The organism is Streptomyces sp. NPDC041784 (genome assembly GCF_055591025.1).
The window spans coordinates 529,170-585,826 of record NZ_JBVJAB010000003.1 but is presented as its reverse complement, the minus strand read 5'-3'; the positions used below and the strand labels follow the sequence as shown (position 1 = coordinate 585,826).

Sequence of the window (56,657 nt, the reverse complement as noted above, 5' to 3'; positions counted from 1 at the left end):
CGCGCCGATCAAGGACTGGGTGAAGCTGGCCGTCACCCGCGCCCGCGCCACCGGCGACCCGGCCGTCTTCTGGCTGGACGAGACCCGCGCCCACGACGCCAACCTGATCGCCAAGGTCAACGCCTACCTGACGGAGCACGACACCGAGGGCCTGGACATCCGTGTCCTCGCCCCGGTCGAGGCCACCAAGCTGTCGGTGGAGCGCATCCGCCGCGGCGAGGACACCATCTCGGTGACCGGCAACGTGCTGCGTGACTACCTGACCGACCTCTTCCCCATCCTGGAGCTGGGCACCAGCGCCAAGATGCTGTCGGTCGTCCCGCTGATGGCGGGCGGCGGCCTGTTCGAGACGGGCGCCGGCGGCTCCGCGCCGAAGCACGTCCAGCAGCTGGTCAAGGAGAACTACCTGCGCTGGGACTCCCTCGGTGAGTTCTTCGCGCTCGTGCCCTCCCTGGAGCAGTGCGCCACGGCCACCGGCAACACCCGCGCCAAGGTCCTCGCCGACACCCTCGACCGCGCGACGGCGACCTTCCTCAACGAGGACAAGTCCCCGACCCGTCGCGTCGGCGGCATCGACAACCGCGGCAGCCACTTCTACCTGTCCCTGTACTGGGCGCAGGAGCTGGCCCGGCAGACCGACGACGCCGAGCTGGCGAAGGCGTTCGCGGCGCTCGCCGAGACGCTCACCGCGGCCGAGCAGACCATCGTGGACGAGCTGAACGCCGTCCAGGGCGAGCCCGCCGACATCGGCGGCTACTACCAGCCCGACCCGGCGAAGGCCGCGGCCGTCATGCGGCCGTCCGCCACGTGGAACGCGGCGCTGGCCTCCCTGAGCTGACGCACCCCGCTCCATTGATCCACCGATCCGCCCCGGCCGGGACCACCCGGCCGGGGCGGATCCATGTCCGCCAGGAACGCGCGCCTTGTGACCTGCTCGTTCGTCACGGCCATATCCGTTTCCCCGCCCTTGCCCCGTTGTGTTCTGATGGCTCCTCCGATCATGCGTCACGCCACTGACAACGCCCCGGGAGCCGCCTGATGACCCCTGCCGCACCGTCCTTCGCCGTCCTGCCCGGAGCCGCCGGCTCGCCGGTGATCCTGCACGTGCCGCACTCGGCGCGGGAGATACCGCCCGCCGTGCGGACCGGCGTCGTGCTGGACGACGCGGCGCTGGAGCGGGAGCTGGACCACATCACGGACTCGCACACCGCCGAGATCGCCGAGGAGGCCGCCCGGCTGGCGGGCGTGACGCCGTGGCGGTTCGTCAACCGGCTGTCGCGGCTGGTCGTCGACCCGGAACGGTTCCCGGACGAGCGGGAGGAGATGCGCGCCGTCGGGATGGGCGCCGTGTACACGAGGACCACGCACCGGGAGGTGCTGCGGCCGGACGACGTCGACCCCGAGCCACTGGTCGAGCGGTACTTCCGGCCGTACGCGCGGGCGATGACGGAGGCCGTGACCGACCGGCTGGCGGCCGTCGGGCGGGCCGTCGTCGTCGACGTGCACTCCTACCCGGCCGCGCCGCTGCCGTACGAGCTGCACGGGGCGGGTCCGCGGCCGCCGGTCTGCCTGGGCACGGACTCCTTCCACACCCCGCCGGAGCTGCTCGCCGCCGCGCGGAAGGCGTTCGAAGGGGTCGGGGAGACGGGACTGGACAGCCCGTTCGCCGGGGCGTACGTACCGCTGGAGTACTACGGGTCGGACACGCGGGTGTCCGCGCTGATGGTGGAGATCCGCCGGGACACCTACATGTCCGAGCCGGGCGGGCCCGCGGGCCCGGGACTGACCGTGCTCGCCGAGGCGCTGGCGGCCCTGGTGGACGCCGTGTCCTGACCGCCGCGGCCCGTGGTGGCTACGCGCGCAGCCACTCCGTGACGACCACCTCCCCGCCGGTCCGCAGCCGCAGGGCGAACGGGCCGCCGGGCGGGGCGTCGCAGGCGAAGCGGCCCATGGTGTCGGCGGTGAGCGAGGCGCCGGCGCGCGGGCCGTGCAGCACCTCGATCGAGGCGGACTGCGGGGGCAGCAGCTGGCCCATCAGCCCGTCCCCGGTCACCTCGACGTCGACCGTGAGCCCGCCCGTGTGGAAGGTCAGCATCCGCGGCACGTCCTCGGCTCCCCTCACCGGGATGGCGTCGGTCAGCGAGTCGAAGGTCAGCTCCGCGATCCGGGCGTCCAGGTCGTGCAGCGCGTAGGCCTCGACGGCGGTCTGCCGCAGGTGGGCCGGGACCGGGTCCAGGATGGCGGCGGCCTGCCGCAGCTCCTCCTCCAGGGCGCCGTGGTCGAACTCCTCCTCGTCGAAGGCGCCTTCGACCGACAGGTCGTCGTCGTTCTCGTCGGCGTGGCCGTTCATGGCGTTCACAGTGCTCCCCGTGCGTCGAGTCGGGCCCGCAGGCGGCGCAGACATCGCTGGCGCATCGGTCCGATGCTGCCCACCGCGATGCCCAGGGCGGCCGAGACCTCCTGATAACTGGGCGGCGGTGAGGCGATCAGCACCCGCAGCAACTGGCGGCAGCGGTCGCCGAGCGCCTCGAACTCCTGCCAGAGGAAGCGGACGCGCTCGCTCTGCGCGGCCGCCTCCTCCGAGTCCAGGACCGACTCCTCCGGGGTACGTTCCTCGCTGGCGCGGTCGAGCAGCTGGGGATCGTCGGTCGGGGTGAGCCGTCGTAAGCTCTTGATCACTTTCAGGCACTCGTTGCGCGCGGTGATGGCGAGCCACGAACCCGCCTTGTCCGGTTCCCTGATCCGGCCGAGGTGCTGGGCGAAGCGGAACCAGACGGTCTGGTACACCTCGCTCCCGTCGGCGTCCGAGAGCCGGTGGGAGCGCACCACCGACCACACCAGCGGGCTCAGCCCTTCCACCAGCGCCTTCCAGGCCGCCGTGTCACCGTCGACGGCGGACTGGACGAGCGCGCCGACATCAGTACGGTCCACGGCCCCACCCCTCGTGTACGGCCTGTCATCGTACGCCGTGACGGGGGCTCGTTCGGACCTCATGGCGTCCTCGCACCCGCACCGGGACTCCGAGCGGGACCAGGTGCGAAACTCGGTGCGGGACCAGGTGCGAAACTCGGTGCGGGACCAGGTGCGGGACTCATGCCGGGCCGACCGGGACCGGGCGCCAGGTGGCGGGCAGCAGCACCGGCACGTGCGCCCCGCGCACCTCGGCGAACTGCGTGTTCTGGGCCAGGAGCTGACGGGCCGCCGCACGCGGGTCGGCCTCCTTGTGGGCGGTCATGTGCGCGGCGACGAGTCCGGCCACCACGGGCGTCGCGAAGGACGTGCCGCTCCAGGACGCGAACCCCTCGAACATCACCTGGTCCGGCTTGCCGGAGCCGTCGCTCAGGACGCCGGTGTGGCGCGGGGCGCGGCAGGTGCAGGCGTAGCCGAAGCCGTAGCGGCAGGCGTCGTAGGTGGAGTGCTGGTAGACGTACGGGACGGGGGCGTCGAAGCCGGTGAGGGCGCTGGTGAGGCGCTCGCCGGGGGCGTAGACCCGTACCCAGGCGCCGTGGTTGCTGAAGCAGGCGCCGAACTCGCCGTCGCCGCGCAGCGCGCCGACGGACAGGACCGAGTCGGCGTGGTCGGGCAGGGAGGCGTAGGCGGCGGGCCAGAACGGCGTGGCGCTGGCGTTGTTGCCGGCGGCGGCGACCAGCAGGGTGCGCTGTCCCTGGAGGGCGCGCATGAAGCCGTCGAGGCCGAGGAGCCCGTCGACGCGGCCGTTGGAGGTGCCGGCGGAGAGGCTGAGGATGTCGGGCCAGCCGCCCTCCTCCACGGCGTCGAAGAGCTTCTCGCCGAAGGCGTCCTCCAGGATCGCGCCGGCGTCGTTCAGCGTGCCGCGGACGGTGATGTCGGTGTTGGGCGCGACGGCCGCGACCAGTCCGGCGATGAACGTGCCGTGCCCGACGTACTGCTGGAGGACGCCGTTGTCGTCCGTCTCCCGGATCTGGAGGTCGCCGTCGGTGTGGGCGAGCAGCGGGTAGGAGCGGTAGTCGTGCATCAGACCGGTGTCGACGACGAGGACGCCGACGGCTCCCTCGGCGTCGTGGGTGCCCTCCGCCGGGGACGGGTTGGGCGGCTGGGTGAGCGGGGCGGGCACGGGCTCGTCGCCGGGGCAGGCGTTGACGGAGATCGACACCACGTGGTTGCGGCTGACCAGCCGGCGTCCGGTGCGGCCCTCCGCCTCGCGCAGGGCGCGCAGGGCGCCCGCGACGGCGCGGTCCCCGCTGCGGTCGCCGTGGCCGGGGTCGCCGACCTGGATGCGGGTGATGCCCGAGCGGTTGGTCCGCGGTCCGGCGCGGCGCACATGGTCGGCGACCAGTCCGGTGGTGGCGGTGAAGTGGGTGCGGACGGTGTCCTCGACGACCTGGGCCTCCTCGCCGTCGCGGGCGAGGACCACGCCCTTCTCGTAGATGAACTCGGCGGAGTCGTCCGGCCCCATCGCCAACGGGACGTCGGGCAGCGTGCGCTGGATCTGTTCGAACTGCTCGTGGAATCGCTGTGGTGCCATGGCGTGTCCTCTCCCCCTGAGCCTGTGTCGTCAGTCTGAGCCGCGAGGCCCGCGTCTGATACAGCTGGTGCGACGGCCGGGACGGGGGGTGCGGTTGCGGGCGCCGGGGGCGCGAAAACGGACGCGCACCCTACGCGCTCCCCTGCCGCCGGGAGCGTGCGCCGCGCGCGCGACGTCAAGTGCGTTGACGTGATGTCCAATTGATACCGGTGGATACGGTGCCGAACGGGTGTGGCGTGCAAGCCGGAGCACTACCATCCGTGGGGTGACAGCGGGAAACGACTCGGTTCTCGAACTGCTGCCGATGGTGTTCGCCGCCCCCAACGACGCGTTGTCGCGGGCGGAAGGAGTGCTCGACACCGATCCGACGCCGTTGCACGCCTCGGTCGCCCATCAGGTGATCGGCATCTGGCAGCGCGACTGGGGCGACATGCGGATCGCCCTGGACCATCTGCGGCGCGCCCACGAGCTGGCGGCCCGCGCGGACTCGGCGGAGCGCGAGGCGGACGTCCTGGCCACGCTCGGGGTGGCGCTGGTCCACGCGGGCCGCACCCGGCAGGGCCTGGAGGCGTTCGAGCGGGGTGTGCGGCGCGGCAGCGGGCACACCCGCGCGCGGGTGCTGTACCGGCGGGCGTACTCCTGGTGGGTGCTCGGCCATCACCGCGAGGCCCTGGAGGACGTACGCCGGGCGATTCCCGTGCTGCGGCAGGCGGACGACGTCATCTGGACGGCGCGCGCCCTCACCCTGCGCGCCACCGTGCATCTGGCGCTCGGGGCGGTGGAGCGGGCCGAGGCCGACTTCACGGCGGCCGAGGCCCTGTGGGACACCACGGGCCAGGAGCACGACAAGGCCGACGCGGTGGAGAGCCGGGGGCTTGCCGCGTTCCGCTCGGGGGACGTTCCCGCCGCGCTGCGCCTTCTCGACGAGGCCGAGGAGCGGTACGCCAAGCTCGGCACGCCGACGTTCATGCTCAACATCCGGCGCTGCGAGGTGCTGATGGCGGCCGGGCTGGCACCGGAGGCGCTGGCCGAGGCGGACGCGGCGACGGCGGTGCTGGACGGGATCGGCGGGCAGTCCACGCGCAAGGCCGAACTGCTGCTGACAGCCGCGAAGGCGGCCCGGCTGGCGGGCGATCCGGGGACGGCGATCGCGCGGGCGGCGGTGGCGGAGCGGCTCTTCGCCGGGCAGCGGCGCACCTGGTGGGAGACGCACGCCCGGCTGGTGCTGATCGAGGCGCGGGTCGCGACGGGGCGGGGTTCGGGCCGGCTGGTGGCGGACGCGGCCCGGCTGGCCGAGCGGCTGTCGGCGTTCGGGGCGCCCGCCGCGCCGGAGGCCTGGCTGCTGGCGGGCCGGATCGCGCTGGGCCTGGACTGGACGGCGGACGCGGAACGCTATCTGGAGGTCGCGGCGCGCAGCCGGCGCAGCGGGCCGCCGCTGGCCCGGATGACGGGCTGGGCGGCGCAGGCGCTGTGGGCGCGGGCCACCGGGTCCGGGCGGGGCGTGCTGGAGGCCTGCCGGCGCGGCCTCGACGTGCTCGACGACCACCGGATGACGCTGGGCGCCTCCGAGCTGCGGGCCCGGGCCACCGCGCAGGGCGCGGAACTGGCGGCGCTGGCCCAGCAGGTGAGCCTGGAGCGGGGCGGGCCCCGGCAGCTGCTGGGGTGGAGCGAACGCTGGCGGGCGACGGCGCTGTCCACCCCGCCGACCCGGCCGCCCGCCGACCCGGCGCTGCTGAGCGGGATGACGGCCTTCCGGGAGATCGCCGCCCGCGCGGAGAGCGCGCGGGCGGACGGGCGCCCGGTGCCGGCCCTGGAGCGGGAGCAGCGCCGGCTGGAACGGGAGATCCGCTCCCGCACCCTGCACATCCGCGGGGAGGTGCCCGGGGACGGCGCCCGGTTCGACGCGGGCCGGCTGCTGGAGCGGCTCGGGGACGCGCGGCTCGTCGAACTCGCCGTGCTCGACGGGCGGGTGCAGGTGCTGTTGTGCGGGGGCGGGAAGGTGCGGCGGTTCGCGGGCGGGCTGCTCGCGGAAGCGGAGCGCGAGGCCGAGTACGTACAGGCCGCGCTGCGCCGGCTGGCCCACCCGGGCGCGGAGGGACGGCTGCCGCTGGTGGAGGCGGCCGGGCTGCGGCTGGAGGAGCTGCTGCTGGGCGAGGCGGCGGGGCAGCTGGGCCCGGGACCGGTGGTCGTGGTCCCGCCGGCCCGGCTGCACCGGGTGCCCTGGGCGCTGCTGCCGTCGCTGCGGGAGCGGGTGGTGAGCGTGTCGCCGTCGGCGAGCGGCTGGCTGCGTGCCCGGGAGACCGAGCCGCCGCCCGGCGGACGGCACGTCCTGGTGCGCGGGCCGGGGCTGGCCACCGGCGGGGCGGAGGTGCCGGAGGTGGCCGGGCGGTACGGGCGGCCGACAGTACTGGAGCACGCCGACGCGCGCGTGCCCCGGGTGCTGGAGGAGCTGGACGGGGCCGCGCTCGCGCACATCGCGGCGCACGGCACGTTCCGCGCCGACAGCCCGATGTTCTCCTCGCTCCGTATGGCGGACGGCCCGCTGATCGTCCACGACTTCGAGCGTCTCGCCCGCAGCCCCTACCGGATCATCCTCTCCAGCTGCGACACCGCCCGCCTCGCCTCGGTCGGCGCCGACGAACTCCTCGGCCTCGTCACCGCGTTGCTCCCCCTGGGCACCGCGGGTGTGATCGCGAGCAGCGCCCCGGTCAACGACGCCGCGGTGGTCCCCCTGATGCTGGCCCTCCACCAGAGCCTCAGCACGGGCCTCTCCCTGGCCGAGGCCCTGCGTGACGCCCGCACCACCCTCCCGCCCGACACCGTGCACCGGGCGACGGGGTGGGCGTTCACGGCGTTCGGGGCGGCGTGAGGGGGCCGCACCCCGGTACGACGGTGCGACAGACCGACATTGTGATCAACCGGGTGCGCAGGGTAGCGTTCCTGTCGAGACAACCACCGCGCGGCAACTCGACCGCGGTTCGCGTGCGGCTCCATCGCGCACTCGGGGGGACGGGTCCGGCGTCCCTTTCGGGCAAGGCGGTCAGGCAGGTTGTCTGACGCCATGTCAACACGACGACACCTGCATACGCGGCCTGCACGTCGGCAGGGCCTCAGCGATCACCCCGAACCCACTGGGCGGGTGGCCGACCTGAGACCTGCCATCCTGCAGACGTTCCGCTCGGTTCGGCCACCCTTCGCGGCACCGGAGGAACCCCGAACATGGAAATGCAGATCGTCCTGGTCATCCTGGGCGCGGCCGGCATCGCCTCGACCCTCGTCCACGCGTTGAAGAGCGTTCTCGACCAGATCCCGGAGCTGATCCGGTCCTTTCGCCGTATCGTGCGCGAGGTGCGGCGCCCCGACGAGGGCCCCGCACCGGAGGACGAGAGCCCCGCACCGGCGCGGCCCGGGACACGGATCCCCTCCGGCACCACCGACGACCGGTGAATCGATGCCCCGGGCGACGCGGTCAGGCCGACCGGGTGTCGGGCAGTTCCGTCAGCCATGGCAGGGTCGTGCGGTCGGCTGTGCCGAGGCGGGTGTAGGCGCTGTAGAGGTGGTTGCCGACGGTGCGGACGGAAAGGGTGAGGCGCTCGGCGATCTGGCGGTTGCTCAGGCCGGCCGCGGCGAGGGTGACGATCTGGCGCTGGCGGACGGTGAGTTCGCCCAGGGCCAGGCCGGACAGGGCCGGGGTGCGGGCTCCTTGGCAGCGGCGGGCGAGGGCGGCGGCCCGGGTGCGGGCGGTGCGGGCCGCGGTGGGGTCGCGGTGGACGGGTACGGCCTGGGCGTGGGCCTCGGCCGCGAACAGCAGGAATCCGCGTTCCCGGAGTTCCTCGGCGACCCGGTCCAGGGCGGGCCCGTCGGCGCGGGCGAGCGCCCGGGCGTGGCGGGCGAAGACACCGTCCGGCGGGAGGACACCGAGGGCCTGATCGGGAGCGCCGAGGCGTACGGCGTCGTAGGCGTTGTAGGCGTCATCGGTGTCGTGCGGGTTCTCGAGGGACGTCGCCGTGAGGGTGGCCGTGTCGCCGGACTGGGCGACGGCCGCGTCGAGTTCGCGGCGGCACGCGGTGTCCTCGCCCGCGCCGGTCAGGCCCTCCCGGGCCCAGGCCGCGGCCTCGCGCAGCTCTCCGCGCAGCCGGGCGAACCGGGCGCGGACGGCCGCGTACCCCGGCGGGACCGGTTCCCCCTCCGCGACCAGCCACTCCCCCACCGGCGTCCGGGCCGTGCGGACGTCGGCGTGCGCGATGCCGTGAAGCAGGGCGGCGGCCTCCGCGTCGAGGGCGTCCGTCAGCGGCCCGCGCAGGCCGGCCAGCCGCCTCGCGCGCAGCCGGCCGGCCGCGGCGCGCAGGACCGGGCCGTGCAGGGGGTGGGCCAGCCGGACGGTGGTGTCGTCGTCCGCCACCTCGATCAGCCCGTCCGTCTCCAGGCGCTCCAGAGCCCGCAGGTCCAGCGAGTCGGCGGGCAGCGGCAGGGGTTCGGCGAAGGCAAGGCGGTCGAGGGTCTCGCGTTCCTCGGGGCAGGTGCGGGCGAGGACGGCGGCGGTGCGCTCGCGCAGTGTCGGGGTCGGCGGGACCGGGCCGCGCCACGCCCACGCGCCGGTCTCCGGGACGCGGGTGAGCAGGCCCGCCGCGCGTACGGCGCCCAGCAGGTCCCGCAGCAGCCGCAGGTCCCCCCGGCACAGGCGGCGCAGGCGGTGGGCGGTGAGGGGGTCCAGGGGGCCGCCGCCGGCGGCGGTGAGGAGCGGTTCCGTGGCGTCGTCGGGCAGTGGTTCGAGGGTGAGACGGGGCAGCAGTTCGCCGGTCGTGAGGCGGGTGACGGCGTCGGGCGCGGGGGCGTCGTCCGGCACCACGACCAGCAGCCGGGTGCGGCCCTGGACGGCCAGTTGGTGGAGCAGGGCGGCGGAGGCGTCGTCCAGCAGGTGCGCGTCGTCGACGAGCAGCAGCCGCAGGCCGGACAGGAGGTGGACGGCGCGGTGGAGGGTGACGGACTCGGGCAGCAGATGGGCGAAGGCGGCGAAGGGGGTGGCGCGGGTCTCGGGAGTGGGGGCCACGCGGGCGCAGTCGGTGCCGCGCACCGCCTCGGTCGCCAGCCGGGTGCGGCCGCAGCCGGCCGGTCCGGTCACCACGATGCCGGGCCGTCCCGCCGTCAACGACCGGCGGACCAGCTCCAGTTCCTCCTCCCGGCCGGTGAACGGCCACGGCAGCCGAAGGGTCTTGGCGTGCGGTTCGATCGTCGTCACACCATGTGGAGTCCGCATACTCATGCCTGATACAGGGCGACTTGAGTAGCCCCCGACTCAGGCGCCGGGACGACGGGACGCGGCAGGCTGTGCGCATGACCGCCCGCTTCTGCTCCCTCGTGCAGCAGTCGGCCCCCGCGTTCGTCCCGGGGCTGGCCGCCGAGCGGCTGGGCGCGCTCCTGAGCGGGCGGCGGATGTGGGTCAACGGGACGGTTCTGCACTACTACTTCTTCGACGGCGAGGGCGACGGGTCGGTCATCCCCGTGCCGGGCTCCGGAAGCACCCGGCGGGTGTCCTGGGTGGGCGACGAGGACCAGCGGGACGTGGTGCGCGACTGCTTCCGCGAGTGGGCCGGTCTCGGCATCGGGGTGTCGTTCGCCGAGGTCGGCGACCGCTCGGAGGCGGAGCTGCGGATCGGCTTCCAGCAGGGCGACGGCTCCTGGTCGGCCGTGGGCCGTGACGCGCTGCTCGCCGGACTCGCCGAACGCACGATGAACTTCGGCTGGGACCTGACCGCGCCCGGTGAGCGCGCCACGGCCCTGCACGAGATCGGGCACGCGCTCGGTATGCAGCACGAGCACCAGAGCCCGTTCGCGGGGATCCACTGGGACGACGAGGCGGTGTACGCGGATCTGGCGGGCCCGCCGAACCACTGGAGCCGGGACCGCACCTTCTTCAACATCCTGCGCAAGCTGGACCCGGCCGAGGTCAACGGATCGGTGTGGGACCCGCACTCGGTGATGGAGTACCCCTTCGCGGCGGGGCTGATCCTGGAGCCCGAGCAGTTCCGCACCGGCGTCCATCCGAGTGGTGAACTGTCGGCGCTGGACAAGGAGTTCGTGCTGCGCTGGTATCCGCCGACGGCCGCGCCGCTGCCGCCCGCGCTGGTGCCGTTCCGTTCGGTGCCGCTGTCGCTGGGCCCGGGCGAGCAGGCCGACTTCACGGTGGAGCCGCGGGAGACCCGCGAGTACACCTTCGGGACCTTCGGGGAGAGCGACACGGTCGTCGTGGTCTTCGAGGAGCGGGACGGCGAGCCCCGCTTCCTCGCGGGCCAGGACGACGCGGGCACCCCGCGCAACGCCACGATCCGGGCGCGGCTCGTCAAGGGCCGCCGCTACTTCGTCCGGGTGCGCCTGTACGCCGGGTGGGGGTCGGGCCAGACGGCGGTCATGTGCTGGTGACGGCGCGACGACCGCCCACGAGACCACAGTCCGGCGCCGGGGGAAGCGCCGGGGCCACGCCGCCTTCGGGGGAGGGCGACGTGGCCCCGGCCGCACCGGCGCCCCGGGTCAGCCCGGCACGGGGCCGTGGCCCCGACGGTGCCATTCCTCCGCGAGCAGTTCGTAGGAGCGGACGCGGTCGGCGTGGTCGTGGGTGATGGTGGTGATGAGCAACTCGTCGGCGCCCGTGGCCTCCTGAAGTTGTTCCAGCCGGTCGGCGACCCGGGCCGGGGAGCCGACGAACTGCGTGTCGATCCGGTCCTGGACCAGGGCACGGTCCTCGTCGGTCCAGGCGAGGGCGCGGGCTTCCTGCGGGGTCGGGAACTCGATGGCGCCCTCGGCGGTCCGAATACTGCGCACCCAGGGGCCGTAACCGGTGGCCAGCTCCCGGGCACGGGTGTCGTCCTCGGCGACGACGACATCGGCGGAGACGCTCACATACGGCCGCTCGAGGGTCGCGGAGGGCTTGAAGCGGGCGCGGTAGCCGTCCACCGCCTCCAGGACGGTGGCCGGGCTGACGTGGTAGTTCGCCGCGAAGCGCAGGCCCCGGGCGCCCGCGGCCTCGGCACTGCTGCCGCCGCTGCTGCCCAGGATCCACACCTCGACGTCGGCCCCCTCCCCTGGGACGGCGTTGGCCTCGACACCCTCCGGGGAGCGGTAGGTGCCGGCGAGCAGGGCGAGGATGTCGTCGATCTGCTCGGCGTAGTCCTGGGATACAGCGCCGGGCAGCAGGAGCAGCCTGCGCTGGAGTGCGATCCGGGGTGAGCCGAGGAGGTTCTCGAAGGAGAAGCGGGGCGGGATGAGCAGGCCGTTCGGTGCCCGGCCGTCGACGACCGGGGTCGCCGTGGGCGGCGGGGTGGACGGCGGCCCGGACGGGCCCCCTCCGGAGCGGCCCAGGCCCAGGTCGAGGCGGCCGGGGTGCAGGGCGTCGACCAGGCCGAACTCCTCGACCGTGCTCAGGGCCGTGCGGTGGCCGAGCTGGACGGCTCCGGAGCCGAGCCGGATCGTGGAGGTCGCGGCGGCGGTCAGCGCGAGGACGACCGCCGGGGACGTACCGGCCACACCGGGGTTGAGGTGGTGCTCGGCGAACCAGTAGCGGGCGTAGCCGAGACGCTCGGCCCGCCGGGCGAGGTCGATGGAGTTCCGCAGCGCGTCCGCGGCGGTGGAACCGGAGGAGACCGGGACCAGGTCGAGGACGCCGAGAGGTGTCTCAGGCACGGGCGGGCTCCCCGTCGGCCGGTGCTCCCGGGAGCACCGGTGCCGCCGGGAGCACCGGTCCCCAGGCGAACGGCGGGTCCGGTATCTCCTTGCGCAGCACCGGCGCCACCGCCGACTGGAACAGCTCCAGCGAGTCCCGGTGCCGGGTGTCGCCCAGTCCGCCCGCGTCCGCGTGCAGATGCAGCACCGAGTGGCCGAACCGCTCGTGGTAGCGGTGGACCTTGTCGACGACCTGCTGCGGGCTGCCGATCAGGGCGGAGCTGCGCTCGACGAAGTCCTCCAGGGTCTCGAAGACCACGGGCAGTCCGGCCTTGCGCTGGAACTCCAGGTTGCTCTCGAAGACCGGCCGGTAGACCTCCCGCGCCTCCTGCGAGGTGCGCGCCACGTACAACCCGGCCGAGCCCGCGCCCACCGCGATGTCCGCCGGGTCGTGGCCGTAGTGCTCCCAGCGTTCGCGGTAGTGGCGGATCAGTTCGGCGTAGGGCTCGATGGGATGGGTGACGTTCGCCGAGAACAGCGGGTCGCCGTAGCGGGCGGCCAGGTCCACGGACTCCTTGCTGGTGGCGCTGCCGTGCCAGACGCGCACGGGCCGCTGGTACGGTCTCGGCCACACCTCGGCGTCGGTCAGCGGCGGGCGGAACCGGGTCGCCGCGGTGACCTTGTCGTCGCGCCAGATCTGCCGGAACACCTCGTAGCTCTCGGCGTTGCGCTCCCACTGGTCCTCGGGGGTGACCCGGAACAGCTCGCGCTGAGCGGCTCCGTTGCCCTTGCCGATGATGAGGTCCAGCCGGCCGCCGGAGAGGTGGTCGAGGGTGGCGTAGTCCTCGTAGGCGCGGACGGGGTCGAGGAGGCTGAGGGTCGTCACGGCGGTGAACAGCCGGATCCGCCGCGTCAGGGCGGCCACGTGGCTGAGGACGACGGTCGGCGAGGAGGAGATGAACGGCCGCTCGTGCCGCTCCCCCACGCCGAAGCCGTCGAAGCCGAGTTCCTCGGCGAGCAGGGCGTTGTCGAGCACCTCGCGGAAGCGGTCCTGGGTGGACTTCAGGACGCCGGTGACCGGGTCCGGGCGGTGCACGATCAGGGTGATGGCGAGGAACTTCACGAGGCCACCCGAGCGGTGCTGTCCGCCTCGTCCGGGTACGCGAGGCCGAGGTGGTCCCTGAGCGTGGTGCCCTCGTACTCGGTGCGGAAGACGCCCTGTTCCTGGAGGAGCGGGACGACCTTGTCGGCGAAGTCGTCGAGGCCGCTCGGGGTGATGTGCGGGACGAGGATGAAGCCGTCGGCGGCGTCGGCCTGCACGTACTCGTTGATCGTCCTGGCGACGGTGGCCGGGGAGCCGACGAAGTTCTGCCGGTTGCCGGTCTCGATGACCAGGTCGCGGATCGACCAGTTGTTGGCTTCCGCGAGCTCCCGCCATTCGCGGGCGGTGGCCAGCGGGTCGCGGTACATCCGGACCTGGGCGCGGCCGCGCGCGATGTGGTTCTCCCCGAGATCCGGGTCGATGTCGGGCAGGGGGCCCTCCGGGTCGTAGCCGGACAGGTCCCTGTTCCAGACGAATTCCAGGTGCTTGAGGGCGGTGGCGCCGCTGACCTGCTGGCGGCGCACGTCCTTGGCGATCTCCTCGGCCTCGGCGTCGGTGTCGCCCAGCACGAAGCTCGCGGCGGGCAGGATCAGCAGTTGGTCGGCGCGCCGGCCGTACTTGGCGAGGCGTGACTTGACGTCCGTGTAGAAGGCCTGGCCGGCGTCGAGCGCCGCGTACCGGCTGAAGATCGCGTCGGCGGACGAGGCGGCGAACTCGCGGCCCTCGTCGGAGTCCCCGGCCTGGAAGATCACCGGGCGGCCCTGGGGGCTGCGGGGCACGTTGAACCGGCCCTGGATGTCGAACTGCCGGCCCTCGTGGACGAAGGCCCCGGCCTTGGCGTCCTGGAGGAAGGTGCCGGTGCCCTGGTCGGCGACGATCTCGTCGCCCCGCCAGGAGTCGAAGAGCTCGCCCGTGGTGGCGAGGAACTCCTTGGCGCGGGCGTACCGCTCGCCCTGCGGGAGGTAGCCGCCACGGCGGAAGTTCTCGCCGGTGAAGGCGTCCCAGGAGGTGACGACGTTCCACGCGGCGCGGCCGTCGGAGAGGTGGTCGAGGCTGGCGAACTGGCGGGCCACCTCGTAGGGCTCGTTGAAGGTGGAGTTGATGGTGCCGGTCAGGCCGAGGCGCTCGGTGACGGCGGCGAGCGCGGCCAGGATCGTGAAGGTGTCGGGGCGGCCGACCACGTCCAGGTCGTAGATCCTGCCGCCCTGTTCGCGCAGCCGCAGCCCCTCGGCGAGGAAGAGGAAGTCGAACTTGGCGCGTTCGGCGGTCCGCGCGAAGTGGGCGAAGGAGCTGAACTCGATATGGCTGCCGGCCCGCGGATCGCTCCACACGGTGGTGTTGTTGACGCCGGGGAAGTGCGCGGCGAGATGGATCTGCTTCTGGGGCTTGCTCATGGTCGTCGGCTCTCCGTCCGGCTCAGGCTGCGGCGTAGCGGTTGGCGGGGCGGCTCAGGCCGAGCAGCCCGCGCAGGGTGTCGGCCTCGTAGGCACGGCGGAAGGCCCCACGGCGCTGGAGTTCGGGGACGAGGCCCCGGGTGATGGACGGGAGGTCATGGCCGGCGACGGCGGGGCGCAGCCGGAACCCGGTCAGTCCGGCCGCCCGGAAGTCCTGGAGCAGATCGGCGAGTTGGGCGGGCGAGCCGGCGAATATCCGGGCGTCGCTGCGGTACTCCTCGCCGGCGAGGGCGTCGAGGCGGTCGCGCCGGGCGGCGGCCTCGGCCGGGTCGTCGTCGAGGAAGACCACCAGGTCGCCGAAGACGTGCAGCGGCTCCGCGGCCCGCCCCGCCCGCTCCTGTTCGGCGCGGATCTCGGCGACGATCGCACGGGCCTGGCCGGTGTCGTGCGGGGTGACATAGCCGATGTCGGTGGCGCGGGCCACCAGCCGGTAGGGGACGGTGTCGTGCGCCAGAGCGGTGACCAGGGGCTGGCCCTGCGGCGGGCGCGGGGTGATGGAGGGCCCCTTGACGCTGAAGTGGCGGCCCTCGAAGTCGATGTAGTGGAGTTTGTCGCGGTCGATGAAGCGGCCCGTGGTGACGTCCCGGATCTCCGCGTCGTCCTCCCAGCTGTCCCAGAGGCGGCGCACGACCTCGACGTAGTCGGCCGCCTCGTCGAACAGCTCGGTCACCAGGTCCTGGGTGGCCGGGGAGTCGTAGGCCTCGATCCGGGGGATCGTGCGGCGGCCGAAGTGGGCGGCCTCGGTGGGGCGGGCGGTGATCTGGACACGCAGGCCGGCCCGGCCGGTGCTCACGTAGTCGAGGGTGGCGATCGCCTTGGAGAGGTGGAACGGCTCGGTGTGCGTGGCCACCACGGTCGGCACCAGGCCTATGTGGTGGGTGAGCGGGGCGACGCGGGAGGCGATCAGCACGGCGTCGAGGCGGCCGCGGACCTGGTCGGTGCGGTCGTCCGGGTCGAGGAAGTGGGAGGACTGCGGGCCGAGGCCGTCCTCGATCGTCACGAAGTCGAGCAGTCCGCGCTCCGCCTCGGCGACCAGATCGGCCCAGTATCCGGCGGTGAACAGCTCACGGGGTCGGGCGACGGGCTCGCGCCAGGAGGCGGGGTGCCAGCCGGTGCCGTCCAGAGCGACGGCGAGATGCAGCGGGGAGGAGGGGGTCGAGGACACGAGGGTGCCTTCCTGGAGGTCCGTACGAGAGCGCACGTCACCCGCGTCAAGGGGTGCCGCTTCGGGGAACGGGTGTCAGGAGCAACAGAGCGCGCCGGCCACGCGCTGGAGGTCTATGTGAGGCCGGGAGGACAGGTGCACGGCGTGGAATGTGTGCGTCACGGCCGGCACCTCCCCCTGTCGGGCGCGCGTCGGCGCCTGTCCCATCTCGTCATGAGTCACAACGCCCGGGCCCCGCCGGGTGTTCCCGGCGGGGCGCCGGTCGGTCAGGAGTTGTCCAGCGGCAGTCCGGGCGGGTTGATCTCGGACTTGGCGACGGCCTCGTTGGAGAGGTTGTAGGCCGCCAGCCACTTGGCGTACTGCCCGTTCTCGATCAGGTGGTTGATGGCGTCCGCGACCGGCTTGGCGAGGCCGCTGTCCTTCTTGGCGGTGGCGGCGATCAGGCCCTGGAGCGTCTCGCCGGCGCCGGAGAAGGTGCCCGCGTTGCGGGTGGCGTTGGCCGTGCCCGCGGTCTGGGAGACGTTGTAGGCGATCCCGGGGTTGGGGCCGAAGAACGCGTCGATCTTGCCGCTGGCGAGCGCCAGGTAGATGCCGTTGCGGTCCGGGTAGTACTTGACGGTGAGCTTCTTGCCCTCGGACTCCAGCTTCTTCTTCCACTCCAGGAGGATCTTCTCCTGGTTGGTGCCGGAGCCGACGGTGACGGTCAGTCCGGCGAGGTTCTCGTAGTTGCCGTCGAAGTTCCACTTGTTGGACTTCTTGACCTCCCAGCCGAGGTTGTCCTGGCGGTAGGAGGCGAACTCGTACTTCTTCTTGCGCTCCTCGGTGTCGGTGACGTTCGAGAAGGCGACGTCGACCTTGCCGCTGTCGATGCCGACGAAGAGGTTCTCCCAGGTGAAGTTCTTCGTCTCGGGCTTCAGGCCGAGGACCGCGGCCACCAGGCGGCCGAGGTCGGGCTCGGCCCCGGTGAGGGTCTTCTGGTCGTCGCCGACGTACGCCAGCGGGGCGAAGCCGGAGGGCAGGGCGCCGATGCCGATGGTCAGCTTGCCGCTCTTCTTGATCGCGTCGGGCAGTTCGGCGCTGATGGACTTGACCTCGGAGACCTTCAGGACGGTCTCCTTGGCGGCACCGTTGGACACCCGGCCGATGGTCACGCTGCCTGCGGCGGCGCCGTCGGCCGTGGTGGCGGCCTCGCTGTCACCACCGCAGGCGGCGAGCCCGGTGGCGAGGGTGGCGACCGCGGTCGCCGCGGTGATGCCGCGAATCAGGCTGCGTCGGGTGAAGTGGGCAGACATGGCCGTCCTTTGTGACTCAGAGGGTGGTGAGGGTGTGGCGTGGGGGGAAGTCGTGGGGCGCGTCGGTGTCAGAGCACCTTGCTGAGGAAGTCCCGGGTCCGCTCGTGCTGCGGTCGGTCGAGAACCTCGGCCGGCGGGCCCTGCTCGACGATCCGTCCGCCGTCGATGAAGACGACCCGGTCGGCGACCTCGCGGGCGAAGCCGATCTCGTGGGTGACGATGACGAGGGTGGTGCCGCTGGTCGCCAGGTCCTTGATGACCGCGAGGACCTCGCCGACGAGTTCGGGGTCGAGGGCCGAGGTGGGCTCGTCGAAGAGGATGACGCCCGGGCGCAGCGCGAGGGCGCGGGCGATGGCGACGCGCTGCTGCTGGCCGCCGGACAACTGCCGGGGGTAGGCGCCGGCCTTGTCGGCGAGGCCGACGCGGCCGAGGAGTTCGCGGGCGAGTTCCTGGGCGGCGGCTCTGCTGAGCTTCCCGGTGGCCACGGGGGCGGCGGCGACATTGTCCAGCACGGTGAGGTGCGGGAAGAGGTTGAAGTTCTGGAAGACGAAGCCGATGCGGCTGCGCTGGGTCAGGATGGTCCGCTCGCTCAGCTCGCGCAGACGGCCGCCGTGCCGGCGGACTCCGATCGGCTCGCCGTTGATGCTGACGTAGCCGATCTCCGGCTTCTCCAGGTGGTTGACGACCCTCAGCAGGGTGGACTTCCCGGAGCCGGACGGGCCGAGGATCACGGTGACCTCGCCGGGCCGCACGGTGAGGTTCACCCCGTCCAGCACCCGGTGGGTGCCGTACCACTTGTGCACGTCGTGGACCTCGACGGCGGCCGGTGCGGTCTCGGTGGTCATACGGCGGCCTCCTTGCGCAGCCGCTGCCTGAACTCGACAAGGGCGCTGCGGAATTGCTGGAGCGGGGTGGGCGGCAGGGAGCGGGTGGCGCCCCGGGCGTAGTACCGCTCGACGTAGAACTGGACGACGGACACCACGCTGGTGAGGATCAGGTACCAGACGGTGACCACGAGGAGCAGCGGCACGATGTCGCCGGGGTAGGTGGCGCCCATGGTCTGGGCGGTGCCGAACAGGTCGAGCAGCGACACGTAGAAGACCAGCGAGGTGGACTTGATCAGGCCGATCAGCTGGTTGACGTAGTTCGGGGTGATCGAGCGCAGGGCCTGTGGGAAGACGATCTTCCAGAACTGGTAGCCCTTGGGCAGGCCGAGGGCGGCGGCCGCCTCGTGCTGGCCCTGGTCGACGGAGAGGATGCCGCCGCGGACCACCTCGGCGGCGTAGGCGGCCTCGTTGAGGCTGAGGCCGACGACGGCGATCGCCATGTCGGTGGCGAGCCGGGACTCGTCGAAGGTGAAGAAGGCGGGTCCGAAGGGGACGCCCAGGCTCAGCGTCTGGTACAGGGCGCTGAAGTTGTAGAGGAAGAGCAGCACCACGATCAGCGGGATGGAGCGCAGCGCCCAGACGTAGGTCCAGCTGACCGCGCGCAGCACCGGGCTCCTGGAGAGCCGGGCGAGGGCGAGCAGGATGCCTCCGACGAGGCCCAGCACCGCGCTGTAGGCGGCGACTTCGAGGGTGATCAGCAGTCCGTCGAGGATCACTGGCCGCAGGAACCAGTAGCCGAAGCGGTCCCATTGGTAGAAGGGGTTGGAGACCAGGCCGTGGACGAACTGCGCGACAAGGACCAGGGCGACGGCGGTGGCGATCCACCGTCCGGGCCGGCGCAGAGGCTGGACTCGCTGGGCGGCGAGCTTCTCCGACGGCGTGTCGAGGGCAGGTGCTTCGGCGAGGGTCACGGCACCTGGGGGTTCACTCATGAGGGGCTCCGGCGGGAGTCGGGTACCCCGGACGGGCACAGCCGTGGTGGCGGCCGTGGTGAGGCGCACGGCGCACGGATGTGTACACGGAACCGGGGTGGGGCGGTCAACGGCACACCGATCGGGCGGTGTTCGTCAGGAACGCGGAGGCGGGGCGAAGGGTGGTGAGAAGGATTCAGCCCCGACAGCGGGCACGGCCCGGTGCGGTACACAGTGCGCTGTTCACGCGGAGCAGATCGACGGCGCGGTCGGCGACGAGGGGCTGGGCGGACGGCCGTACGCAGCCCCGGAGGCGGCGGGGCGCCGTCCTGAGAGCTGCGTACATGGGGTTCTCCGTCACTGTCGCGGCCCCCGAAGGGGCCCTCGCGCTTACCGAATCGTCCTTGCCGGAACGGCATCCGGTCCGGTCGTCACCTGGGGCACCCCACCGCGGCGCGAGGGTTGCCGGTCAGCAAGCCAGGGCTTGTCGCTGACACTCATGACCGTTCTGGGCCGTAAGTTAAGACGGGTGCCCGAGCGAATGTCAACGCCGGTCCACGGGCTGGAACGGCTACTGGACGGGCGCGGTGTGCGCCGCCCAGTCCAGGATCTGCACGGCGGAACCGGCGGCCTCCAGGCCCTGGCAACGGGCGTGGTGGCGGCGGGCGATGCCGTCGAGGTCGAGGTGGGCGCCGAAGGCCGGGTGGCCGGCCAGACGGCGGGCGTAGGCCCACAGGGCGGGGTGGCCGGCGATGCGGTGCACCGCGGCCGCGTCGAGATGATGGCGGTGGACGGTGTCCAGCTGGACCAGAGCGACCCACAACTCGACGTCGGCGGCGGTGATCTGATCGCTGATCAGATACGGCTGCACACTCAGCCCCTGGTCCAGCACGCCGAGCGTGTGAAGCAGGGTGTCGAGCGCGGTGGCGCGTTCCGTGTTCCCGGCGTTCCCGGCGTCGGCCGCCCCGGCGCGCTGCGCGGCCGCCTCGATGCCCTGGGCGCACATTCGCTCGACGGCCTCGATCTCCGACTCGGCGCCGCACGGGTACAGCATGGCCCGGCCGCCGCCGAAGCTCCCCCAGCCTTCGGCCGGGGGGACCCCCGTCTCGCTGAGCTCGGCAAGGTCACGGGCGATGTCGGGCCCGTGGGTGGAGACGATGCGGCCCGACCAGTCGTCGCTGAGCACGGGCGCGGCGGCCGGTCCGGTGTAGCGGTGGGCGCTGGCGTCGTAGAGCGGGCGCAGCGCGGAGTGGCCGCCGTCGGGACGGTCCGGGACGGCGGGCAGGAAGGTGACCGGACAGGACCGGTCCAGGCCGAGGAGGCTGTGGGTGACGGCGATGCGCAGCCCGTCGGGGTCGGCCGGTGACAGGTGCAGGCGGTAGCGGCGCGGTACGGCGTAGTGGCCGCTGCGGGCGTCGCGGCCGATGCGGCCCCGGAAGGCGGGGGCGGGGCGGACGGACAGCCGGGCGGCCGGTGGTGTGACGGACATGAGTCTCCCCGGGGGCGGCGCGCGCGGCGGACCGGCGCGCGGCGGATGCGACGTCGGAGTGGGAGGCGGACCTCGTCGGCGCGCGCCGGGCGGCGGTGCCCAGGGGGCACCGCCGGGGGCGGTGGGCGCGGGAGGGGTCCGGCTCAGCCCTGGTGGCTGATCGCGCTGCACACGCGCTGCAGGTCGATGTGACGGCGGGAGGTGAGCAGGGGCGACGACCATGCCGTACGGCTCGCTCGGCCGGTGGCAGGCTCCTGTCGTCCCATGATTCCCTACCCGTTCACTAGGATTCCCGTACCGAGTGTCGATCGGCCCCCGTCCGTCGTCAAGGGGGCGTCCACCAGGTGAGTCCGCGGCCGCGGTTCCCTCACTCCGGCCGGCCGTCGCGCCCCTCCGGCGTCATCTCACGCGTGGGACGTGGCCGTCGCGGCGAACGCGTCGGCGGCGGCGAGGTCGAAGTCGCCGTGGTCGCTGCCGAGGCCCTGCGCGACGAGCGCCGCGGCGGCGCTGCCGAGGACGGCGGCGTCGCTCGGCGTACGGCCGAGGCCCACGCCCCGCAGATAGCCCGCGGAGAACGCGTCGCCGCACCCGGTGGTGTCGACGACGTCGACGACGAAGGCGGGCACCGGTTCCGCGCCGTCGGCGGTCACCACGAGCGCGCCGTCCCCGCCGCGCGTGACGGCGACGACGCCCGCCCCGGCGCCCAGGAGCTTGCGCGCCCCCTTGAGCAGGTCGTCCTCGCCGGTGAAGCCGAGGACCTGGTCCTCGTTGGGCAGGAAGTGGTCGATGTGGGGCAGGGCCGCCTCGATCTGCTCGAAGCCGCCGAGGACACCCGGCGCGAGCAGGTCGACGGAGGTGACGACGCCGTGCTCCTTGGCGTACGACAGGATGCGGGTGGCGGTGTCGACGCCGATCAGCTCGGGGCCGCCGAGGTGCAGATGGGTGGCCTGGGCGAGGGCGTCCCAGGGGACGTCGTCGAGGCCGTAGGTGATGTTGGCGCCCAGCAGGTGGAGCGAGGGCCGGTCGCCGTTGGGGCGGATGGGCAGAACGCTCGCGGAGGTGGCGGTGTCCGTGCGGCGGACGAGGAACTCGGTGTCGATGCCCGCCCTGCCGAGCAGTTGGACGAGCAGGTCGCCGGTGGGGTCGGTGCCGACGGCGCCCGCGCTGCGCACCTCGGCGCCCAGCTTGGCGAGGGTGAGGGCGGTGCCGCCGGCCGTTCCGGCGGCGGTCATCCGGATGTCCTCGACGAGCGTCGCGCCCTGGCCCTCGGGTATCTCCTCCACCGGCCGCACCAGCACGTCCAGCACGTGCACGCCCATCGTGAAGACCTTCATCACTGTCCCTCCTGCGTGGGTGGTACGGGGTGGGTGGTGCCGTAGTCGCGGGCGATCGCGGCCTCGATCACCGCGAGCTGCTGCTGTTCGTCGAGGAAGCGGGGCCGGCCCATGGTGGCCGCGCGCTGGTAGACGCCGCAGGCCCATTCGAGGAGCAGGGCGTGCTCGACGGCCTTGCCGAGGGTCGTCGCGTGGGTGACCGCGCCGTGGTTCGCCATCAGGGCGGCGCCACGGCCGTCGAGGGCGGCGAGGACGGACTCGGCGAGTTCCGGGGTGCCGAAGGTGGCGTACGGCGCGACCCGCACGGTGCCGCCCAGCGCGAGCAACTGATAGTGGACGCAGGGCAGTTCGTCGAGCACGCAGGAGACCGCGGTGGCCATCGGGGCGTGGGTGTGGACGACGGCGCCGGTGCCATAGCGGTGGTAGACGCCGAGGTGGAGGTCCAGTTCGGAGGTGGGCCGCAGGGTGCCGGCCACGATCTTTCCGTCGAGGTCGACCACGGTCACCTGGTCCGGCGTCAGTTCGGCGAGGACCGCTCCGGTCGCGGTGACGGCGACCAGGTCGTCGACACGGACGCTCACGTTCCCTGCCGTGCCGATGAGGAGGCCCTCGGCCCCCAGGCGCCGGCAGACGTCCGCCACGGCGGCCCGTTCCCTGCTCAGCGCCGAGCTTGAGGCGGTCATGGGCGCGAAGGTAGCGTAAACCTGAAACAAAGTCACGTTCACGTTCGGAGACGATTCTTGGACCGGCCGACCACGGAAACGGGTGCCGCTTCCCTGCGCCGCACACCCCGGCAGGCGCGCAGCAGGGCGCGGCTGGCGCTGCTCCTCCAGGCTGCCGAGCGGATCCTGGTGGAGGACGGCGTCGAGGCGCTCACCACGACCCGGGTCGCGGCCGAGGCGGGGGTGTCGGTCGGCTCGCTGTACCAGTACCTGCCGGACCGGGGCGCGATCATCGACGCCCTGGCGGCGGGCTGGTTCACCCGCCTCGAAGGGGCGATGGACGACCTGGCGGAGGCCGCCACGAAGGAGCGCTGGGACGATCCGGTGGGCGTCCTCGTCGACGCGTACGCGGGGATCTACCGGACGGAACACGGTTTCCGCGCCCTGTGGTTCGGCAGCGGGCTGACCGAGCGCACCCGGGCCGCCGACCGCGAGCACAAGCGCCGGATGGCCGACGGGATCCGCCGGGTGCTGCTGGCGCTGGAGGTGGCCCGCGACGACGAGGCGCTCGCCCGGGCCTGTCACGCCGCGATCCTCGCGGCCGACGCCCTCGCCCAGGAGGCCTTCCGCCGGGACGCGAACGGCGACGCGGCGCTGCTCGACGAGGCGAAGGTGATGCTGCGCGGGTATCTGGCGGACGTGGTGGCGCGGTACTGACGTCGGCCGCCGGGGCGCGCCACCGGGACGGCAGGGGGCCCGCAAGGGGCGGAAAACGCCGGAAGCCGCTTTCCCGGCGCCGTGGAAACGGCTCGGGAAAACGGCTTCCGATTGGTGACCTCACCAGTCGGGACGACAGGATTTGAACCTGCGACCCCTTGACCCCCAGTCAAGTGCGCTACCAAGCTGCGCCACGTCCCGCCGCGCTGCCGCGGCGGTGAGCTGCGGGAACGCGCAGGTAAACCTTACCGCACGTGGGCGGGTGCGGCGGTCGGGACCTGCTGGGCGGCCGGGCCCGAGGGGTGGGCGGCGCGCCGTACGGGGACCAGGAGGGCGGCGAGGGCCGCGCCCAGGCACAGCACCGTGGAGGTCGCGGGGCTGGAGCCGTGGGAGGCGCTCACCTCCTGGCTGGACCGCTTCGCGGGCTACATGGTCACCAAGCGGGCGGTGCGCGAGGCCCTGGAGGGCGGCACGGAGATCTTCCAGGCATGCCGCGAATCGATGTACGCGGCGGGCGGCCCGCTGTTCGAGCGGGCGCAGCGGGCCGGGGCCGCCCGGGCCGACATGGACTTCGGCGATCTGCTGCGGATGGTCGCCGGCATCACGGCGACCGCCTTCACCGACGACGCGCAGCGCGACCGCGTCCTGGGCATCGCCCTGGACGGGGTGCGCGCCGCGCGTTGAGCGGGCCGTCCGACGTCGCGGACGGGAGACCGGGTCAGCCGGCCAACGGGTGGGCGGGGTCCAGGAGTTCTGCGATCCGCTCGACGACGGTCTGGGCCGTGTTGCCGTTGGGAGCGTCCGGTCCGACCGTCGTGGAGACCGCGATGGACAGCCGCTTGTGCGGTTCGTACGCCATCACGGCCGCGTAGCCGAAGAAGGACGGGTTCTGCACGACCCAGCCGTTCTTGACGAGGACGCCGAGACCGAAGTGGAAGTCCTCGGTCATCGGCAGGCACACCGTGGCGGGACACGTGGCCGTCGGCCGGCCGAGGCCCACCGTGCCCGGGTTCAGCTGGGTGCGGAAGGAGGCCGGTGAGAGCAGTTCGCCCGATCCGATGCCCTGCCCGGAGCGGGCGAGGTCGCAGATGTCCTGGGTCAGGACCGCGCCGGGGGCGGTGGTCCAGGACGGGTTGAAGTAGGTGGACTCCTCGTAGGTGCCGCGCTCGTCGTCGTAGGCGTGCAGGACGGGCTCCGGGATGACCGCGGTGTCGTTGTTGCGGGTGTTGCGCAGGTCGAGGGGGCCGATGACGCGCTGCCGCAGGAGGCGGTCGAGCGGGGTGCGGGTGATCTTCTCCAGGGCGCGGCCCAGGAGGACGAAGTTGGCGTGCGAGTAGCTCCAGTTGGTGCCGGGCTTGTACCACAGGGGGTGGCTCAGGGAGATCCCGACGAGTTCCTTCGGCGTCCAGTGCTGCCACGGGTCGGCGTAGAGCTTCTTCAGGAACGCCGGGTCGGTGACGTAGTCGTGCAGACCCGAGGTCGAGGAGCCGAGCATGCGCAGGGTGATCTTGTCGCCGTGCGGCAGGTCGGGCAGCCAGCGGGAGACCTTGTCGTCCAGGCCCGCCTTGTGCTCCTGGACGAGCTGGAGCAGCACGGTGCCGAGGAACGCGATGCCGACCGAGCCGGTGCGCAAGTGCATGGCGGGGGTGGCGGGCACGTCCGTCATGGACTCGCCGACCGCGCCGGTCACGAGCGGGCGTCCGCCGACCGTGACCCGCACGATGGCGGCCTCGAGATCGAGGTCCCGCTTGGCCTGGCGGACGATGCCGAGGACCTCGCGCGCCTGGCCGGAGGGGTCACGGGTGGCGACGCACGCCCGGTCCCGACCGTCGGGAGGGGCGGCCCCGACTGGCTCGGCGGCCCCGGTGGGCCCGGTGGCCCCGGTGGGCCCGGTGGGCCCGGTGGCCCCGGCGGCCCCGGCGGCCCCGGCGGCCCCGGCGGCCCCGGCGGCCCCGGCGGCCTCGGCGGCCTCGGTGGTGGCGGACGCGGTCTGGAGGGTGGTGGCGAGGAGGGCGGCGGCGCACAGCACCGCCGTACGGGTACGCGTCATAGGCGCACTATGGGCCGGTCACCGCGATCGCCCCGATGCCAACACTCGGGACCCGGCCGCGCCGGACCCGTACGGACGTATGAAGGCACGGGGCACGGGGCATGGGGCATGGGGCACGGACAGATGTCGAGGTCGTGAAGGTCGTCATCGCCGACTCACCGGGATTGTGAGGCATGAAGGACACCGAGGACTTCTCCCGCCGGCCGGGCGTCGCGTTCGTGGCGGGCGGGACCGGCGCGGTCGGCGCGGCCGTCGTACGCGTCCTGGCCGCGCGCGGCAGTGCGGTGGTGTTCACCTACCGGTCCCGTCGCGCTGCGGCCGAGGCGCTGGCCGGTGAGGTGAAGGGGATGGTCGAGGCGCTGCCCCTGGACCTCACCGACGAGTCGGCGACGGCCCGTGCGGTGGCCTCGGCCGCCGAGGCGTACGGCGGGATCCACACGCTGGTGTACGCGGCCGGTCCGCATGTGCCGATGCGGCATCTGAGCCGGGTGTCGCCGGGCGAGTACCGGGCCCAACTGGAGGGCGACGCGGTGGCGTTCTTCAACCTCGTCCATCCGGCGCTGGGACCGCTGCGGGCGAGCCGGGGCAGCGTCGTCGCGGTCACCACGGTCGCCACCCGGCGCTTCCCGGTGCGCGACGGGCTGTCCTCCGGCGCGAAGGGGGCCGTGGAGGCGGTCGCCCGCGCGCTGGCCGCCGAGGAGGGCCGCTACGGGGTGCGCGTCAACTGCGTCGCCCCCGGCATGCTCGCGGACGGCATCGCCGCCCGGCTGATCGAGTCGGGCGAACTGGACGACGCGGCCCTCGCGGTCACCCGGCGCGCCATCCCGCTGCGCCGGTTCGGCGCGGCGGCGGACATCGCGGAGGCGGTGTCCTTCCTCGCCTCGGACCGGGCCGGGTTCATCACCGGGCAGGCGTTGGGGGTGGACGGCGGCTACAGCGTGTGAGCCGACGTCAGCTCCCTTGGCCGGGCGGACTGTTCGAGCGCGCGCACTCCGCAGTCAGGCCGGTCGACGACCTCCCGAGGACCGGCCTGACTGCGTAGTCACGCCAGTCTTGGCGGCGGATCGGCGCACGTCAAGACCCGTCTCGTCCCTTCCCAGTCACTCGGCGGTCGACACACAGAGTTTTCCCTGTCGACCACAAGGGGCCGAGAAAGGGCCTACCGATTCGGACATGTAATCCAAAGGAACGCATTTCTTGCGGTCGTTCATGTTTCTACGATGTGAGTGGTGGGTGAACGACGTCGGACCCGAAAGGAATTCATCCGATTTCCTACGCCCTGGCCGCCGGTCCATGACTGACCGAATCAATGCGCCTGGTTACCGGCCGATCGTTCGAACGTTGACCAGTGAGTAATAAGAGCACTACCTTTCAACGCGTTTCGAGCAAGCGTCTTTCGTTGCGTGTTCCGTGGTGATCTGGTCCCGCTGGAATGCGGTGCACCGCCTTTGCTGTCCTGAACCCCCCACCCTGCGGTTTCATCCTTGATTCGGAGAATCATGACGTCCGCTGCGCGTTCCGAGGACATGATCATCGGCATCACTCCCTTCGGCGAGCCCGACGCCGGCCTCGCCCTGGCGGTCGGCCGGGCCGGCGGGCTCGGGGTGCTCGATCTGGGGGCCGGGGACCGAAGATCGCGGGAGGCGCTGGCCCGGCTGCGACGCGCGTCACCCGGCGCGTTCGGGGTCCGGGTGGGCCCGGGCTGCCGGCTCGCCCCGGCGGACCTGGGAACCGGCGGCCCGCACACGGTGGTCCTGGCCGCGAACGCCCCCTGGCCGGTCGCGGAGGTCGCCGAGCGGTACCGGGTCCTGGTGGAGGTCACCGGACTCGACAGCGCGCGGGAGGCGGTGCGCGCGGGGGCGCACGGGCTGATCGCGCGGGGCGCGGAGTGCGGCGGCCGGATCGGCGAGCTGAGCACGTTCGTGCTGCTCCAGCAGCTACTCGCCGCCCCCGACACGCAGCTGCCGGTGTGGGCGTGCGGGGGCATCGGCCCGCGCACGGCCGCCGCCGCGGTGGCCGGCGGGGCGGCCGGGGTCGTCCTGGACACCCAGCTCTCGCTGCTGGCCGAGTCCGCGCTGCCCGAGCCCGCGGCCGCGGCGCTGCGGACGATGGACGGCTCGGAGACCGTCGTCGTGGCCGGACACCGCGTCCTCCTGCGCCGCGGCCCGGACGCCCCGGCACTCCCCGAGGACGCCGCCCCGGACACGGTGGCGGCGCTGCTCGGCGCCCAGGACCCGACCGCGCAGCTGCTCCCGGTGGGCCAGGACGGCTTCCTCGCCGCCCGGTTCGCCGAGCGCTGGGGCGACGTACGGCGGACGGTGCGGGCGGTGCGCGACGCGGTCCTGGACGCCGTACGCGACGACACGGCCGTACGGGCATTGCGGGCGGACTCTCCGATGGGGCGGGCGCTGGGGACGCGGCTGCCGCTCGCGCAGGGGCCGATGACGCGGGTCAGTGACGAGGCCGGGTTCGCCGCGGCGGTCGCGGCGGAGGGGGCGCTGCCGTTCCTGGCGCTGGCGCTGGCGGACGGCGCGCGGACGCGGGCGATGCTCGCCGGCACCCGGGACGCGGTGGGCGGCGCTCCCTGGGGCGTGGGCGTGCTCGGCTTCGCGCCGGAGGACGTGCGCGCCGCCCAGCTGGAGGCCGTACGGGAGCTGCGGCCCACGCACGCGATCATCGCGGGCGGACGGCCGTCGCAGGCGCAGGCACTGGAGCGGGACGGCATCCGGACCTTTCTGCACGTGCCGTCCCCGGGGTTGCTGCGGCAGTTCCTCGAGGCCGGGGCGCGCCGGTTCGTGTTCGAGGGCTCGGAGTGCGGCGGGCATGTCGGGCCGCGGGGCAGCTTCCCGCTGTGGGAGGCCCAACTCGCCGTCCTGGAGGACTTCCTGGACGACACCACGGCCCCGCAGATCGAGGTGTTCTTCGCGGGCGGGGTGCACGACGAGCGCTCGGCGGCGATGGTGGCCGCGCTCGCCGCGCCGCTGACCGCGCGCGGGGCGGCCGTCGGCCTGCTGATGGGCACCGCCTACCTGTTCACCGAGGAGGCGGTGGCGCACGGCGCGATCCGGCCGCTGTTCCAGCGCCAGGTCCTGGCGGCCGAGCGCACCACCTTGCTGGAGTCGGCGCCGGGGCACGCCACCCGCTGTGTGCCCAGCCCGTTCGCGGCCGGCTACCGCGAGGAGGAGGCCCGGCTGCGCGCGCGGGGCGTGCCGGACCGCCGGATCTGGGAGGAGCTGGAGCGGCTCAACGTCGGCCGGCTGCGCCTCGCCAGCAAGGGCGTGACCCGGGAGAGCGACGGCGCCCTCACCCCCGTCGACGAGCGACGCCAACTGGACGAGGGGATGTTCATGGCCGGGGAGGTGGCCGTGCTGCGCTCGGCGACCACCACGCTCGCGGCGTTACACGCCTCGGTGACGACCGGCGCGGCCGGGCATCTCGCCCTGCGAGCGGGCGAGTTGGGGACGGCGAAGGTGGTCGAGCCCGAGCCGCCCGCCCCGCTGGACATCGCGATCGTCGGCATGGCCTGTATGTTCCCGCAGGCGCCCGACCTGCCCACCTTCTGGGCGAACGTCGTCGCGGGTGTGGACGCGGTCGGCGAGGTCCCGCCGCAGCGCTGGGACCCGGCCGTCCACCACGGCGAGTCCACCCCGTCCAAGTGGGGCGGCTTCCTGCCCCCGATCCCCTTCGACCCGCTGCGCTACGGCATCCCGCCCGCCTCCCTCGGCAGCATCGAGCCGGTGCAGCTGCTGTCCCTGGAGGCCGCCCGGCGGGCCCTGGAGGACGCCGGATACGGTGACGGGGGGCGGGAGTTCGACCGCTCGCGCACCTCGGTGGTGTTCGGCGCGGAGGCGGGCAGCGATCTGTCGAACGCGGCGACCCTGCGGGCCGTGCTGCCGTCGTTCTACGGGAAGGTCCCGGCGGGGCTGGACGACCAGCTCCCGCGGCTCACCGAGGACTCCTTCCCCGGCATGCTCGCCAACGTGATCTCCGGGCGGATCGCAAACCGGCTCGACCTCGGCGGCGCCAACTACACCGTGGACGCCGCCTGCGCCTCCTCGCTCGCCGCGGTGGACGTCGCCTGCAAGGAACTCGTCGGCGGCACCAGTGACGTGGTGCTGTGCGGCGGCGCCGACCTGCACAACGGCATCAACGACTACGTGCTCTTCTCCTCCGTCCACGCCCTCTCCCCCACTGGCCGCTCCCGGGCCTTCGACGGCTCGGCCGACGGCATCGCGCTCGGCGAGGGCGTGGCCTGTGTCGTCCTGAAGCGGCTCGCGGACGCCGAGCGCGACGGCGACCGGATCTACGGGGTGGTCAAGGGCCTCGGCTCCTCCAGCGACGGGCGCTCCCTCGGTCTGACCGCGCCCCGCCCCGAGGGCCAGCGGTCGGCGCTGGAGCGGGCCTACCGCAACGCGGGCGTCTCCCCGGCCGACGTCGGCCTGGTCGAGGCGCACGGCACCGGCACGGTGGTCGGCGACCGCACCGAACTCCGCATCCTGAGCGAGGTGTTCACGGAGGCGGGTGCCACGTCCGGTGACTGCGTGCTCGGTTCGGTGAAGTCGCAGATCGGCCACACCAAGTGCGCCGCCGGACTGGCCGGGCTGATCAAGACGGTGCTGGCGCTCCACACGGGCGTCAGGCCGCCCACCCTGCACGTCGAGAGGCCCAACGCGGCCTGGGACGCGGAGGGCAGCCCCTTCGCCTTCCACGCGCATGCCCGGCCCTGGGCGGCGCCGGCGGAGGAACGCCTCGCCGGGGTCAGCGCGTTCGGCTTCGGCGGCACCAACTTCCATGTCGTGCTGAGCGCCTACGCCGACGGTGTGCCGCCGGTGCGCGGTCTGGACGCCTGGCCGGCCGAACTGTTCCTCTTCCGGGGGCGGGACGAGAGGGCCGCCCGCCGTGCGGCGGAGGAGCTGCTGACGGCCGCGGAGGCCGAGGGGCGGCCGTGGCGGCTGCGGGACCTGGCGCTGAGCGCGGCACGGCGGGCGGACGCGAGCGGGGATCCGGCGCGGATCACGGTCGTGGCGGACGACGTGGACGATCTCGTCGCGAAGCTGCGGCGGGCGCTGCGCGGCGAGCACGCGCCCCGGGACGGGGTCCACCTGGCCGGGCGGGACGGCGCCGGGCGCGGAGAGGGCGAGGCAGGGCACGGGGACGGGGGGACCGAGCACGGGGAGGGTGAGGCCGCCGCGGGCAAGGTCGCCTTCCTCTTCCCCGGCCAGGGCAGCCAGCGCCCCGGCATGCTCGCCGACCTGTTCGTCACCTTCCCCGAGCTGCACGCCTATCTGGAACTGGGCCGGGCCCACGCCGGGGCGCTGTACCCGCCGGCCGCCTTCGACGACGCCGTACGCGAGCGGCAGCGGGCCGCGCTGACCGACACCCGGGTGGCGCAGCCCGCCCTCGGTGTCGCCGGGCTCGCCGCGCACGCCGTGCTCACCTCCGCCGGTGTCCGTCCGGACATGGCGGCCGGACACAGCTACGGCGAGCTGGTCGCCCTGTGCGCGGCCGGCGCCCTCGACCCGCAGACGCTGCTGGAGCTGAGTTCCGAGCGGGCGGCGGCGATCCTCGCGGCGGCCGGGTCCGCCGGGCCGGAACCGGGCACCATGGCCGCCGTCTCGGCCGGCGCCGAGGAGGTCCGTCAGACGCTCCGCGCGATCGGCGCGCCGGAGTCCGTCGTCGTCGCCAACCTCAACTCGCCCCGGCAGACGGTGATCTCGGGGGCGACCGACGAGGTCGCCGAGACCGTACGGCTGCTGCGCGAGGCGGGTCTCGGCGCCAAGCGCATCCCCGTGGCCTGCGCCTTCCACAGCCCGCTGGTCGCCGGGGCGGGCGAGCGGTTCGCCACGGCGCTCGCGGCCCGTCCGGTGCACCCGCCCGAGTTCCCGGTGTGGGCCAACCGCACGGCCGCCCCGTACCCCGCCGACGCGGACGCCGTACGGAGTGAACTCGCCGCCCAGATCGGCGCCCCGGTCGCCTTCGTCGAGCAGGTCGAGTCGATGTACGAGGCGGGGGCGCGGATCTTCGTCGAGGCCGGTCCGGGGTCCGTGCTGACCCGCCTGGCCGGGCAGATCCTCGGCGACCGCCCGCACCGCACGGTGGCCCCCGAACCCCGCCCGGACTCCGGTCTGCGCGGCTGGCTGGACGCCCTGGCCCAGCTCGCCGTCGCGGGGCTGCCGGTGCGCGCCGGATGGCTGCTGCGCGGACGGGACGCGGTCGACGCCGTCCGCACGCCCGTGCCGAAGCGGCCCGGCTGGACGGTGGACGGGCAGCTGGTCCGCACCGCCGCCGGCGCCCTCCTCCCCGGTGCGCTCGCACCGGCCCGACGAGTCGTGGAACCCCTGGAGGCGACTGTGACGACGAATCCCCCGCACGGCGTCCCGTCCGACCGGGACGCCCTGATCTCCGAATTCCTGCGCACCAGCCGGGAGATGATCGCCGCCCAACGGGACGTGCTGCTGACCTACTTCGGGGCGGACCCGGCGGCGCGGATCGCCGCGCCCGCCGTGGTGGGCGCGCCGGTGCTCCAGGCCGTGCCTGAACCGGTCGCGGCGGTGGCGGCGGCGGTGGCGGTGGCGGCGGAGCCGACGGCCGAGCCCGCCGCGCAGGCCGCTCCGGCGTCCGGGACGGACGTGGGGCAGGTCGTCCTGGAGATCATCAGTGAGCGCACCGGCTACCCCGTCGACATGATCGAGCCCGATCTCGACCTGGAGGCGGACCTCAGCATCGACTCCATCAAGCGGGCCGAGATCGCCGGGGAACTGGCCCGGCGCCTCGGCGCGGGGGGCGGTGCGGATCTCGCCTCGATGGACGACGCCGAGCTGGAGGAGCTGGCGAAGGCGCGTACGGCCGCGGCGGTGACGGACTGGCTCAGGGCCCGGCTGGGCGCCGGCCCGGCGGCCGGACCGGAACCCCGCTCGGAGGCCGCGGACGAGGCGGCCGACGAGGAGGTGGCCGACACCGCGGCCGGCACTGCGACCGACAAGGCGACCGACGAGGTGGCCGGTGAGCCGCCCGCGCGGCACGTCCTGCGGCCGGTCCTCCTCGCCACGTCGGACGACGCCTCCGCCGACCCCTCGGCCACCCTGTCCGGCACCCGCTGGACCGTCCTCGGCGACGCCCCCGAGACCGCCGCCCGGCTGACCGCCCACGGCGCCGAGGTCGTCGTACGCGGCCGGGACCACGTGCTGTCGGAGGCGGACGGGCCGGTCGACGGCGTGCTGTATGTGGGGGCGCTCACGGGCGGGGACGACACGCCGGTGCTGCCCGACACGTTCCCTGTGCTGAAGGCTGCCCTGGCGCGCGGCCCGAGGTGGCTGCTGGCCGTCCGCGGCGGCGCCGAGCCGGACGTCCGGTCGGCGGGGCTGCGCGGGCTGTTCCGCACCGTGGCACGGGAGTACCCGGAGACCCTCGCGCGGGTCGTCGACCTGGCCGACGCCTCGCCGTCGGCCGTCGCGGACGCGGTGGTCGGGGAGGCCGTGGCCGCCGACCGGGAGCCCGTCGTGCTGCGGACGGCGGCGGGACGGCACGGATTCGAGCTGGTGGAGGCGCCGCTGGGCGCGCTCGGCAGCACGGGCGCGGGACCGGCCGGGGACGGGGCCGCCGAGACGGCCGCGCTCGGTCTGGACCGGGACTCGGTGGTGGTGCTGGCGGGCGGGGCGCGGGGCATCACCGCGCAGTTCGCCGCCGCGCTCGCCGGTGCCGCCCGCTGCCGGCTGGAGCTGCTCGGCCGTACGCCCGCGCCGGACGGCCCGGAGGACGCGGACACCGCCGCCGCGCGCACCCCGGCGGAACTTCGGGCCGCTCTCGCCGCCCGGGGCGGGCTGAAGCCGGCCGAGATCAACCGGGCCGCCGAACTCCTGCTGGCCCAGCGGGAGATCACGGCCACGCTGGCCGAACTCGACGCGCTCGGCAGCCGGGTGCGCTACCGCTCGGTCGACTTCCGGGAGCCGGAGGCGGTGCTCCAGGCGGTGAAGGAGATCCACGCCGAGCACGGCCGGCTCGACGGTGTGGTCCACGCGGCCGGGGTCATCGAGGACCGGCTGATCGCCGAGAAGAGCGCCGAGTCCTTCCAGCGGGTCTACGCCACCAAGGCGACCGGCGCCGACGCCCTGCTCACGGCGCTGGAGGAGCTGCCGGCGGCGCCCGCGTTCACCGTGCTGTTCGGCAGCATCTCCGCCGTCCTGGGCAACCGGGGCCAGGTGGACTACGCGGCCGCCAACGACGCCCTGGAGACCCTCGGCGCGGCCTTCGCCGCCCGGACCGGGCAGCGGGCGGTGACCGTGCACTGGGGACCGTGGGCGCCCGCGGCCGGGCACGCCGGGATGGTCGGCGTGGAGCTGGCCCGCGAGTACGCCCGGCGCGGCATCGCGCTGATCGACCCGGAGGAGGGGACCGCGGCGCTGCTGCGGGAGCTGGCGTGGGGCGAGGAGTCGGCCACGGCCGTCGTCTACACCGCCTCGGGCTGGTGACGGCGCCGGTGACGCACCGTCAGACTCCCGTCGCCATCGTCGGGATGGCGGTGCTGCTGCCGGGCGCCCCCGACCTCGACACGTACTGGCGCAACCTGCGCGACGGCGTGGACGCGATCGGCGAGGTGCCCGCGGAGCGCTGGGACACGGACTACTACCGCCCCGGCACGGCGTCCGGCCCGGCCGTCGCGGACCGGGTGTACGCGCGGCGGGGCGGGTTCGTGGACGGGCTGGCGGAGGTGGAGGTCACCCGGTTCGGGATCATGCCGAACTCGGTGGCCGGCACCGAGCCCGACCAGCTGATCGCCCTGCACGTGGCCTCGGCCGCCCTCGACGACGCGGGCGGCACGGACCGCCTCCCCGACCGACGACGCGTCGGGGTCGTCCTCGGCCGGGGCGGCTACCTCACCCCGGGACTGGTCCGGCTCGACCAGCGGGTGCGCACGGCGGGCCAGCTGGTGCGGACGCTGGGCGAGCTGCTGCCGGACCTGACGGGCGACCAACTCGACCGGGTACGGACGGCGTTCACCGAACGGCTCGGCCCGGACAGTCCCGAGTCGGCGATCGGCCTGGTGCCCAACCTGGCCGCCTCCCGGGTCGCCAACCGGCTCGACCTGCGCGGGCCGGCGTACACGGTGGACGCGGCCTGTGCCTCCTCGCTGGTCGCGGTCGACCAGGCGGTGGGCGAACTCGCCTCCGGGCGCTGCGACCTGATGCTGGCGGGCGGCGTCCACCACTGTCACGACATCACCCTCTGGAGCGTCTTCTCGCAGCTGCGCGCCCTCTCCCCGAGCCAGCGCATCCGGCCCTTCCACCGGGACGCCGACGGCATCCTGATCGGCGAGGGCACCGGGGTGGTCGTCCTCAAGCGGCTCGCCGACGCCGAGCGCGACGGGGACCGGGTCTACGCCGTGATCCGGGGCACCGGGGTGGCGAGCGACGGCCGGGCGGCCGGGCTGGTCAACCCCGACCCGGGCGGCCAGGCCCAGGCCGTACGGCAGGCGTGGCGGGCCGCCGGGCTCGACCCCGCCGCGCCCGGCTCGATCGGTCTGCTGGAGGCCCACGGCACCGCGACCCCGGCGGGTGACGGCGCCGAACTGACCACGCTCGCCGACGTGTTCGGCCGGGGTGACGCACAGGACCCGGACAGCCCCGGAGCCGGCGACGCGGTCATCGGCTCGGTGAAGTCGATGATCGGGCACACCATGCCCGCCGCCGGCGTGGCCGGACTGGTCAAGGCCGCGCTCGCCGTCCACCACGGCGTGCTGCTGCCGACCCTGCACTGCGACGACCCGCATCCGGCGCTGGCCCGCACCCGGTTCCGTCCGCTGGAGAAGGCGGCCGACTGGGAGACCACCCCGGAGCGGCCGGTGCGCCGGGCGGCCGTCAACGCGTTCGGGTTCGGCGGCATCAACGCGCACGTCGTGCTGGAGCAGGCGCCGGGGGCCCAGGTGCCGGTCACCGGGGTCACCCGGGTGACCGAGCCCGAGCGCGTCCTGCTGCTCGCCGCCGCGTCCCCGGAGGGCCTCGCCGCACTCCTCGACGCCGACGACGACACCGTACGCGCCGGCGGACTCGACCCGGCCGCCCCGTGGCCGAACGGTGGGCCGGACGGTGGGCCGGACGCGGGGCCGGTCCGGCTCGGCATCGTCGACCCGACCGCGAAGCGGCTGGCCCTGGCCCGCCGCGCCGTCGCCAAGGGGCGCGCCTGGCACGGCCGCAGCGACGTCTGGTTCCGGCCCGGCCCTCTCCTGGGCGCCGACCACGGCAGGCTGGCGTTCCTCTTCCCCGGCCTGGAGGGCGACTTCACGCCACGGGTCGACGACGTCGCCGCCCACTTCGGGCTGCCCGCCCCCGCGCTCCCGAGCGAGCGGACCGACGACGTCGGCCGGCACGGCTTCGGCGTGGTCGCCGTCGGCCGGCTCCTGGACACGGCACTGCGCCGCACCGGGATCGTGCCGGACGCGGTCGCCGGGCACAGCGTCGGCGAGTGGACCGCGATGGCGGCGGGCGGGCTGTACGCCGGGGACGAGGTCGACGCCTTCATGGCGGACTTCGACCCGGACTCGGTGAGCGTGCCCGGCCTCGCGTTCGGGGCGATCGGCGCGGGGGCCGAGCGGGTCCTCGACGCCCTGCGCGAGGAGGGCGGGGCCGCGGCGGGTCTCGTCCTCTCCCACGACAACGCGCCCGGCCAGTCGATGGTGTGCGGTCCCGAGCCGGCGGTCGAGGACTTCATCCGGGCGTTCCGGGCCCGGGGGGTGCTCAGCCAGGTGCTGCCGTTCCGGTCCGGCTTCCACACACCGATGCTGGAGCCGCACCTCGGCCCGATCAAGGAGGCGGCGTCCCGCTTCCGGCTGCACCCGCCGCACACCCCCGTCTGGTCGGGGACGACCGCCGCTCCCTTCCCCGAGGACCCGTCGGGGATACGGGAGTTGTTCGTCCGGCATCTGCTGGAGCCGGTCCGTTTCCGGCAGTTGGCGGAGGCGCTGTACGCCTCGGGGCACCGGGTGTTCGTCCAGGTCGGCCCCGGCCGGCTCGGCTCGCTCGTCGGCGACACGCTGGGGAGCCGGGACCATCTGGTCGTCGCGGCCAACTCCCCGCACCGCACGGGCCTCGCCCAGCTCCGCCGGGTGGCCACCGCCCTGTGGACGGCGGGGGCGGACGTGGCTCCGGCGCTCACCTCGTCACGACCGGGCGCGATCCGACGCCCGGCGACCCGACGGCCCGCGGTACGGCTGGACCTGGGCGGCGCCCTCGTGTCCCTCGCACCGGAGCGGCTGGCCGAACTACGCGACGAACTGCGCACCGAACCGCGCAAAGAACCGCGCACCGAGCCCGGTTCCGAACGGCGCACCGAGGCGTGGCCCGCCCGCCCGGTGGCGGCACCGGCCGGCCCGTCCTCTCTCGACGCCCTCGTCGAACGCTCCCCGATGGCCGCGGAGTTGAGCGCCCTGCTCCGCGAGACGGCGGACACGGCCGCCGCGCTCATGACCGCACGGCGCCTTCCCCCGGTCCGACCCCCGGCCCGGCCCGCGGCCCTGCCCCCGGCCCTGCCCGCGCCGCTGCGCACCACGGTGCACGTCTCCCCCGACGCCATGCCCTACCTCCTGGACCACTGCTTCTTCCCGCAGCGCCCCGGCTGGCCGGACGTCGCCGACCGGTGGCCGGTCGTGCCCGCGACGACGATCGTGCGGCACATCATGGACGCGGCCCGCGAGGCCGTCCCGGGCGCGGTGCCCGTCGCCGTGCACGGGGCGCGGTTCGAGGAGTGGCTGACCGCCACCCCGGCCGTGGACGTCCCGGTGACCGTGACCCCGCAGGCCCCGGACCGCGTGGCCGTCTCCTTCGGCCCGCGCGCCCGCGCCACCGTCGAACTGGCCCCGGCCCACCCGTCGTCCGCCCCCGCCCCCTGGCCCGTCGACCCGGCCGCCGAGCGCGCCCCCGACCACACCGCCGCCCAGCTCTACGCGGAGCGCTGGATGTTCCACGGCCCGGAGTTCCAGGGCGTCACCGAGCTGACCGCGCTCGGCGACCGCCATGTGCGCGGGATCATCACCACCCCGTCCGCGCCGGGCGCGCTGCTGGACAACGTGGGCCAGATCCTCGGCTACTGGATCATGGCGACGCGCACCGAGCGGACCGTCGTGTTCCCGGTCGGCATGCGGGAGATGCGCTTCCACGGCCCGCACCCGGCAGCGGGGACCGAGGTGGCCTGCCACATCCGGATCACCTCGCTCACCGACGCCGTCCTGGAGGCCGACGTCCAGTTGACGGTCGACGGCACGGTGTGGGCGGAGCTGTCCGGCTGGCAGGACCGGCGTTTCGACAACGATCCCCGCACGCGTCCCGTGGAGCGTTTCCCGGACCGCAACACGCTCTCCGAGGCCCGGCCGGGCGGCTGGTCGCTGCTGCACGAGAGGTGGCCGGACCTGGCGTCCCGGGAGCTGATCATGCGCAACTCCCTGGGCGGCGCCGAGCGTTCGCAGTACGCGGCGCACGCCCCGCGCGGGCGCCGGCAGTGGCTGCTGGGCCGGATCGCGGTGAAGGACGCCGTACGGCGGTGGCTGTGGGACCAGGGCGAGGGCCCGGTCTTCCCGGCGGAGCTGCGGGTGGACAACGACGAGGCGGGCCGCCCGTACGTCACCGGTGTGCACGGCCGGGTGCTGCCCGCGCTGGACGTGTCCCTCGCGCACTGCGCGGAGGCGGGCGTGGCGATCGTCCGGCCGCACACACCCGGCCCGGGTCCCGGCATCGATGTCGAGGAGGTCACCGACCGCACCCCGCAGACCCTGCCCACCGCCCTCGCTCCGGCCGAACTCCGGCTGCTCCAGGCGCTGTCGGCGTCCGGCGAGGACTCCGAGGCGCGGTGGTTCACCCGTTTCTGGGCGGCGAAGGAGGCGGTCGCCAAGGCGGAGGGCACCGGGTTCGGCGGGCGGCCGCGGGACTTCACGGTGCTCGACGCGAGCGCGTCCGGCGACCGGCTGACCGTCGCGGGCCGTCTGGAACGCGCCTACACCGTGCACTGCGAGCCGTCCGTCAACCCGCCCGGCCTGCCGGCCCGGGAGTACGTCGTGGCCTGGACCACGGGCCCCGCCCCAGCGAAGGAGTACGACCGATGACCCCCGTCACCGCGGACGAGGAGACCGTCCTCGCCGACCTCACCGGCATGCTCGCGCGGCTCCTGGAGGACGAGTACGGCCTCGACGACGTCGAGATCGGCATGGGAACCACGTTCAACCGCGATCTGGAGCTGGAGAGCATCGACCTGGTCACGCTGGCCGGGATGCTCCAGGAGCGGTACGGCGAGCGGGTCAACTTCGCCGAGTTCCTGGCCGGCATGGAGTTCGACGAGATCATCGAGCTGACCGTCGGCCGACTGGTCGAGTACGTCGTGACCAGCCTGAAGGCCACGGAGGCGAGCTGAGCCATGGCGATGGTCGACACCGGCGCCGTCCGGTTGCACGTTCAGCGGACCGGTCCCCGGGAGGGCCGGAAGGCCACCGCCACCGTCGTCCTGGTGCACGGTCTGCTCACCGACAGCCTGGCCAGCTACTACTTCACCGTGGCCCCCGCGTTCGCGGCGGCCGGCCTCGACGTCGTGATGTACGACCTGCGCGGCCACGGCCGCAGCGAGCGGCCCGCCGACGGCTACACCCTGGACCACAACGTCGACGACCTGGAGGCGCTGCTGGACCGGCTGGCGGTGACCGGCCCGGTGCACCTGGTCGGCAACTCGTACGGCGGCACGATCGCGTTCGGCTACGCGGCCCGCCACCCCGAGCGCGCCGCGAGCGTCACCCTCATCGAGTCCGAACCGGCCACCCCCGCCTGGGCGGTGAAGCTGGAGCGCATCCTGGGCTGGGTGGTGGCCCAGCTCGCGGACAACGAGCCCGAGGCCATCGCCTGGGTCACGGCCAACCGGGGCCGGCACACCGCCCGGCTGGCCAAGGGCGCGGCCCGGCTCGTCCGGGAGACCACGCTGAGCCAGGACATCCCGGCCAGCCGGGTCCTGACGGAGGATCGGATCAGGGCGGTGTCCTGCCCGGTGCTGGCGCTGTACGGCGGCGACTCCGACCTGGCCGAGCAGGCACCCTGGCTCGAGGCGGTGCTGCCGGACTGCCGGACGGTGATCGTGCCCGGCCATGAGCACTCGGTCCTGGTGGAGGCCTCGGGGACGGTGGGCGGGCACATCCTGTCCCTGGTCGACAAGACAACGGCCCATGAGACCCCGGCTCATGAGACGCCGGCCGAGGAGACGCCGGCCGAGGAGACGCCGGCCGAGGAGACGCCGGCCGGGAGGACGCTTCGGGTGGCGGCCCGGTGAGCCGGTTCCTGTTCGTCGTACCGCCGCTGGTCGGGCACATCAACCCGACCGTGGGCGTGGCCGCCGAACTCACCGCGCGCGGGCACCGGGTGGCGTGGGCGTGCCCGGATCCGGCGCTGGTCACGCGGCTCGCGGGGGCCGGGGCCGAGGTGTTCGGGTGCGCCGGTGCCCCGCCGGGCGAGCGGCCCGCCGAGCTGCGCGGTCCGGAGGCGCTGAAGTTCCTCTGGGAGTGGTACCTGCTGCCGCTGGCCGAGGCGATGGCGCCCGGGGTGCGGGCGGCCGCCGAGGAGTTCCGGCCGGACGTGGTGGTCGCCGACCAGCAGGCCTTCGCGGGGGCGTTCACCGCCGAGCGGCTGGGCCTGCCGTGGGCGACCTCGGCCACCACGTCGGCGGAGTTCACCGACCCGCTGGCGGGGCTGCCCAAGGTGCGGGAGTGGCTGGCGGGGCGGCTGGCCGGGCTGCGGGCCGCCCTCGGGGATCCGGCGGGCGACGCCGACCCGCGCTTCTCCCCGCATCTGGTCCTCGCCTTCAGCACGCCGGAGCTGGCGGGCGCGGCCCCGGGCGCCGTCCGCTGGGTCGGCCCCTCGGTCGCGGCCCGCCCTGCCCCGTCCGGCTTCCCGTGGGAACGGCTCGACGCCGGCCGGTCCACCGTGCTGGTCACCCTCGGCACCGCCAACACCGACGTCGGCGGCCGCTTCCTCGACGCGTGCCGGAGCATGCTGCGCGAACGGGCCGACCGGGTGCAGTCGGTGGTCGTCGACCCGGGTGGCACGCTCGGCCCGGGCCACCCGGACGGCGCCGACAAGGACGTGCTGGTCGTGCCGTCCGTGCCCCAACTCGCCCTGCTGGAAAGGGGCGTCGCCGCGGTCGTCTGCCATGCCGGGCACAACACGGTGTGCGAGGCGCTGTGGCACGGCGTTCCGCTGGTGGTGGCGCCGATCCGGGACGACCAGCCGGTCGTGGCCGGGCAGGTCGTGGACGCGGGGGCCGGGGTGCGGGTGCGCTTCGGCCGGGTCACGGAGCAGAGGCTGGGCGCCGCCGTCGACGCCGTCCTGGACGATCCCGCGTACCGGGCCGCGGCGGCGAGGATCCGCACGGCGTTCCGTGCCGCGGGCGGCGCGCCCGCCGCGGCGACCCATCTCGCAGACCTGGCGAAGGAGTTCGGATGAGCGACGAGCGAGGGCCGGCCGAGCGGATCGCCGCGCTGCGCCCCGCCTACCAGGCCGACCTCGAGGCGGGCCCGGACCGGTTCTTCGAGCCGCGCCGCACCAGCTGCCCGTGGTGCGGCGGCGCGGACCTCACCACACGGCTGCGCACCACCGACCTGCTCCAGCACAAGCCGGGCCGCTTCGTGCTGGACCGCTGCGCCGGCTGCGGGCACACCTTCCAGAATCCGCGACTGAGCCCGGAGGGGCTGGAGTTCTACTACCGGGACTTCTACGACGGGCTGGGCGAGAAGAAGCTCGGCGACACCTTCGGCGCGCGCACCGGCATGTATCGGGGGCGGGCCGAATCGATGCTGGCGCACGATCCGGAGCCGAAGACCTGGCTGGACGTCGGCACCGGGCACGGTCACTTCTGCGCGGCCGCCCGGGAGGTGCTGCCGGGCACGGCGTTCGACGGGCTCGACTTCACCGACGGGGTCGAACTCGCCGAGCGCGAGGGCCGGGTGGAGCGCGGCTATCGGGGCGCCTTCCCCGATCTGGCGCCCGACCTGGCCGCCCGCTACGACGTGGTGAGCATGTTCCACTACCTGGAGCACAGCACCGACCCCGACCGCGAGCTGCGGGCCGCGCGGGAGGCGGTGCGGCCCGGCGGGCACCTGCTCATCGAGGTACCGGACCCCGAGAGCCGCTACGCCCGGCTGCTGGGCCGCTGGTGGCTGCCCTGGCTCCAGCCGCAGCACCTGCACTTCGTGCCGGTGGCCAATCTGCGCGGGCGCCTGACCGAGCTGGGCTTCACCGTGGTCGCGGAGCAGCACGCCGAGGCGCACGACCCGGTGGACCTGCTGGCCGCCGTATGGCTGGCGCTGGACCACGTGGCCCCGCGCGAGGACGCGCCGTGGCTGCCCGGGCGGCCGAACGCGCTGCGCCGGGCGCTGCGGGTCGCGGTGCTGGTCGCCGGCATCCCGGCCCTGGTCGCAGGCACCCTGCTGGACCGGCTCGCGGTGCGGCCGCTGTCGCACCGGCTGGGGGTGTCCAACGCGTACCGGATCGTGGCGCGGCGGGACTGACGTCCACGGCGGGCCGGTGCGGCCCGACGGGTGCGCGGGCGGGGTCCCCCGTGCTAGCTTCGGGCGCATTCCATCAACAGGAATCCTGATGGTCGACGGCTCGGTTCGAGAACGGATCCCCCCATGTCCATCCTGGCCAGACCGGCGGTGGCCACCCGCGCCGCCAGGACGATGCAGGGCCTCACCAGGCTGGCGAGCCGCCGCTCCGGCGGCCCCGGCTCCACCACTGCCTGGCAGGCCCGCTTCCCCGAGTACCCGCGCGACGCGCACGAGTCGACGGTCCCTACGTCCGTCGCCCCGGCCCCGGTCACGGTGTACGTGCCGCCGGCCGGCACGGCGACCCGGCCGCCCGTCCACGTGAACTTCCACGGCGGCGGCTATGTCATGTCGATGCCGGTGATGGACGACGCGCTGTGCCGGTTCCTCGCCGTGGAGGCGGGGGTGGCCGTGGTCAACGTGCAGTACGTCGTCGCCCCGCAGCACCCGTTCCCGGCGCCGCCCACCCAGGCGTACGAGGTGGTGCGCTGGGTCGCCGGGCACGGCGCGGAGCACGGCTGGGACGGCGCGCGGCTCACCGTCGGCGGGCAGAGCGCGGGCGGCGGACTCGCCGCGGCGGTGGCCCGGCAGGCCCTGGAGCGGGGCGGGCCGGCGATCGCGCTCCAGGTGCTGCACTACCCGCCGCTGGACCTGGCGACCGGCGCGAAGGAGAAGAAGGCCGCCGTCGCCAAGCCCCTGCTGCGGCCCTGGATGGCGGCGGTCTTCGACACCTCGTACCTCCCGGACCCGCGGGAGCGCGGCAACCCCCTGGTCTCGCCCGCGCACCCCTCGGACACCGCCGATCTGCGGGGCATCGCACCGGCCCTGGTGATCACGGCCGAGCACGACCTGCTGCGGGCCGAGGCGGTCCGCTACGCCGAGCGGCTGGCCACGGCCGGTGCCCTCGTCGAGCACCACGACGTGACCGGCGCCGACCACGGCTACGACGCCAAGGACGACGACCGGGCCCGCGCCACGTACGCCCTCATCGCCCGCCACGTACGACGGGCGACGGCGCTCGCCCCCTCCTGAGAGCCCCCCGACCCCCGTGTCCCGCCGGCCCCCGGAGCAGCCGGCAGCCGCCGTCCCCTGTTCGGCGGCTGCCGGCCCGGCGCCTACCCGGCCGTCGCCGGCAGCGCGCGCCCCCGCCCGAGCCGCTCGGCGCGTTCGGCCAGCTCGCGCCAGACCTTCGGGGCCAACGGCACCCCCTTCTCCGCGCGCCCGGCGGCCACCGCGGCGCGGTGACGAAGCTGGAGCGGTTCGACACCACGTACATCCCCTCGCCGATCCCCCATCTGTTCCGCAACATCGGCGATGTCCCGCTGCGCATCCTGTGGGTGTACTCCTCGGGCCACGTCACGCGGACGTTCACCGAGACCGGCGAGACGGTGGAACACCTGTCGGCGCAGGACCAGATGGGCTCGGACGACTGAGCACCCCTCGGGGCGCGCCCCCCGCGCCGCCCGGGCGGATTCAGCGCACCGCCGCCGTGGCCGCCTCCGCGACCACCCCGGCCACGGCCGCGGGCTGGTCGACCAGGACCGCGTGGCCGGCGTCGGGCACCGTGACCAGACGGATCTGCGGACAGCCCTCCAGGCCCCGGCGTTCCCCGTCGGTCAGGCCGACCTCGTCGTGGTCGCCGCGCACCACCCAGGCCGGGACACCGGCCTCGCACAGCCGGGGGACCAGGGACGGATACCGGTCCAGATACGCGTAGTAGCCCTGCACGATCCGGCGGCAGGCCGCCGGGTCGTTGCCGCTCATCGCCGCCGCCAGCGCCTGGGCGCGCTCCGGCGGCAGTCCGCGTCTCATCGCCCGGGGCAGCAGCCCGAGCATGCCGGCCCAGACCGCGATACCGAGCCCCGGCACCCGGCCCACGGCGTTCAGCGCGGCCAGGGACCGCATCTCGTCGCCGCGCGAGAAGGCCGGCGACAGCAGCACCAGCGGGCCGGTGAACAGGCCCGCCGCCGCCATCTCGATCGCCACGTTCGCGCCCAGGCTGTGGCCCACGACCACATCGCAGCCGGTCTCGCCCGCGAAGTCCGCCATCAGCCGGGCGTAGGCCTCCATGGACACGTCCTCGGGCTCCTCGGTCCCCCCGAACCCCGGCAGCGTCGCCGCGACCAGCCCCAGCCCCGCCACCGCCGGATCGGCCATCACGTCCGCGTAGAACTCGGTCGTGCACAGCCCGCCCGGAATCATCAGCACCCGCCGCGACGCACTCTCCGGCCCCGCCCGACGAACCTCCCAGCGTTCACCCATACGACGAGCGTGACCTGTGACGGCGGCTGCCGCACCCCGAACGGAGAAGTCCCCGTCCAGCACGGAAAGCCACCGCGCAAGCCCCCGCGGAACCCGCCGCGGAAGCCCCGGCGAACGCGGGGGACGCCGGCCCCGCACCCCGTGCGGTGGCCGGCGTCGGGCCCTGTCCCCCGGTGGCCGGTCAGTGGGCGCCGACCAGCTCCTGGTCGGCGGTCCGCGGCGTCCGCTTCGCGCCGCGCAGGGCGGCGATGCCGATGAAGACCATGGAGGAGACACCGGCGAGCGCGAAGGCGGTGAAGCCCCACTCACCGTTGCCCGCGGCGAGCAGCTGGCCGCCGAGCCACGGGCCGAAGACGGCGCCGAAGCGGCCCATGCCGGAGGTCCAGCCGACCGCGGTGGCGCGGTTGTCGGGGGCGGAACGGATCGACACGGTCGCGTAGATCATCGTCTGGGCGCTGTTGAGGAAGACACCGGTGAGGAAGACGACGACCATCGTGACGCCGGTCGGCATGTGCACGCTGAGCAGATACACGCCGACCGCGGTCAGCGCGAACCAGACCGCCGAGATGCGCGGGGCGCCGAACCGGTCGGCGGCGCGCCCGGCGACCAGCATGCCCACGATGCCGCCGAGGTTGAAGACGACGACGAAGGTCAGCGCGTTGGCGAGCGCGTAGCCCTCGGCCCGCATCAGGGTCGGCAGCCAGGTGGCGACGCCGTAGACGAGGAGCAGTCCGCCGAAGGAGGCGAACCAGTACAGCAGGGTCTGGATCCACTCGCCACCGCGGAAGAGGCCGACCAGGGCGTCCCAGCGGTCGGCGGCGGTCTTCCTGCCGGACTTCGCCTCGGGCAGTTCGACCTCGTAGCGGGCGGCGAGCGCGGCGGCCTCCTCGGTGCGGCCCTTGGCGACGAGGAAGCTCAGCGACTCGGGGAGGAACTTGGCGAGCACGGGGGCGAACAGCAGCGGCAGCACGCAGACCCAGAACGCCGCGCGCCAGCCGACCGGGTCGATCAGCCACTTGGCGACGTAGGCGGAGAGGATGCCGCCGGCGTGGTGGGCGGTCATCAGCAGGCCGATGGTGAGGGCGGCGCGGCCGCGCGGGGCGTAGTCGGAGACCATGCTGATCGCGGTGGGCAGCAGACCGCCGAGGCCGACGCCCGCGAGGGTGCGGCCGAGGCCGAAGACGGCGACGCTGTCGGCGATCGCGCAGACGCCGGAGGCCAGCGAGAACAGCACCACGCAGCCGACCATCAGCTTCTTGCGACCGATCCGGTCGGCGACGGTGCCGGCGGTGAGCGCGCCGATCAGCATGCCGAAGGTGGCGTAGCTGCCGAGGTCGCCTGCGGTGTCCGGGGTGAGGCCGAAGGTCTTGGTCTCCAGCAGGTGCGGCAGGACCGAGCCGTAGATGAACATGTCGAGGCCGTCGAAGAGGACGGCCAGCCAGCACAGGCCGACGACCAGCAGGGCCAGTCTGCTGCCGCGGGCGGACAGCGCGGGGGAGGAGGACATCGTTGTTTTCCTCTCGTCCAGGAGGCGTTCCCTGGAGGGGGGCGGTGGTGCGGGCCGACGCGGCTCGTGGGGTGCGGCTGACCCGGTGGTGCGCAAGACGCCAAGGATCAGGGAGCAGAGGCATCAACGTTTTTGTCAACAATCTCATCGACAATCCGATCCCTGGGTGCCTCGCACACCGGGAAGGGCCTCAGGCGGGCCTAGGCGACGGGCGGGGTCCCGTGCGTGTGGAACGACTCGATGGTCTTCAGACCCCAGGCCTGCCCCTTCTTGCGCTCCTCCTCGGTCCAGGTGACGAGCGGCCAGTCGGGGGCCAGGACGAGGCGCGTGAGCGGGTTGCACAGCTCGATGCGGTTGCCGCCGGGCTCGTAGACGTACAGGAAGAACGTCTGCTGGATGGCGTGCTTGTGCGGCCCCGTCTCGATGAACACGCCCGTGTCGATCGCCAGGTCGGCCGCCCGCAGGATGTCCTCACGGGTGTCGGTGGCGAAGGCGATGTGGTGCAGCCGCCCGGCCGAGCCGGTCCAGTCCGAGGTGTAGACGACGTCGTACGACTTGTTCGTGTACGTCAGCCAGCGCGCCGCGATCTTCCCGCTGTCCAGCCGGATCTGCTCGGTGGGCCGGGCGCCGAGGACGTTCTGCTGGAACTCGGCGTTGGCGAGGACGTCGGCGGCGAGGAAGTTGATGTGGTCCAGGCGCCGCACGCCCACCCCGCGGTTGGGCTTGGCCTGCGGCTGGTTCTTCAGCGCCGGCCGCAGCTCCTCGGGGGCCCGGTAGTACTCGCTCTCCCAGTACAGGGCGTGCTCGTGGCCGTCCGGGTCGGTGGTGACGTAGACCTTGCCGAGGCCGGGTTCGTCCTCCACCCAGCCGCCGGTGCCGTCCGCCGCCTCGACGGCCTCGACCCGGCGGTGCAGCGCCTCCTCGCTGGAGGTGCGCAGGGCGAGCCGGCCGAGGCCGGGCCGGTCGCGGGCGGTGAGCACCAGGCTGTGGTGCTCGTAGTCGTCGAAGGTCCGCAGATAGACGGTGTCGCCGTCCTGCCCGTTGACGGTGAGCCCCAGGTAGTCCGTGAAGAAGGCGACGCTGGCGTCCAGGTCCGGGGTGAAGAGCTGGGCGTGGCCGATGTGGGCGATGTCGCCGAGCGGCGGAGTCATCGTCGACCTCCAAGGGGTTGCGGGGGAATCGGCGCCGTCTCGGCGGCCCGGGGGAACACGGTGCCGTCGAAGATCTTGCGGGCCGTGCGGACCACGGCGGTACGGCGGGCCGAGGGCAGGCCGTCGGGGGTGCACCCGAGGCTGCTTTCGATGTCCAGGAATCCGGTGGGATGTTCTATGCGAATCCGGTCACTGCCGGCCTCCAGCGTGGCGATCTCCGCCCCCACGCCGCCGTCGATGCGCAGTCCGGCGGCCACACTGGCCGCGCCGAGCACGCCGATCGAGGTGTGCGCGCGCACGGGGATGAAGGTGCGGGTGGTGACCGCGCCGCCGCTCCGGGGCGGGGCGAGCAGGGTGAGCTTGGGGACGGTGGTGTCGGAGACGTCGCCCAGCCCCATCAGCCGTCCCGCCGCCAGCCGGATCACGCGCAGCCGGTCGGCGAGCGTCACGTCCTCCTCCAGGTCGCGCGGCGACTCGTAGCCGGTGGCCCGGAGCGAGGCGGCCGCCATCAGGACCGTCGGCATGCCGTTGTCCACGCAGGTCACCGGCACGCCGTCGATCACGTCCCGGACACTGCCGGTGGGCAGCAGCGGGCCGGTGCCCGGCGGGAACTCGATCACCACGGGTGCGGCCGTCCCCGGCACGCCCGAGATCTCGGCGTCCCCGGTGTAACGCACCCGGCCGCCGGGGGTGGGGAAGGTCGCCGTCGCGTGGTCACCGGTGTTGACCATGCGGATGCGGACGGAGGTCTCCTCCTCCCCCGCCGTCACCAGCCCGCGCTCCACGGCGAACGGGCCGACACCGGCGAGGATGTTGCCGCAGTTCTGACGGGCACTCACCTCCGCCCGGTCCACGGCGACTTGAAGGAAGAGATAGTCGACGTCGGCGCGCGGGTCGGCGGAGCGGGAGACGACCGCGACCTTGCTGGTGAGCGGGTGGGCGCCGCCCAGGCCGTCGATCTGACGCTCGTCCGGGCTGCCCATGATCCGCAGCAACAGCGCGTCGCGCGGCCCGGGCCGGGCGGGCAGGTCGTCGGCGAGGAAGTAGGCGCCCTTGGAGGTGCCGCCCCGCATCAGCAGGCAGGGCACCTCCTCGGACCCGGAGGTCACGACGACTCCCCCGCGTACTCCTCGTACGTCCGGTACTCCACGCCCAGCGCCTTCAGCGTCTCCCGCAACCCGTAGCGGTCCAGGCCGAGTTCGCCGTCCAGGAAGGCGGCGCGGGAGCGGGCCTCCTTGGCCTCGCGGGCCTCGGACGCCTCCACCGTGGCGCGGGCGCGCTCACGCGGGACGACCACGACGCCGTCGTCGTCGGCGAGGATCACGTCACCGGGGCGGATCACCTGCCCGTCGATCGCGACCGGTACGTTGACCGAGCCACCGGTGGCCTTCACCGTGCCCTGCGCGCAGACCGCCCGCGACCAGGCCGGGAAGTCCATCTCGCGCAGCTCCTGGGTGTCCCGGATGCCCGCGTTGATGACCAGCCCGCGCACCCCGCGCCGGCGCAACGCGGTCGCGAACAGCTCGCCGAACAGGCCGTCGGTGGACGGAGAGGTGGTGGTGACCACCAGGACATCGCCCTCGCCGCACTGCTCCACGGCCGCGTGGATCATGAGGTTGTCGCCCGGCCAGCCGAGCACGGTGACGGCGGTACCGGCCATCCGCACCCCCTGCTGGATCGGACGGATCCCGGTGCCCAGCAGGCCCGTCCGGCCCATCGCCTCGCTCACCGTGGCCACGCCGAAGCCGGCCAGCGCGTCGACGTCCTTGAGTCCCGCCTTCGGCGGATTCGTGACGATCACGCCGCTCACGCCAGCTCCTTCGCGATCTGCGGGTAGGGGCGCATGAACGCCTCGGCCATGGTCTTGTGCGCCAGGCCCAGGTTGGGGCCGGCGTTGCGCTTGAGCTGGACGCCCCGGCGGACGGCGAGGTCCGTGTAGTAGTCCCACAGGTGCTGCTGGGCGCCCAGGCACTCCATGGCCTTGCGCTTGGTCTCCCAGACCTCGGTGATGTCGAGCAGGACCTCGGGCCTGAAGCCGCTCATCTCGGGCTGGTGGGGCTCGAAGTAGAAGACCGGCGGCGCGCCGATGATCTCGCCCTCGCCCGGGTAGCCGATGGCCTGCGCGAGCACGCGGGCCTCCAGCGCCATACGGTTGGCGGCCGGATGGTCGCCGTTGTACGGGTCCTCGGTGGGGTGGGTGAGAACGACGTCCGGCTGGGTCTCGCGGTACACGGCGACGAGCCGGTCGGTCAGCTCGGCGGAGGCGACCAGCGGATAGTCGCCGGCGTCGAAGAAGCGGACCTCGGCGCCCAGGGTGGCGGCGGCGCGCTCGGCCTCGTCCCGGCGTATCGCCTTGATCTCGTCGAGATTCCTGCCCTCGCGCCAGGCCTTGGCGGACTCGCCGCGCTCACCGAAGGTGAGGCAGGCGATGGTGACCTTCTCCCCGCGGGAGGCGGCCAGGGCGATGGCACCGCCCGCCCGCCAGACGAAGTCCCCGGCGTGCGCGGTGACGACGAGGGTCGATCGGGGTGAGGGGGGTCCTCCCGCACGGGCGCCGTCGCGCGTGGCGGAGGCGGGGGGCGGGGAGGCGGGGGGCGGGGAGGCGGGGGGCGGGGAGGCGGGTGGCGGGGAGGCGGGCGCGTTGGCCTCGGTCATTCTCACATCTCCTTGAAGACAGGTGGGCGCCCGCCTCACACGACCGTGATCAGTCGCGCAGCGCCTCGATCACGCTGGTGAGGTGGGCGCGGACGGCCGTCTCGGCCGCCTGCGGGTCCCTGGCCCGGATCGCTTCGATCATGGTCAGGTGCTCGTTCAGGGATTGCTGCGGACGCCCCGGCCTCAGCGCCAACTGGAAGCGGTGACGCACCAGTTGGGCGTTGAGCCGCTCCAGCAGCTCCTGCGCGGTCCGCTGGCCGGAGAACTCCCGGATGCGGGTGTGCAGTTCGTGGTTGAGGTCGGAGTAGGTGACCGGCTCGCCGTCGGCGACCGCCTTGCTCATCGCCGTGCCGAGGTCGGCCAGTTGGACCAGTTGCTCGTCGCTGGCCGCGACGGCCGCCTTCGAGGCGCACAGTCCTTCGAGGACCATGCGGCACTCGGTGATGGCGACCGCCTCGTCCACGGTCACCACCCGCACCCGTGAACCACGGTTGCGGATCCGCTCGACGAGCCCCTGGGACTCCAGATCGATGAGTGCCGCGCGGATGCTGGCCCGCGTCACACCGAACTGCTCGGCGAGCTCGTTCTCCACCAGCCGCTGCGCCGGTGCCATCTCGCCGTGCAGGATCGCCTGCCGCAGCTGCGCGAGCGCATGCCGCTTGGCCTGCTCCCCGGTGCTCGGACGGGCTTCTTTCGGCATGGTTGCCCTCCCTGAGTGAGTGCCTGTCGAACGTAAATCTAGTCAAACAAGATTGTCAACAATTTTGTCCGCCGTATCAGGCGCGCATGAGCCGCCTGTGTCCGGCGCGCGGGCGACGGCGGTCACCCGACGAGGTGTCCTCCCACCTGGGTGTTTACGCCACACAGTGTCGACACCGCAGGACCGCGGGCGCTCGCTAGGGTCGCTCCATGACCCACAGCTTCGCTCTGCACATCCCCGACGCCGACCTCGAACCCGACCCCCTCGACCCGGCGCAGATCGTCTCCGGCACGCCCGAGGTGACCGGCAAGGTGGTGTGGGAGTCGGAGGACGGCCGGCAGCTCCGGGGGATCTGGCAGATCACCCCGGGCGTCGTCACCGACACGGAGGCGGACGAGCTGTTCGTCGTGATCAGCGGCTCCGCGACCATCGAGGTCGAGGACGGCCCCACGCTCACGGTCGGCCCCGGCGACCTGGCGGTGCTGCGCGCGGGCGACCGCACGACGTGGACGGTCCACGAGACCCTGCGCAAGGCCTACGCGATCACCCTGTGAACCCGGGGGCCACCGCGCCCCCGGCGGGTCAGGCGCCCGCCACCTGCGGCGGCATGTTGTACGGCGTCACCACCTGGATCGCCGACGGCAGCGTGGGCCCGGCGGGCGGCAGCGCCCCGTGGGCCCGCATCACGGTGTGGCAGGCCTCGCGCATGTCGTGCCGCAGATCGTGGTGGAGGACCACGGACAGCCGGTGCTCGCGCAGCAGCCGGGTGTTGTCGTGGTCGAGGTCGTGCGCGACGAACACCGCGCATGCGCGGCCCGCGTCGGCGAAGGCGCGCAAGGTGGCGATGTTGCCGCCGCCGATCGAGTACACCGCGCGGATCTCCGGGTCACGCTCCAGGGCCGCCCGGACCAGGTCGTACTGGGTGGCGTCCAGGCCCTGGCCCTCGGCGATCTCGACCAGCGCGCGCTCGGGATGGCGGGCCCGCATCGCGCTGCGGAAGCCCATCTCGCGCTCCTCCTCGTTGCGGAAGAAGCCGCTGGACAGGCTCGTCAGCACATTGCCGGAGCGCTCCCCCAGCAGCTGGCCCATGAGGTAGGCGGCGGTGGCGCCCGCGGCCCGGTTGTCGATGCCGACATAGGCGAGGCGGGCGCTGGCGGGCAGGTCGGTGACCAGGGTGACGACCGGGATCCCGGCGGCCACCAGCCGCCCGACGGCCGCGGTGACCTCGGGGACGTCCGGCGCCTTGAGGATCACGCCCTGCGAACCGCGCCGGGCGATCCGGTCCAGCGACGCGACCAGTTCCCCGACGGGCCCGGTCTCCCGGAAGTGGAAGCGGGAGCGCAGCACGGCCGGGTGCAGGGACGGCAGTTCGGCCTCCAGCGCGGCGCGTACGGCGGTGGTGAACCGCTCCGGGGCCTGCATCACGATGTCGACCATGAAGGTGCGGCCGACGAGCCGGACCTGGGTGCGCTGCCGGTCGAGGTCGGCGATGGCCCGCTCCACCTCCTGCGCGGTGGACTCGCGCACCCCTCCTCTGCCATTGAGGACCCGGTCCACGGTGGCCTCGCTGAGGCCCGCCTGACGTGCGATCTCGCGGATCGGGAAGGGATGGCCCACGGAAGGCTCCTCGCCTGTTCTTGAGGGTTTTTTGATGGCCGCCTGCTGGTTGTTCGACGGGTTTGTACTGACAACAATGACAGCACCGAGCCGCCGCTGTCATGAAGGGACGACGATGTCCTTCACCTCCGTCCACGGTCGCACCTGGCTGACCGAGCAGGACTGCGACCTCGATGCCTTCCGAGCCCTCGTCGAGCGCACCACCGACCTCGCCGACTACCCCCGTGCCTCGTCCGTCGAGGGCGATGTCCTCGTCTACGACAGCGAGCGCCTGCGCGCCGCCGCCGGGAGCCGCGAGGTGCGCGCCGAACTGGTGCGGGCCCTCGCCGACGGTCCCGGGATCGTGGTCTTCCGGGGCGCCTTCCCCGACGCGTCGGTGGTCGACCGGGTGACCGACGTCTTCGACGCGCTGATCGCCGAGCAGCACGCCTCGGGCACCACGGCCGGCGACCACTTCGCGCGGCCGGGTGCCAACGACCGGGTCTGGAACGCCCTGGAGAAGGCGGCCCTGCACGACCCGGAGGCCTTCACGGACTACTACGCCAACGAGGTCCTCGCCCTGGTCTCCCGCGCCTGGCTGGGCCCCGGCTACCAGGTCACCTCCCAGGTCAACGTGGTCAACCCGGGCGGCGCGGCGCAGAGCGTGCACCGCGACTACCACCTCGGGTTCCTCTCCGCCGAGACGGCCGCGGCCTACCCGGCGCACGTCCACCGCCTCTCCCCCGTGCTCACCCTCCAGGGCGCGGTCGCCCACTGCGACATGCCCGTGGAGTCCGGGCCCACGCTGTACCTGCCGTTCTCGCAGACGTTCGAGCCCGGCTATCTGGCGTGGCGGCTGCCGGAGTTCCAGGAGTATTTCGCGGAGCACCACGTCCAGCTGCCGCTGGCCAAGGGCGACGCCGCCTTCTTCAACCCGGCCGTCTTCCACGCCGCCGGCACCAACCGCACCACCGACGTGCGGCGGACGGCCAACCTGCTCCAGGTGTCGTCGGCCTTCGGGCGCGCCATGGAGAGCGTGGACCGGGAGGCCGTGGCGAACGCCGTCTTCCCCGTGCTGCTGAGGCGCCGGGCCCAGGGCGTGGGCGAGGAGTGGCTGGAGCGGGTCGTCGCCGCGAGCGCCGAGGGCTACCCCTTCCCGACCAATCTCGACAGCGACCCGCCGATCGAGGGTCTGGCTCCGCCCGCGCAGGCGGACGTCGTCCGGCGGGCGCTGCGCGAGGAGTGGACCCCGCAGGCACTCAGGGACGAACTGCGGGCCGGCGCCGAGCGGCGCACCAGCTGAAAGGACCTTCCTTCCATGGGACTTCTCGACGACAAGGTCGTCCTCGTCAACGGCGGCAGCCAGGGGGTGGGCGCCGCGATCGCGCGGGCCGCGGTCCGCGAGGGGGCGGCCGTCGCCGTCACCGGGCGGCGCCCGGAGCCGGGTGAGGCGCTGGTGGCGGAGCTGACCGCCGCGGGCGGCAAGGCGCTCTTCGTCCGGGCCGACCTGGCCGACGCCAAGCAGGCGAAGGCGTCGGTGGCCGAGGTGGTGGCCGCGTACGGCCGGGTCGACTGCCTGGTCAACTCGGCGGGGCTCACCTCCCGGGGCACGCTCCTGGACACCACTCCCGAGCTGTTCGACCAGCACATCGCGATCAACCTCAAGGCGCCGTTCTTCGCGATGCAGGCGGCGGTCGCGGACATGGTGGCCCGTAAGGAGCCGGGCACGGTCGTCAACATCATCACGTCCTCGGCGCACGGCGGGCAGCCGTTCCTCGCGCCGTACGTGGCCGCCAAGGCGGGGCTGATCGGGCTGACCCGCAACGCGGCGCACGCCCACCGCTTCGACCGGGTCCGGATCAACGGCCTGAACATCGGCTGGACGGCGACCGAGGGCGAGGACGCGACGCAGAAGGCGTTCCACGGCGCCGGCGACGACTGGCGTGAGCAGGCGGCGGCGCGGCTGCCGATGGGCAAGCTGGGCCAACCGGACGAGATCGCCGACTTCGTGGTGTTCCTGCTCTCCGAGCGGTCCGGGGTGGTCACCGGTTCGGTGATCGACTGGGACCAGAACGTGCTCGGCGGCCTCGACTAGACCTCCCCTCCCCTCCCCTCCCCTCCCCTCCCCGTCTCCGGAAGATCCGTCCCCGCACCACCTCAAGGAGCTGCACCCTCATGCGTATCGGAATCCTCGGCCTCGGCCGTATCGGCGCCTTCCACGCCGAGACCCTCTCCGGACTCGACGCCGTCGAGTCGCTCGTCGTGGCCGATCCGTTCGCGGAGGCCGCCAAGACCGCCGCCGAGCGGTTCGGCGCCGAGGTCGCCGACTCCCCGGAGGCCGTGCTGGCCGCGGGCGTGGACGGTGTGGTGGTGGCCGCCGCGACCGACGCCCACCCAGGCCTGATCCTCGCCGCCGTCGAGGCCGGGATCCCGGTCTTCTGCGAGAAGCCGGTCGCCAGGACGATGGCCGAGGGCGTCGAGGTCCTCAAGGCCGTCCGGGGCAGCGACGTGCCGATCCAGATCGGCTACAACCGCCGCTTCGACGCCGGTTTCGTCGCCGCGCGGGCCTCCGTGCGATCGGGCGAGCTGGGCAAGCTGCACACGGTCCGCTCGACCACCCTGGACCCGGCGCCGCCGCCGGCCGCGTACATCGCCGCCTCCGGCGGTATCTTCCGCGACTGTTCGGTGCACGACTTCGACATCATCCGCTGGGTGACGGGCCGTGAGGTCACCGAGGTGTACGCGGTCGGCGGCAACCGGGGCGCCGACTACATCAAGGAGGCGGGCGACGCCGACACCACCGGCGCGATCCTCACCCTGGACGACGGCACGATCGCGGTGGTCTCCAACTCCCGTCACAACGCCCGGGGTTACGACGTCCGCATGGAGATCCACGGCTTTGAGGACTCCATCGCCGTGGGCCTGGAGGACAAGCTCCCGCTGCGTTCCGTCGAGCCCGGCGTGACCTTCCCGGCCGGCACCCCGCACGACTTCTTCATGGACCGCTTCACCGCGGCCTACCGCGCCGAACTCACCGCGTTCACCGAGGTGGTGGCGGGCACCCGGACCTCGCCCTGCACGATCGAGGACGCCCTGGAGGCGGGCTGGATCGCGGAGGCCTGCACGCTGTCGCTGCACGAGCACCGGCCGGTGACGATCGCGGAGGTACGGGCCTCCTGACGGAGCACGGAGGTACGGGCCTCCTGCGAAAGTGCCAAGGTGCGGGCCTCCCGACCGAGCGCGAAGGTGCGGGCCTCTGACGGAGCCCGCACCCGGCACGCACCCCCGTGTGCCGAACCCTCTGTGAGCGTGGCCCCCGACGGGGCCGCGCTCACAGCCCGTAGCGGACCATCCACTCGTCCGGGTTGTAGGCGTCCCGCGCCGGGTCGCGCGGGACCGCCGGCCGCTCCTCCACCGTGTCCTGCGGGCGGACCCGCTCGGGCAGCGCCCCGAACCGGGCCTTGCGCCGGGCCTCCACCGTGTCGAGCTGCTCTTCCTCGCCCATCTCACCCTCCCCGCTCACATCACGTCATCGTCCGCACACCCTGCACCCTCTACAACGTCCTCATCGCGCCGCCGGTTCCGCCGGCAGGTCGAAGACGTGGTCCGGGGAGATGATCCTCGTGATGGCGTCGCCGAACAGGGTGCTGGGCTCCTGGTTCCGGTAGTTGATGTCGGTGTTGAGCACCACGACGAGCGTCGCCTGCGCCTCGGGCAGATAGATGGTCAGGGACTCGTAGCCGGGCAGCGAGCCGTTGTGCCCGATCCAGCCCTGCACGTCGAAGATGCCGAGGCCGTACCCGGCGCCCGGGATCGGCGTCGGCGGGGTGATCAGCCGCTGGCGCTGGGTGGCGGCGCTGATCATACGGTCCCCGTCGGGCAGGATGCCCGTGGCCACCGTGCGCGCCCACACCCGCAGATCCTCCAGCTGGGAGATCATCGCGCCGGCCGCCCAGCCCCAGGAGGGGTTCCAGTCGGCCGAGTCCTCGACCTCTCCGCTCGCGGTCTGGTCGGTGTAGCCCTGGGAGTGCGGGGTGGGGAACTCGCTGCCGGTCGGGAAGAGGGTGTGCGCCAGGCCGGCCGGGTCCAGGATGTTGTCCTGGATGTAGTCGTTCAGGTCCTGCCCGCTGATCTGCTCGACGACCAGACCGAGCAGGATCAGGTTGGTGTTGCAGTAGAAGAACTGCTCGCCGGGCGGGAAGAGCACCGGGTGCCTGAAGGAGTAGTCGAGCAGCTGCTGCGGGGTGAACGGCCGGTCCGGGTTCGACGTCAGCGCCTTGAAGAAGTCCTCGTCCTGCGAGTAGTTGAACAGGCCGCTGCGCATGCCGGCCAGCTGACGCAGGGTGATCTCGTCGCCGTTGGGCACCCCGTCGATGTACTCGCCGATGGTGTCGTCGAGGCCGATCTTCCCCTCGTCGACGAGCTGGAGGAGCGCGGTGACGGTGAACGTCTTGGTCTCGCTGCCGATGCGCATGTAGAGGTCCGGATCCATCGCGGCGCCGGTGCTCTTGTCGCGGACGCCGAAGGACTTGACGTACTCGCCCTTGTCGGGGGTCCAGATGCCGACGGTGACGCCGGGGACGTTCGCCTGCTTCATGACGCGCCGGACGGCCGCGTCGACCTGGCGCTCGACCTCGGGCGTGAGTGCGCGCACCTCGTCCCCGGAGGGGGCGGGCGCGGCCGCCGCGACGGCGGAGGCGGCCCGGTCGGGCAGCGCCACGGCCGTCCAGCCCGCGGCCGGTACCAGGAGCGCCCCCACCGCGGTGGCGACGACGGCTCCCCTGCTCAGTCGGACGTACGGGTGTGTCATGGGCTTGCTCCCGCGTGAGGAGGTTTGCGCCGCAGGCCACAGCCGCACCAGGGGGCACAGGCCGCGTGCGGCCCATCCACCCCAGGATAGAAGCGGGGGGGGGGGGGAGGGGGGGGGGGGGGGGGGGGGGGGGGGGGGGGGTGGTGGGGGGAGGGGGGGGGGGGGGAGAGACAGAACCAGTCCGGGCGCGGG

Annotated in this window: 46 protein-coding genes, 1 tRNA gene, 1 pseudogene and 1 riboswitch (1 of these 49 only partly in view); of the genes and pseudogenes, 20 read left to right on the top strand and 28 right to left on the bottom strand. The window is 73.7% G+C overall.

Annotated elements, in window-relative coordinates; translation table 11 throughout:
- Together ACZ6D7_RS09255 and ACZ6D7_RS09250 are read left to right on the top strand one after the other, a co-directional pair.
- Positions 1-838, top strand: the 3' portion of a protein-coding gene (locus ACZ6D7_RS09255) for an NADP-dependent isocitrate dehydrogenase (RefSeq protein WP_469485857.1). It extends 1,385 nt beyond the left edge of the window; 838 of the gene's 2,223 nt are visible here — the last part of the coding sequence; its start codon lies off the left edge, out of view; the stop codon is at positions 836-838.
- A 200-nt stretch (positions 839-1,038) separates the two neighbouring features.
- Positions 1,039-1,833 carry an N-formylglutamate amidohydrolase gene (locus ACZ6D7_RS09250; protein ID WP_469485855.1) on the top strand — a complete coding sequence of 265 codons (795 nt, stop codon included), beginning with the start codon at positions 1,039-1,041 and terminating at the stop codon, positions 1,831-1,833.
- Between the two features lie 19 nt (positions 1,834-1,852).
- Here ACZ6D7_RS09250 and ACZ6D7_RS09245 read toward each other — a convergent pair whose 3' ends face one another.
- The 3 genes from ACZ6D7_RS09245 to ACZ6D7_RS09235 form a co-directional block, all read right to left on the bottom strand.
- Positions 1,853-2,350, bottom strand: coding sequence for a hypothetical protein (locus ACZ6D7_RS09245; protein WP_469485853.1), 498 nt, complete (start codon positions 2,348-2,350; stop codon positions 1,853-1,855).
- A gap of 5 nt (positions 2,351-2,355) precedes the next feature.
- Positions 2,356-2,931, bottom strand: coding sequence for an RNA polymerase sigma factor (locus tag ACZ6D7_RS09240; RefSeq protein ID WP_469485850.1), 576 nt, complete (start codon positions 2,929-2,931; stop codon positions 2,356-2,358).
- A gap of 160 nt (positions 2,932-3,091) precedes the next feature.
- Complete coding sequence (locus tag ACZ6D7_RS09235) at positions 3,092-4,504, bottom strand: S8/S53 family peptidase (protein WP_469485847.1); 1,413 nt, start codon at positions 4,502-4,504, stop codon at positions 3,092-3,094.
- Positions 4,505-4,769: 265 nt separating this feature from the next.
- Between ACZ6D7_RS09235 and ACZ6D7_RS09230 the strand changes: the two genes are divergently transcribed.
- Positions 4,770-7,373 carry a CHAT domain-containing protein gene (locus tag ACZ6D7_RS09230; RefSeq protein ID WP_469485844.1) on the top strand — a complete coding sequence of 868 codons (2,604 nt, stop codon included), beginning with the start codon at positions 4,770-4,772 and terminating at the stop codon, positions 7,371-7,373.
- 350 nt (positions 7,374-7,723) lie between these two features.
- On the top strand, positions 7,724-7,951 hold the full coding sequence (locus ACZ6D7_RS09225) for a hypothetical protein (protein WP_469485841.1): 228 nt from the start codon (positions 7,724-7,726) through the stop codon (positions 7,949-7,951).
- Positions 7,952-7,973: 22 nt separating this feature from the next.
- Here the strand turns inward: ACZ6D7_RS09225 and ACZ6D7_RS09220 are convergent, their stop codons facing one another.
- A complete protein-coding gene (locus tag ACZ6D7_RS09220; protein WP_469485839.1) occupies positions 7,974-9,767 on the bottom strand; it encodes a LuxR family transcriptional regulator AbsR2 in 1,794 nt (597 codons plus the stop codon).
- A gap of 71 nt (positions 9,768-9,838) precedes the next feature.
- Here ACZ6D7_RS09220 and absR1 point away from each other — a divergent pair, with 71 nt between their 5' ends.
- Positions 9,839-10,924 (top strand): beta-glucuronidase AbsR1, encoded by a 1,086-nt coding sequence (gene absR1 / locus ACZ6D7_RS09215; RefSeq protein WP_469485836.1) that lies wholly within the window; start codon positions 9,839-9,841, stop codon positions 10,922-10,924.
- Between the two features lie 108 nt (positions 10,925-11,032).
- Here the strand turns inward: absR1 and ACZ6D7_RS09210 are convergent, their stop codons facing one another.
- From ACZ6D7_RS09210 to ACZ6D7_RS09155, 12 genes are all read right to left on the bottom strand, one after another.
- Positions 11,033-12,181: an LLM class flavin-dependent oxidoreductase gene (locus ACZ6D7_RS09210; protein ID WP_469485834.1), complete on the bottom strand. Its 1,149-nt coding sequence runs from the start codon at positions 12,179-12,181 to the stop codon at positions 11,033-11,035.
- Positions 12,174-13,283 (bottom strand): LLM class flavin-dependent oxidoreductase, encoded by a 1,110-nt coding sequence (locus ACZ6D7_RS09205; protein WP_469485831.1) that lies wholly within the window; start codon positions 13,281-13,283, stop codon positions 12,174-12,176. The genes ACZ6D7_RS09210 and ACZ6D7_RS09205 overlap by 8 nt, the downstream gene beginning before the upstream one ends.
- Complete coding sequence (locus ACZ6D7_RS09200; RefSeq protein ID WP_469485828.1) at positions 13,280-14,656, bottom strand: NtaA/DmoA family FMN-dependent monooxygenase; 1,377 nt, start codon at positions 14,654-14,656, stop codon at positions 13,280-13,282. Before ACZ6D7_RS09200 ends, ACZ6D7_RS09205 begins: the two co-directional genes overlap by 4 nt.
- 22 nt (positions 14,657-14,678) lie before the next feature.
- A complete protein-coding gene (locus ACZ6D7_RS09195; RefSeq protein ID WP_469485825.1) occupies positions 14,679-15,881 on the bottom strand; it encodes an LLM class flavin-dependent oxidoreductase in 1,203 nt (400 codons plus the stop codon).
- A 75-nt stretch (positions 15,882-15,956) separates the two neighbouring features.
- Positions 15,957-16,088 (bottom strand): putative leader peptide, encoded by a 132-nt coding sequence (locus ACZ6D7_RS09190; protein ID WP_469485822.1) that lies wholly within the window; start codon positions 16,086-16,088, stop codon positions 15,957-15,959.
- A gap of 59 nt (positions 16,089-16,147) precedes the next feature.
- Positions 16,148-17,173, bottom strand: coding sequence for an ABC transporter substrate-binding protein (locus ACZ6D7_RS09185; protein ID WP_469485819.1), 1,026 nt, complete (start codon positions 17,171-17,173; stop codon positions 16,148-16,150).
- 68 nt (positions 17,174-17,241) lie between these two features.
- On the bottom strand, positions 17,242-18,018 hold the full coding sequence (locus ACZ6D7_RS09180) for an amino acid ABC transporter ATP-binding protein (RefSeq protein WP_469485816.1): 777 nt from the start codon (positions 18,016-18,018) through the stop codon (positions 17,242-17,244).
- Positions 18,015-18,992: an amino acid ABC transporter permease gene (locus ACZ6D7_RS09175; RefSeq protein WP_469485813.1), complete on the bottom strand. Its 978-nt coding sequence runs from the start codon at positions 18,990-18,992 to the stop codon at positions 18,015-18,017. The genes ACZ6D7_RS09180 and ACZ6D7_RS09175 overlap by 4 nt, the downstream gene beginning before the upstream one ends.
- A 360-nt stretch (positions 18,993-19,352) precedes the next feature.
- A riboswitch (SAM riboswitch) is annotated at positions 19,353-19,476 on the bottom strand.
- Positions 19,477-19,542: 66 nt separating this feature from the next.
- Positions 19,543-20,460, bottom strand: coding sequence for a glutathione S-transferase C-terminal domain-containing protein (locus tag ACZ6D7_RS09170; RefSeq protein ID WP_469485809.1), 918 nt, complete (start codon positions 20,458-20,460; stop codon positions 19,543-19,545).
- Between the two features lie 143 nt (positions 20,461-20,603).
- A complete protein-coding gene (locus ACZ6D7_RS09165) occupies positions 20,604-20,726 on the bottom strand; it encodes a putative leader peptide (RefSeq protein WP_469485807.1) in 123 nt (40 codons plus the stop codon).
- 138 nt (positions 20,727-20,864) lie between these two features.
- Positions 20,865-21,794, bottom strand: coding sequence for a carbohydrate kinase family protein (locus ACZ6D7_RS09160; protein WP_469485804.1), 930 nt, complete (start codon positions 21,792-21,794; stop codon positions 20,865-20,867).
- Positions 21,794-22,477, bottom strand: a complete 684-nt coding sequence (locus ACZ6D7_RS09155; RefSeq protein WP_469485800.1) for a class II aldolase/adducin family protein — start codon at positions 22,475-22,477, stop codon at positions 21,794-21,796. The genes ACZ6D7_RS09160 and ACZ6D7_RS09155 overlap by 1 nt, the downstream gene beginning before the upstream one ends.
- A 57-nt stretch (positions 22,478-22,534) precedes the next feature.
- Between ACZ6D7_RS09155 and ACZ6D7_RS09150 the strand changes: the two genes are divergently transcribed.
- A complete protein-coding gene (locus tag ACZ6D7_RS09150) occupies positions 22,535-23,173 on the top strand; it encodes a TetR family transcriptional regulator (protein WP_469485797.1) in 639 nt (212 codons plus the stop codon).
- A gap of 127 nt (positions 23,174-23,300) precedes the next feature.
- On the opposite strand, the gene ACZ6D7_RS09145 is transcribed toward ACZ6D7_RS09150, so the two are convergent.
- Positions 23,301-23,374 (bottom strand) — tRNA-Pro (locus tag ACZ6D7_RS09145).
- A gap of 165 nt (positions 23,375-23,539) precedes the next feature.
- Here ACZ6D7_RS09145 and ACZ6D7_RS09140 point away from each other — a divergent pair.
- Positions 23,540-23,857 (top strand): annotated as a pseudogene (locus ACZ6D7_RS09140) (SbtR family transcriptional regulator); the annotation flags it as partial.
- Positions 23,858-23,891: 34 nt separating this feature from the next.
- Here ACZ6D7_RS09140 and ACZ6D7_RS09135 read toward each other — a convergent pair.
- Positions 23,892-25,223, bottom strand: a complete 1,332-nt coding sequence (locus ACZ6D7_RS09135) for a serine hydrolase domain-containing protein (protein WP_469485795.1) — start codon at positions 25,221-25,223, stop codon at positions 23,892-23,894.
- Between the two features lie 173 nt (positions 25,224-25,396).
- On the opposite strand from ACZ6D7_RS09135, the gene ACZ6D7_RS09130 reads away from it, so the two are divergent.
- From ACZ6D7_RS09130 to ACZ6D7_RS09090, 9 genes are all read left to right on the top strand, one after another.
- A complete protein-coding gene (locus ACZ6D7_RS09130) occupies positions 25,397-26,167 on the top strand; it encodes an SDR family NAD(P)-dependent oxidoreductase (RefSeq protein WP_469485791.1) in 771 nt (256 codons plus the stop codon).
- 555 nt (positions 26,168-26,722) lie between these two features.
- The gene (locus ACZ6D7_RS09125; protein ID WP_469485789.1) at positions 26,723-33,691 is read left to right on the top strand and encodes an SDR family oxidoreductase; all 6,969 of its coding nucleotides are present in this window, start codon (positions 26,723-26,725) and stop codon (positions 33,689-33,691) included.
- A 44-nt stretch (positions 33,692-33,735) separates the two neighbouring features.
- Complete coding sequence (locus ACZ6D7_RS09120) at positions 33,736-38,310, top strand: beta-ketoacyl synthase N-terminal-like domain-containing protein (protein WP_469486063.1); 4,575 nt, start codon at positions 33,736-33,738, stop codon at positions 38,308-38,310.
- On the top strand, positions 38,307-38,615 hold the full coding sequence (locus ACZ6D7_RS09115) for an acyl carrier protein (protein ID WP_469485786.1): 309 nt from the start codon (positions 38,307-38,309) through the stop codon (positions 38,613-38,615). The genes ACZ6D7_RS09120 and ACZ6D7_RS09115 overlap by 4 nt, the downstream gene beginning before the upstream one ends.
- Before the next feature lie 3 nt (positions 38,616-38,618).
- A complete protein-coding gene (locus tag ACZ6D7_RS09110) occupies positions 38,619-39,515 on the top strand; it encodes an alpha/beta fold hydrolase (RefSeq protein WP_469485783.1) in 897 nt (298 codons plus the stop codon).
- Positions 39,512-40,684: a glycosyltransferase gene (locus tag ACZ6D7_RS09105; RefSeq protein ID WP_469485780.1), complete on the top strand. Its 1,173-nt coding sequence runs from the start codon at positions 39,512-39,514 to the stop codon at positions 40,682-40,684. Before ACZ6D7_RS09110 ends, ACZ6D7_RS09105 begins: the two co-directional genes overlap by 4 nt.
- Positions 40,681-41,748: a class I SAM-dependent methyltransferase gene (locus tag ACZ6D7_RS09100; RefSeq protein WP_469485777.1), complete on the top strand. Its 1,068-nt coding sequence runs from the start codon at positions 40,681-40,683 to the stop codon at positions 41,746-41,748. Before ACZ6D7_RS09105 ends, ACZ6D7_RS09100 begins: the two co-directional genes overlap by 4 nt.
- Before the next feature lie 123 nt (positions 41,749-41,871).
- Positions 41,872-42,816 carry an alpha/beta hydrolase fold domain-containing protein gene (locus tag ACZ6D7_RS09095; protein WP_469485775.1) on the top strand — a complete coding sequence of 315 codons (945 nt, stop codon included), beginning with the start codon at positions 41,872-41,874 and terminating at the stop codon, positions 42,814-42,816.
- Between the two features lie 209 nt (positions 42,817-43,025).
- Positions 43,026-43,217 carry a hypothetical protein gene (locus ACZ6D7_RS09090; protein ID WP_469485773.1) on the top strand — a complete coding sequence of 64 codons (192 nt, stop codon included), beginning with the start codon at positions 43,026-43,028 and terminating at the stop codon, positions 43,215-43,217.
- A gap of 40 nt (positions 43,218-43,257) precedes the next feature.
- Here ACZ6D7_RS09090 and ACZ6D7_RS09085 read toward each other — a convergent pair whose 3' ends face one another.
- The 7 genes from ACZ6D7_RS09085 to ACZ6D7_RS09055 all read right to left on the bottom strand — a co-directional run bounded on the left by ACZ6D7_RS09085 (position 43,258) and on the right by ACZ6D7_RS09055 (position 50,059).
- The gene (locus ACZ6D7_RS09085; RefSeq protein ID WP_469485771.1) at positions 43,258-44,046 is read right to left on the bottom strand and encodes an alpha/beta fold hydrolase; all 789 of its coding nucleotides are present in this window, start codon (positions 44,044-44,046) and stop codon (positions 43,258-43,260) included.
- Between the two features lie 181 nt (positions 44,047-44,227).
- On the bottom strand, positions 44,228-45,553 hold the full coding sequence (locus ACZ6D7_RS09080; protein ID WP_469485769.1) for an MFS transporter: 1,326 nt from the start codon (positions 45,551-45,553) through the stop codon (positions 44,228-44,230).
- 200 nt (positions 45,554-45,753) lie between these two features.
- Positions 45,754-46,704, bottom strand: coding sequence for a catechol 2,3-dioxygenase (locus tag ACZ6D7_RS09075; RefSeq protein WP_469485767.1), 951 nt, complete (start codon positions 46,702-46,704; stop codon positions 45,754-45,756).
- The gene (locus ACZ6D7_RS09070) at positions 46,701-47,813 is read right to left on the bottom strand and encodes a 4-oxalomesaconate tautomerase (protein ID WP_469485765.1); all 1,113 of its coding nucleotides are present in this window, start codon (positions 47,811-47,813) and stop codon (positions 46,701-46,703) included. The genes ACZ6D7_RS09075 and ACZ6D7_RS09070 overlap by 4 nt, the downstream gene beginning before the upstream one ends.
- A complete protein-coding gene (locus ACZ6D7_RS09065) occupies positions 47,810-48,514 on the bottom strand; it encodes a 4-carboxy-4-hydroxy-2-oxoadipate aldolase/oxaloacetate decarboxylase (RefSeq protein ID WP_469485763.1) in 705 nt (234 codons plus the stop codon). Before ACZ6D7_RS09065 ends, ACZ6D7_RS09070 begins: the two co-directional genes overlap by 4 nt.
- On the bottom strand, positions 48,511-49,359 hold the full coding sequence (locus tag ACZ6D7_RS09060) for a PIG-L deacetylase family protein (protein WP_469485761.1): 849 nt from the start codon (positions 49,357-49,359) through the stop codon (positions 48,511-48,513). The genes ACZ6D7_RS09065 and ACZ6D7_RS09060 overlap by 4 nt, the downstream gene beginning before the upstream one ends.
- Positions 49,360-49,408: 49 nt before the next feature.
- Positions 49,409-50,059 (bottom strand): GntR family transcriptional regulator, encoded by a 651-nt coding sequence (locus ACZ6D7_RS09055; protein ID WP_469485759.1) that lies wholly within the window; start codon positions 50,057-50,059, stop codon positions 49,409-49,411.
- Positions 50,060-50,268: 209 nt separating this feature from the next.
- On the opposite strand from ACZ6D7_RS09055, the gene ACZ6D7_RS09050 reads away from it, so the two are divergent.
- Positions 50,269-50,613 carry a cupin domain-containing protein gene (locus ACZ6D7_RS09050; protein WP_469485757.1) on the top strand — a complete coding sequence of 115 codons (345 nt, stop codon included), beginning with the start codon at positions 50,269-50,271 and terminating at the stop codon, positions 50,611-50,613.
- A gap of 28 nt (positions 50,614-50,641) precedes the next feature.
- Here the strand turns inward: ACZ6D7_RS09050 and ACZ6D7_RS09045 are convergent, their stop codons facing one another.
- Positions 50,642-51,676 carry a LacI family DNA-binding transcriptional regulator gene (locus ACZ6D7_RS09045; protein WP_469485754.1) on the bottom strand — a complete coding sequence of 345 codons (1,035 nt, stop codon included), beginning with the start codon at positions 51,674-51,676 and terminating at the stop codon, positions 50,642-50,644.
- A gap of 115 nt (positions 51,677-51,791) precedes the next feature.
- On the opposite strand from ACZ6D7_RS09045, the gene ACZ6D7_RS09040 reads away from it, so the two are divergent.
- From ACZ6D7_RS09040 to ACZ6D7_RS09030, 3 genes are all read left to right on the top strand, one after another.
- Positions 51,792-52,958, top strand: coding sequence for a phytanoyl-CoA dioxygenase family protein (locus tag ACZ6D7_RS09040; RefSeq protein WP_469485751.1), 1,167 nt, complete (start codon positions 51,792-51,794; stop codon positions 52,956-52,958).
- A 15-nt stretch (positions 52,959-52,973) separates the two neighbouring features.
- Complete coding sequence (locus ACZ6D7_RS09035; RefSeq protein ID WP_469485748.1) at positions 52,974-53,750, top strand: SDR family oxidoreductase; 777 nt, start codon at positions 52,974-52,976, stop codon at positions 53,748-53,750.
- 80 nt (positions 53,751-53,830) lie between these two features.
- Positions 53,831-54,835, top strand: a complete 1,005-nt coding sequence (locus ACZ6D7_RS09030; RefSeq protein ID WP_469485745.1) for a Gfo/Idh/MocA family protein — start codon at positions 53,831-53,833, stop codon at positions 54,833-54,835.
- 151 nt (positions 54,836-54,986) lie between these two features.
- Here ACZ6D7_RS09030 and ACZ6D7_RS09025 read toward each other — a convergent pair whose 3' ends face one another.
- Positions 54,987-55,160, bottom strand: a complete 174-nt coding sequence (locus ACZ6D7_RS09025) for a hypothetical protein (protein ID WP_469485742.1) — start codon at positions 55,158-55,160, stop codon at positions 54,987-54,989.
- Positions 55,161-55,220: 60 nt separating this feature from the next.
- Complete coding sequence (locus ACZ6D7_RS09020; protein ID WP_469485739.1) at positions 55,221-56,465, bottom strand: serine hydrolase domain-containing protein; 1,245 nt, start codon at positions 56,463-56,465, stop codon at positions 55,221-55,223.
- Positions 56,466-56,657 lie beyond the last annotated feature (192 nt).

Coding starts and splice junctions, on each gene's coding strand:
- ACZ6D7_RS09250 (WP_469485855.1), top strand. CDS start 1,039: ATGACCCCTGCCGCACCGTCCTTCGCCGTCCTGCCCGGAGCCGCCGGC.
- ACZ6D7_RS09245 (WP_469485853.1), bottom strand. CDS start 2,350: ATGAACGGCCACGCCGACGAGAACGACGACGACCTGTCGGTCGAAGGC.
- ACZ6D7_RS09235 (WP_469485847.1), bottom strand. CDS start 4,504: ATGGCACCACAGCGATTCCACGAGCAGTTCGAACAGATCCAGCGCACG.
- ACZ6D7_RS09225 (WP_469485841.1), top strand. CDS start 7,724: ATGGAAATGCAGATCGTCCTGGTCATCCTGGGCGCGGCCGGCATCGCC.
- ACZ6D7_RS09220 (WP_469485839.1), bottom strand. CDS start 9,767: ATGAGTATGCGGACTCCACATGGTGTGACGACGATCGAACCGCACGCC.
- absR1 (WP_469485836.1), top strand. CDS start 9,839: ATGACCGCCCGCTTCTGCTCCCTCGTGCAGCAGTCGGCCCCCGCGTTC.
- ACZ6D7_RS09200 (WP_469485828.1), bottom strand. CDS start 14,656: ATGAGCAAGCCCCAGAAGCAGATCCATCTCGCCGCGCACTTCCCCGGC.
- ACZ6D7_RS09190 (WP_469485822.1), bottom strand. CDS start 16,088: ATGGGACAGGCGCCGACGCGCGCCCGACAGGGGGAGGTGCCGGCCGTG.
- ACZ6D7_RS09185 (WP_469485819.1), bottom strand. CDS start 17,173: ATGTCTGCCCACTTCACCCGACGCAGCCTGATTCGCGGCATCACCGCG.
- ACZ6D7_RS09180 (WP_469485816.1), bottom strand. CDS start 18,018: ATGACCACCGAGACCGCACCGGCCGCCGTCGAGGTCCACGACGTGCAC.
- ACZ6D7_RS09175 (WP_469485813.1), bottom strand. CDS start 18,992: ATGAGTGAACCCCCAGGTGCCGTGACCCTCGCCGAAGCACCTGCCCTC.
- ACZ6D7_RS09170 (WP_469485809.1), bottom strand. CDS start 20,460: ATGTCCGTCACACCACCGGCCGCCCGGCTGTCCGTCCGCCCCGCCCCC.
- ACZ6D7_RS09165 (WP_469485807.1), bottom strand. CDS start 20,726: ATGGGACGACAGGAGCCTGCCACCGGCCGAGCGAGCCGTACGGCATGG.
- ACZ6D7_RS09160 (WP_469485804.1), bottom strand. CDS start 21,794: ATGAAGGTCTTCACGATGGGCGTGCACGTGCTGGACGTGCTGGTGCGG.
- ACZ6D7_RS09155 (WP_469485800.1), bottom strand. CDS start 22,477: ATGACCGCCTCAAGCTCGGCGCTGAGCAGGGAACGGGCCGCCGTGGCG.
- ACZ6D7_RS09135 (WP_469485795.1), bottom strand. CDS start 25,223: ATGACGCGTACCCGTACGGCGGTGCTGTGCGCCGCCGCCCTCCTCGCC.
- ACZ6D7_RS09130 (WP_469485791.1), top strand. CDS start 25,397: ATGAAGGACACCGAGGACTTCTCCCGCCGGCCGGGCGTCGCGTTCGTG.
- ACZ6D7_RS09125 (WP_469485789.1), top strand. CDS start 26,723: ATGACGTCCGCTGCGCGTTCCGAGGACATGATCATCGGCATCACTCCC.
- ACZ6D7_RS09120 (WP_469486063.1), top strand. CDS start 33,736: ATGGCGGTGCTGCTGCCGGGCGCCCCCGACCTCGACACGTACTGGCGC.
- ACZ6D7_RS09115 (WP_469485786.1), top strand. CDS start 38,307: ATGACCCCCGTCACCGCGGACGAGGAGACCGTCCTCGCCGACCTCACC.
- ACZ6D7_RS09110 (WP_469485783.1), top strand. CDS start 38,619: ATGGCGATGGTCGACACCGGCGCCGTCCGGTTGCACGTTCAGCGGACC.
- ACZ6D7_RS09100 (WP_469485777.1), top strand. CDS start 40,681: ATGAGCGACGAGCGAGGGCCGGCCGAGCGGATCGCCGCGCTGCGCCCC.
- ACZ6D7_RS09095 (WP_469485775.1), top strand. CDS start 41,872: ATGTCCATCCTGGCCAGACCGGCGGTGGCCACCCGCGCCGCCAGGACG.
- ACZ6D7_RS09085 (WP_469485771.1), bottom strand. CDS start 44,046: ATGGGTGAACGCTGGGAGGTTCGTCGGGCGGGGCCGGAGAGTGCGTCG.
- ACZ6D7_RS09080 (WP_469485769.1), bottom strand. CDS start 45,553: ATGTCCTCCTCCCCCGCGCTGTCCGCCCGCGGCAGCAGACTGGCCCTG.
- ACZ6D7_RS09075 (WP_469485767.1), bottom strand. CDS start 46,704: ATGACTCCGCCGCTCGGCGACATCGCCCACATCGGCCACGCCCAGCTC.
- ACZ6D7_RS09060 (WP_469485761.1), bottom strand. CDS start 49,359: ATGACCGAGGCCAACGCGCCCGCCTCCCCGCCACCCGCCTCCCCGCCC.
- ACZ6D7_RS09055 (WP_469485759.1), bottom strand. CDS start 50,059: ATGCCGAAAGAAGCCCGTCCGAGCACCGGGGAGCAGGCCAAGCGGCAT.
- ACZ6D7_RS09050 (WP_469485757.1), top strand. CDS start 50,269: ATGACCCACAGCTTCGCTCTGCACATCCCCGACGCCGACCTCGAACCC.
- ACZ6D7_RS09040 (WP_469485751.1), top strand. CDS start 51,792: ATGTCCTTCACCTCCGTCCACGGTCGCACCTGGCTGACCGAGCAGGAC.
- ACZ6D7_RS09035 (WP_469485748.1), top strand. CDS start 52,974: ATGGGACTTCTCGACGACAAGGTCGTCCTCGTCAACGGCGGCAGCCAG.
- ACZ6D7_RS09030 (WP_469485745.1), top strand. CDS start 53,831: ATGCGTATCGGAATCCTCGGCCTCGGCCGTATCGGCGCCTTCCACGCC.
- ACZ6D7_RS09025 (WP_469485742.1), bottom strand. CDS start 55,160: ATGGGCGAGGAAGAGCAGCTCGACACGGTGGAGGCCCGGCGCAAGGCC.
- ACZ6D7_RS09020 (WP_469485739.1), bottom strand. CDS start 56,465: ATGACACACCCGTACGTCCGACTGAGCAGGGGAGCCGTCGTCGCCACC.